The 57,671-nt window shown below is 69.2% G+C and carries 41 protein-coding genes, 7 pseudogenes and 1 riboswitch (1 of these 49 running past the window's edge); of the genes and pseudogenes, 26 read left to right on the top strand and 22 right to left on the bottom strand.

Annotation, left to right across the window (positions count from 1 at the left end):
• Together AC0AIB_RS02805 and AC0AIB_RS02800 are read left to right on the top strand one after the other, a co-directional pair.
• Positions 1-50, top strand: partial view of a PQQ-dependent sugar dehydrogenase gene (locus AC0AIB_RS02805; RefSeq protein WP_465095993.1) — the 3' end only. 2,758 nt of this gene lie to the left of the window's left edge; the window shows 50 of its 2,808 coding nt (coding positions 2,759-2,808); the start codon falls outside the window, past its left edge; the stop codon is at positions 48-50.
• A 64-nt stretch (positions 51-114) separates the two neighbouring features.
• Positions 115-2,235: a ThuA domain-containing protein gene (locus AC0AIB_RS02800; protein ID WP_465095938.1), complete on the top strand. Its 2,121-nt coding sequence runs from the start codon at positions 115-117 to the stop codon at positions 2,233-2,235.
• A 207-nt stretch (positions 2,236-2,442) separates the two neighbouring features.
• Here AC0AIB_RS02800 and AC0AIB_RS02795 read toward each other — a convergent pair whose 3' ends face one another.
• On the bottom strand, positions 2,443-4,053 hold the full coding sequence (locus tag AC0AIB_RS02795) for a glycoside hydrolase family 44 protein (RefSeq protein ID WP_328345463.1): 1,611 nt from the start codon (positions 4,051-4,053) through the stop codon (positions 2,443-2,445).
• 411 nt (positions 4,054-4,464) lie between these two features.
• Positions 4,465-5,664 (bottom strand): pectate lyase, encoded by a 1,200-nt coding sequence (locus AC0AIB_RS02790; RefSeq protein WP_465095937.1) that lies wholly within the window; start codon positions 5,662-5,664, stop codon positions 4,465-4,467.
• Between the two features lie 674 nt (positions 5,665-6,338).
• On the opposite strand from AC0AIB_RS02790, the gene AC0AIB_RS02785 reads away from it, so the two are divergent.
• A complete protein-coding gene (locus AC0AIB_RS02785) occupies positions 6,339-6,800 on the top strand; it encodes a VOC family protein (RefSeq protein WP_328345460.1) in 462 nt (153 codons plus the stop codon).
• A 365-nt stretch (positions 6,801-7,165) separates the two neighbouring features.
• Here AC0AIB_RS02785 and AC0AIB_RS02780 read toward each other — a convergent pair whose 3' ends face one another.
• The gene (locus tag AC0AIB_RS02780) at positions 7,166-8,125 is read right to left on the bottom strand and encodes a hypothetical protein (RefSeq protein ID WP_465095936.1); all 960 of its coding nucleotides are present in this window, start codon (positions 8,123-8,125) and stop codon (positions 7,166-7,168) included.
• 142 nt (positions 8,126-8,267) lie between these two features.
• Between AC0AIB_RS02780 and AC0AIB_RS02775 the strand changes: the two genes are divergently transcribed.
• Both AC0AIB_RS02775 and AC0AIB_RS02770 read left to right on the top strand, forming a co-directional pair.
• On the top strand, positions 8,268-11,387 hold the full coding sequence (locus tag AC0AIB_RS02775; RefSeq protein ID WP_465095935.1) for an AfsR/SARP family transcriptional regulator: 3,120 nt from the start codon (positions 8,268-8,270) through the stop codon (positions 11,385-11,387).
• Positions 11,388-11,522: 135 nt separating this feature from the next.
• Positions 11,523-12,167: a helix-turn-helix domain-containing protein gene (locus AC0AIB_RS02770; protein ID WP_465095934.1), complete on the top strand. Its 645-nt coding sequence runs from the start codon at positions 11,523-11,525 to the stop codon at positions 12,165-12,167.
• Between the two features lie 90 nt (positions 12,168-12,257).
• Here AC0AIB_RS02770 and AC0AIB_RS02765 read toward each other — a convergent pair.
• Together AC0AIB_RS02765 and AC0AIB_RS02760 are read right to left on the bottom strand one after the other, a co-directional pair.
• Positions 12,258-12,353: pseudogene (locus AC0AIB_RS02765) on the bottom strand (hypothetical protein); the annotation flags it as partial.
• A 218-nt stretch (positions 12,354-12,571) separates the two neighbouring features.
• Positions 12,572-13,009, bottom strand: a complete 438-nt coding sequence (locus AC0AIB_RS02760) for a hypothetical protein (protein WP_465095933.1) — start codon at positions 13,007-13,009, stop codon at positions 12,572-12,574.
• A 351-nt stretch (positions 13,010-13,360) separates the two neighbouring features.
• Between AC0AIB_RS02760 and AC0AIB_RS02755 the strand changes: the two are divergent.
• Positions 13,361-13,756, top strand: a pseudogene (locus tag AC0AIB_RS02755) (MFS transporter); the annotation flags it as partial.
• 116 nt (positions 13,757-13,872) lie between these two features.
• Here the strand turns inward: AC0AIB_RS02755 and AC0AIB_RS02750 are convergent.
• Positions 13,873-14,256 (bottom strand): annotated as a pseudogene (locus AC0AIB_RS02750) (LacI family DNA-binding transcriptional regulator); the annotation flags it as partial.
• A 77-nt stretch (positions 14,257-14,333) separates the two neighbouring features.
• On the opposite strand from AC0AIB_RS02750, the gene AC0AIB_RS02745 reads away from it, so the two are divergent.
• Genes AC0AIB_RS02745 through AC0AIB_RS02735 form a run of 3 tightly spaced genes read left to right on the top strand, consistent with a single transcriptional unit; the run spans position 14,334 to position 15,752 of the window.
• The gene (locus AC0AIB_RS02745) at positions 14,334-14,708 is read left to right on the top strand and encodes an ArsR/SmtB family transcription factor (RefSeq protein ID WP_328345448.1); all 375 of its coding nucleotides are present in this window, start codon (positions 14,334-14,336) and stop codon (positions 14,706-14,708) included.
• Positions 14,705-15,184, top strand: a complete 480-nt coding sequence (locus tag AC0AIB_RS02740; protein WP_465095932.1) for an SRPBCC family protein — start codon at positions 14,705-14,707, stop codon at positions 15,182-15,184. Before AC0AIB_RS02745 ends, AC0AIB_RS02740 begins: the two co-directional genes overlap by 4 nt.
• Before the next feature lie 4 nt (positions 15,185-15,188).
• Positions 15,189-15,752: a dihydrofolate reductase family protein gene (locus AC0AIB_RS02735; RefSeq protein WP_465095931.1), complete on the top strand. Its 564-nt coding sequence runs from the start codon at positions 15,189-15,191 to the stop codon at positions 15,750-15,752.
• 55 nt (positions 15,753-15,807) lie between these two features.
• Here AC0AIB_RS02735 and AC0AIB_RS02730 read toward each other — a convergent pair whose 3' ends face one another.
• Positions 15,808-15,933 carry a hypothetical protein gene (locus tag AC0AIB_RS02730; protein ID WP_442930683.1) on the bottom strand — a complete coding sequence of 42 codons (126 nt, stop codon included), beginning with the start codon at positions 15,931-15,933 and terminating at the stop codon, positions 15,808-15,810.
• A 398-nt stretch (positions 15,934-16,331) separates the two neighbouring features.
• On the bottom strand, positions 16,332-19,040 hold the full coding sequence (locus AC0AIB_RS02725) for an RICIN domain-containing protein (RefSeq protein WP_465095930.1): 2,709 nt from the start codon (positions 19,038-19,040) through the stop codon (positions 16,332-16,334).
• A 614-nt stretch (positions 19,041-19,654) separates the two neighbouring features.
• On the opposite strand from AC0AIB_RS02725, the gene AC0AIB_RS02720 reads away from it, so the two are divergent.
• The 8 genes from AC0AIB_RS02720 (at position 19,655) to AC0AIB_RS02685 (ending at position 30,344) form a co-directional block, all read left to right on the top strand.
• The gene (locus AC0AIB_RS02720; RefSeq protein ID WP_328345440.1) at positions 19,655-20,737 is read left to right on the top strand and encodes a LacI family DNA-binding transcriptional regulator; all 1,083 of its coding nucleotides are present in this window, start codon (positions 19,655-19,657) and stop codon (positions 20,735-20,737) included.
• Positions 20,738-21,030: 293 nt separating this feature from the next.
• The gene (locus AC0AIB_RS02715; RefSeq protein ID WP_328345436.1) at positions 21,031-21,411 is read left to right on the top strand and encodes a hypothetical protein; all 381 of its coding nucleotides are present in this window, start codon (positions 21,031-21,033) and stop codon (positions 21,409-21,411) included.
• Positions 21,412-21,881: 470 nt separating this feature from the next.
• The gene (locus tag AC0AIB_RS02710) at positions 21,882-22,007 is read left to right on the top strand and encodes a hypothetical protein (RefSeq protein ID WP_328345434.1); all 126 of its coding nucleotides are present in this window, start codon (positions 21,882-21,884) and stop codon (positions 22,005-22,007) included.
• The gene (locus AC0AIB_RS02705; protein ID WP_328345432.1) at positions 22,000-22,350 is read left to right on the top strand and encodes a helix-turn-helix transcriptional regulator; all 351 of its coding nucleotides are present in this window, start codon (positions 22,000-22,002) and stop codon (positions 22,348-22,350) included. The genes AC0AIB_RS02710 and AC0AIB_RS02705 overlap by 8 nt, the downstream gene beginning before the upstream one ends.
• Positions 22,351-22,413: 63 nt before the next feature.
• A complete protein-coding gene (locus tag AC0AIB_RS02700; protein WP_328345430.1) occupies positions 22,414-22,563 on the top strand; it encodes a hypothetical protein in 150 nt (49 codons plus the stop codon).
• A 1,000-nt stretch (positions 22,564-23,563) separates the two neighbouring features.
• Positions 23,564-26,458 carry a helix-turn-helix transcriptional regulator gene (locus AC0AIB_RS02695; protein WP_465095929.1) on the top strand — a complete coding sequence of 965 codons (2,895 nt, stop codon included), beginning with the start codon at positions 23,564-23,566 and terminating at the stop codon, positions 26,456-26,458.
• Complete coding sequence (locus AC0AIB_RS02690; protein WP_328345427.1) at positions 26,455-27,414, top strand: class I SAM-dependent methyltransferase; 960 nt, start codon at positions 26,455-26,457, stop codon at positions 27,412-27,414. The genes AC0AIB_RS02695 and AC0AIB_RS02690 overlap by 4 nt, the downstream gene beginning before the upstream one ends.
• A 59-nt stretch (positions 27,415-27,473) precedes the next feature.
• Positions 27,474-30,344: a helix-turn-helix transcriptional regulator gene (locus tag AC0AIB_RS02685; RefSeq protein ID WP_465095928.1), complete on the top strand. Its 2,871-nt coding sequence runs from the start codon at positions 27,474-27,476 to the stop codon at positions 30,342-30,344.
• Between the two features lie 47 nt (positions 30,345-30,391).
• Here AC0AIB_RS02685 and AC0AIB_RS02680 read toward each other — a convergent pair whose 3' ends face one another.
• From AC0AIB_RS02680 to AC0AIB_RS02665, 4 genes are all read right to left on the bottom strand, one after another.
• Positions 30,392-31,630, bottom strand: a complete 1,239-nt coding sequence (locus tag AC0AIB_RS02680) for a glycosyltransferase family 2 protein (RefSeq protein WP_465095927.1) — start codon at positions 31,628-31,630, stop codon at positions 30,392-30,394.
• Positions 31,631-31,653: 23 nt separating this feature from the next.
• Positions 31,654-32,226, bottom strand: coding sequence for a GTP cyclohydrolase I (gene folE / locus AC0AIB_RS02675; protein WP_328345421.1), 573 nt, complete (start codon positions 32,224-32,226; stop codon positions 31,654-31,656).
• A complete protein-coding gene (locus tag AC0AIB_RS02670; RefSeq protein WP_328345419.1) occupies positions 32,223-32,846 on the bottom strand; it encodes a 7-carboxy-7-deazaguanine synthase QueE in 624 nt (207 codons plus the stop codon). The genes folE and AC0AIB_RS02670 overlap by 4 nt, the downstream gene beginning before the upstream one ends.
• A 139-nt stretch (positions 32,847-32,985) precedes the next feature.
• Positions 32,986-33,348, bottom strand: a complete 363-nt coding sequence (locus AC0AIB_RS02665) for a 6-pyruvoyl trahydropterin synthase family protein (protein WP_328345417.1) — start codon at positions 33,346-33,348, stop codon at positions 32,986-32,988.
• A gap of 266 nt (positions 33,349-33,614) precedes the next feature.
• Between AC0AIB_RS02665 and queC the strand changes: the two genes are divergently transcribed.
• Entirely contained in the window at positions 33,615-34,337 is a 723-nt protein-coding gene (gene queC, locus AC0AIB_RS02660) for a 7-cyano-7-deazaguanine synthase QueC (RefSeq protein WP_465095926.1), read from the top strand.
• Between the two features lie 81 nt (positions 34,338-34,418).
• A complete protein-coding gene (locus tag AC0AIB_RS02655; RefSeq protein ID WP_328345413.1) occupies positions 34,419-35,165 on the top strand; it encodes an FkbM family methyltransferase in 747 nt (248 codons plus the stop codon).
• Between the two features lie 392 nt (positions 35,166-35,557).
• Here the strand turns inward: AC0AIB_RS02655 and AC0AIB_RS02650 are convergent, their stop codons facing one another.
• Together AC0AIB_RS02650 and rfbB are read right to left on the bottom strand one after the other, a co-directional pair.
• Positions 35,558-36,412 carry an SDR family oxidoreductase gene (locus AC0AIB_RS02650; RefSeq protein ID WP_465095925.1) on the bottom strand — a complete coding sequence of 285 codons (855 nt, stop codon included), beginning with the start codon at positions 36,410-36,412 and terminating at the stop codon, positions 35,558-35,560.
• Positions 36,409-37,425, bottom strand: a complete 1,017-nt coding sequence (gene rfbB, locus AC0AIB_RS02645; RefSeq protein WP_328345410.1) for a dTDP-glucose 4,6-dehydratase — start codon at positions 37,423-37,425, stop codon at positions 36,409-36,411. Before rfbB ends, AC0AIB_RS02650 begins: the two co-directional genes overlap by 4 nt.
• 283 nt (positions 37,426-37,708) lie before the next feature.
• Between rfbB and AC0AIB_RS02640 the strand changes: the two genes are divergently transcribed.
• The 3 genes and pseudogenes from AC0AIB_RS02640 to AC0AIB_RS02630 all read left to right on the top strand — a co-directional run.
• Positions 37,709-38,878: a glycosyltransferase family 4 protein gene (locus tag AC0AIB_RS02640; protein ID WP_465095924.1), complete on the top strand. Its 1,170-nt coding sequence runs from the start codon at positions 37,709-37,711 to the stop codon at positions 38,876-38,878.
• Between the two features lie 194 nt (positions 38,879-39,072).
• Positions 39,073-40,470 carry a xylulokinase gene (xylB, locus tag AC0AIB_RS02635; RefSeq protein WP_465095923.1) on the top strand — a complete coding sequence of 466 codons (1,398 nt, stop codon included), beginning with the start codon at positions 39,073-39,075 and terminating at the stop codon, positions 40,468-40,470.
• A 35-nt stretch (positions 40,471-40,505) separates the two neighbouring features.
• A pseudogene (locus AC0AIB_RS02630) lies at positions 40,506-40,628 on the top strand (DNA-binding response regulator); the annotation flags it as partial.
• Between the two features lie 83 nt (positions 40,629-40,711).
• Here the strand turns inward: AC0AIB_RS02630 and AC0AIB_RS02625 are convergent.
• Positions 40,712-40,942 (bottom strand): annotated as a pseudogene (locus tag AC0AIB_RS02625) (nitroreductase family protein); the annotation flags it as partial.
• Between the two features lie 37 nt (positions 40,943-40,979).
• Positions 40,980-41,178: riboswitch (cobalamin riboswitch) on the bottom strand.
• 395 nt (positions 41,179-41,573) lie between these two features.
• Between AC0AIB_RS02625 and AC0AIB_RS02620 the strand changes: the two are divergent.
• Positions 41,574-41,897 (top strand): MarR family winged helix-turn-helix transcriptional regulator, encoded by a 324-nt coding sequence (locus tag AC0AIB_RS02620; RefSeq protein WP_328345404.1) that lies wholly within the window; start codon positions 41,574-41,576, stop codon positions 41,895-41,897.
• Here the strand turns inward: AC0AIB_RS02620 and AC0AIB_RS02615 are convergent.
• Complete coding sequence (locus AC0AIB_RS02615) at positions 41,878-42,081, bottom strand: cytochrome P450 (protein ID WP_328345402.1); 204 nt, start codon at positions 42,079-42,081, stop codon at positions 41,878-41,880. The two genes, AC0AIB_RS02620 and AC0AIB_RS02615, sit on opposite strands and share 20 nt — an antisense overlap.
• 365 nt (positions 42,082-42,446) lie before the next feature.
• Here AC0AIB_RS02615 and AC0AIB_RS02610 point away from each other — a divergent pair, with 365 nt between their 5' ends.
• The 3 genes and pseudogenes from AC0AIB_RS02610 to AC0AIB_RS02600 all read left to right on the top strand — a co-directional run.
• Positions 42,447-43,334: a fructosamine kinase family protein gene (locus AC0AIB_RS02610; RefSeq protein WP_328345400.1), complete on the top strand. Its 888-nt coding sequence runs from the start codon at positions 42,447-42,449 to the stop codon at positions 43,332-43,334.
• A gap of 922 nt (positions 43,335-44,256) precedes the next feature.
• A complete protein-coding gene (locus AC0AIB_RS02605) occupies positions 44,257-45,795 on the top strand; it encodes a cellulase family glycosylhydrolase (RefSeq protein ID WP_465095922.1) in 1,539 nt (512 codons plus the stop codon).
• A 113-nt stretch (positions 45,796-45,908) separates the two neighbouring features.
• A pseudogene (locus tag AC0AIB_RS02600) lies at positions 45,909-46,511 on the top strand (phosphoglycerate mutase family protein); the annotation flags it as partial.
• Positions 46,512-46,751: 240 nt separating this feature from the next.
• Here AC0AIB_RS02600 and AC0AIB_RS02595 read toward each other — a convergent pair.
• The 6 genes and pseudogenes from AC0AIB_RS02595 to AC0AIB_RS02570 form a co-directional block, all read right to left on the bottom strand.
• Positions 46,752-46,896, bottom strand: a pseudogene (locus AC0AIB_RS02595) (IS701 family transposase); the annotation flags it as partial.
• Positions 46,890-48,296, bottom strand: a complete 1,407-nt coding sequence (locus AC0AIB_RS02590; RefSeq protein WP_465095921.1) for an NAD(P)/FAD-dependent oxidoreductase — start codon at positions 48,294-48,296, stop codon at positions 46,890-46,892. The pseudogene AC0AIB_RS02595 and the gene AC0AIB_RS02590, both read right to left, overlap by 7 nt.
• A gap of 582 nt (positions 48,297-48,878) precedes the next feature.
• Complete coding sequence (locus AC0AIB_RS02585) at positions 48,879-49,691, bottom strand: methyltransferase (protein WP_328345394.1); 813 nt, start codon at positions 49,689-49,691, stop codon at positions 48,879-48,881.
• Positions 49,692-50,136: 445 nt separating this feature from the next.
• The gene (locus AC0AIB_RS02580; RefSeq protein ID WP_328345392.1) at positions 50,137-51,624 is read right to left on the bottom strand and encodes a DUF7405 family protein; all 1,488 of its coding nucleotides are present in this window, start codon (positions 51,622-51,624) and stop codon (positions 50,137-50,139) included.
• A gap of 3 nt (positions 51,625-51,627) precedes the next feature.
• Positions 51,628-52,071, bottom strand: a complete 444-nt coding sequence (locus AC0AIB_RS02575; RefSeq protein ID WP_328345390.1) for a hypothetical protein — start codon at positions 52,069-52,071, stop codon at positions 51,628-51,630.
• Between the two features lie 57 nt (positions 52,072-52,128).
• Entirely contained in the window at positions 52,129-57,570 is a 5,442-nt protein-coding gene (locus AC0AIB_RS02570; protein WP_465095920.1) for an RHS repeat-associated core domain-containing protein, read from the bottom strand.
• Positions 57,571-57,671: the final 101 nt, after the last annotated feature.

Here is a 57,671-nt window from a genome sequence, read left to right as displayed (position 1 = left end):
ACCTGTGGACCTGCCTGGCCGCCGCCAACCAGAAGTGGACCCTGCCGTAACCCGCCTGCCGGGGCACCCACGGGGTGCCCCGGCACCACCCTCCACCCCGTTCGGGAGAGTGACATGCGCAGACTCCTTCGACCCGTCCTCGGCGCGGTGACCGCCGCTGCCGCAGTTCTTGCCGGCACGACGTCGGCGACTCCGGCCAGTGCGGCCGATGCTCCGTACGACGTGCTGGTCTTCTCCAAGACCGCCGGGTTCCGGCACGATTCGATCGCCGTCGGCACCCAGGCGATCCGGGAGCTCGGTGCGGCGAACGGCTTCTCCGTGACCGCGACCGAGGACGCGTCCCGGTTCACCACCGCGAATCTGGCCCAGTACGAGGCGGTGATCTTCCTCAACACCACCGGGGACGTCCTGGACGCCGCACAGCAGTCCGCCTTCGAGTCGTACGTCAACGGCGGCGGCGGGTACGTCGGCGTCCACTCCGCCGCCGACACCGAGTACGGCTGGTCGTACTACGGCAGCCTGGTGGGTGGCTACTTCGCCTCGCACCCGGCCATCCAGCAGGCGAACATCCGCATCGAGAACCGGGCGCACCCGGCCACCGGGCAGCTGCCGCAGACCTGGACCCGCACCGACGAGTGGTACAACTACCAGACCAACCCGCGCGCGGGCACCCGGGTCCTCGCCACCCTGGACGAGTCGTCGTACTCGGGCGGCTCGATGGGCGGTGACCATCCGATCTCCTGGTGCAAGACGGTCAGCTCCGGTCGGTCGTTCTACACCGGCCTGGGGCACACCCAGGGGTCGTACGCGGAGGCAGCGTTCCGCAGCCACCTGCTCGGCGGCATCCGCTACGCGGCCGGTCGGGCGAAGGCCGACTGCCGTCCGGAGACCGGCTACAGCAACCTCTACAACGGGTCCACCACCGGCTGGTCGCAGGCCGGTCCGGGCAGCTTCAGCAACTCCGACGCCACCCTCACCTCCGCCGGTGGCATGGGCCTGTACTGGTACAGCGCCAAGCAGTTCACCAACTACTCCCTCAAACTGGACTGGCGGATGCCCGGCGACGACAACTCGGGCGTCTTCATCGGCTTCCCACCGTCGACCGACCCCTGGTCGGCGGTGGACAACGGGTACGAGATCCAGATCGACGCCACCGACGCGGCCGACCGCACCACCGGTGCGGTCTACACCTTCCAGTCAGCCGACCTGGCCGCCCGGGACGCCGCCCTGAACCCGCCAGGAGAGTGGAACAGCTACGAGTTGCTGGTCGAGGGGGAACGTCTCCAGGTCTTCCTCAACGGGCGGAAGATCAACGACTTCACCAACACCGACCCGGCCCGCTCGCTCGCCGGCCACGTCGGGCTCCAGAACCACGGCACGGGCGACGACGTGTCGTTCCGCAACGTCCGGATCAAGGAGTTGGGCGGTACCCCGCCACCGGGCGGCACCACCACCGTGCAGGCCGAGGCGTTCAGCTCGGCCAACGGGGTCAGCGCGTTCACCAAGGCCGGGGCCAACGGCGGGCAGACCCTCGGCTACGTCGACCCGGGCGACTGGGCCGCGTACCCGGGTCTCGACCTGACCGGGGTCACCTCGTTGCGGGCCCGGGTGGTGTCCGGTGGATCGGGCGGCACCATCGGCATCCGGACCGGCTCGGCCACCGGCCCGCTGCTCGGCCAGGTGGCGGTGCCCAACACCGGAAGCTGGACCACGTACGCCGACGTCAGCACCGCCCTGGCCGGGGTGCCCACCGGTACGCAGACCGTGTACCTGACCTTCACCGGCTCCGGGACCGGCCTGTTCGACCTGGACGACTTCACCCTGGTGCGGGGCGGCGGCATCCCCGGTACCCCGGGCACCGGGCCGGTCGTCGGGCTCGGCGGCAAGTGCCTGGACGTGCGCAACGCGGCGACCGACGACGGCACCCAGATCCAGATCTACACCTGCAACGGCACCGCCGCCCAGACCTGGTCGGTCACCCCGAACAGCACTGTGAAGGCACTGGGCAAATGCCTGGACATCTCCGGCGGAGGCTCCACCGACGGCACGAAGATCCAACTCTGGACCTGCAACGGCAGCGGCGCACAGAACTGGTCCGCCCAGGCCGACGGCACCCTCCGCAACCCACAGTCGAACAAATGCCTGGACGTGTCGAACAACAGCGCCACCGACGGCCAAGCCGTCCACCTGTGGACCTGCCTGGCCGCCGCCAACCAGAAATGGACCCTGCCGTAACCCGGTAGGCAGGCAGTGCCCCCGCTGTCGGACCGGCAGCGGGGGCACGTCCGACCCAGGTCGTAACTGCCGTCCGGTCCGGTGCCCTTGTCGTGCAGCGTGACCACGAGGTCGTCCACCTCCGGCCCGGCGGACCGCAGCAGTCCGGCCCGGGACGGCAGCACGGCAGCCGCCACGCCTCCGTCCCCGGCCGCCCCCGCCGACCGCTCAGTGCCGGCGTTGCGGCAGGACGAGCAGCGTCACGGAGTTCGCCGGGTACGTCGCGCTGACGCCGCCCCGGGTCACCGGGAGATCCTCACCCCGGACGATCGAGGTGAGGTCGGCCGGTCCGTAGGTGAACCGCTGCGCCTTGTCCCTGCCGTGGAATCCGGCGAGTGCCATCCGTGACGTCAGATCCTGGCCCGTCTTGTTGACCACCATGACGGTGAGTGCCTTGTCGGACGAGCGTTGTGCGGCGTAGACCGCGAGCTGTCCCTGGTCGCTGCTGGCCGCCGACACGCTCACGTCCCCGAACCTGCTCCCGGCTCCGTCGTAGTTCCGGTACATCCGGAACGCGTACGCGCCGGGGTCGGTCGGTTTCGGTTCGCCCCAGATGGTGGCCAGGTCCAGACCCTCACGCCCGAAGATGCCGAGCACGTCGGCCTGCGCGAGTGCGCCGTTGATGTCGTCCAGCGCACCCCAGTTGTATTCGGTGATGGCGATCTTCGTGCCAGGGTAGTACTGCGCGACCCACGCCTTCATCTGGCGGATGAACTGCAATGGCGGCGCGTTCACCCCACCGGGACCGATCCACGACTCGTCCACGTACGTCGGATCCCACAACGACCGGGTGGACCGCAGCCGCAGCGCGTTGGCGTCCGGGTCCTTACCCCCGCTGATCTGCGGGTAGTAGTGCTGGTCGAAGTAGTCGAGGAAGCGCTTCCCACGGTGGGCGTCACTGAAGTCCTTCATGTTCTTCAGGTACCACTGGGACAGGTTGAGCCCGCCGTGCGCCGCCGCGTCCGCGCCCGGCGCGCATCCGTCCACACCCGACGCCACCCATTCGCAGTAACCCCAGCCGGACGGGCCGAGCACCGCCGCACGCGGGTCGGCGGCCTTGATGGCCGCAGCGGTCGCCGTGCCCTTGCCGCCCAGTTCGTCGTAGCCCACCGGGTCGGGATGCACGTCGCGGTGGGTGGAGCTCCACAGCACCGGCTCATTGTCGAGTTCGTAGATCGACACGCCGCCGCGTGCCGCCGGGCCGAACTGGTCCACGAGATGGGACACCATCTCGCCCGCGAACGACGCGCCGGCCGGGATCGAGGTGTCCGTGGGGACCGCCCCGGTCAGGTTCGTGTCGGCGTGCCGGCCGTTGCCGCAGTTGGGGTCCCACTGGTCGAACGAGTCCTGCTCCGGGAAGCGGGTGGCCGGGAAGCCGCAGGCGAACGGGTGCGACGAGGGCGAGTCCTTCGCCACCCAGCCGATCAAGGGCACGGCGACCACCTGTTTGGTCCCCTGGTCCCGGTTGCGCTGGACGAACGCCTCGACCGTGTTGTCGGGGCCGGCCACGATGTTCTCGAAGTACCAGTCGCTGCCCGTGTTGTAGGTGTGGTTCTTGAAGTTGTAGCGACTGCTCGCGTTACCGCCCCACCGGGCCACCGGTGTGCCGAGTTCGGCGACGAGCGCGGGGTCGCCGCCGTTCATGCCGTAGATGTCGGGACTGATCCGGTGCCGGGCGGCGGACACGTCCACAGCCAGGGTGAGCCCGTCGGCGGCGGCTGCCGCCGGACCGACGCCCGCCTGGGTGGTCAACAGCCCCACCACGAGAGATCCGGCCACCCCGATCACCGTGGCCGAACGTGGCTCGCGCCGTCGTTGCACCATCAGAAGACTCCCGCCGTCGATCGGCCCAGGACGGACCGAACCCGCCCACATATTATTCACCGTCAATGTCGAGTCAACTCGTCAACACTCAGGAATGCAAGGGCGTCGCCGTGGTGAGCGCCATTCACTGGCACCGCGCCGCGGTGCCGAACTGCCCGTGGAGTTTACGCAGACCCGGGTCGGGGACCACGTGCCGCCGATTTCCACTCGTTGAGCTGGCCGTTCCACATCGAAACGTCGGCGCGACGCCTCTCACCGGCGCTCGGGTTTGTCGCCCCGGATGTGACAGCCGTCGGGCGGCTGCAGCCCGGAGGGGCACCCGCCCGGCGGCGGGTGCCCCTCCGGGAAGGAACCCGTCCGGGGTGACTACCGGAAGGTGACGTCGCTCCTGTTGACCTTGCAGTTGGCGTCGTTCCAGCCCTCACCGAGGTAGCTGGGTTCGCTGCCCTTGGGCACACCCTTGTACTTGCCGCAGATGGTGGCCGAGCCGATCACGACCACGCGGGTGATCGTCGCGGTGTCGTTCCAGTTGCTGTTGATGCCGGCGAGCATGTCGATGTCGTCGACCAGGACGTTGTCGATACGCACATGGCGGGTGTACGAGGTGGTGCAGTTGCCGCAGCCGCGGTACAGCTTGCCGGACCCCTTCAGGTAGAAGCCGGAGATGTTGACCGTGCCGTTGCCGTTGTGCTGGAAGGTCTTGTCGCTGCCGCTACGCGCGCCACCACCGATGACGTACGAGGTACCGCCGTTGGTCTGCTTGAAGGTGGCGGCGTCCTCACCGATGTCGTTCCACCACACGTTGCGCAGGGTGCAGGTGCCTTCGCAGTGCACGCCGTCGCCGGCGGGCGAGCCGAGGATGACGTTCTGCAGCGTGCCACCGTTGGCGATCTTGAACATCGGGTCCTGCGACTCGCTCTGCCCACCGTCACCGATGCAGCAGTAGGTCTTCATCCCGCCGTCGAAGGTGCCGGAGACGTTGACCGTGCCGGAGATGCTGACCGAGCCGGCCGACGACGGCCACGCGCCGGTCGGCGTGCCCGGGTTGCTGGTCGGGCTGGACGTGGGGCCGCTGGTGGGACCGGTGGTCGGGGTCGGACCGCCGCTGGAGTACGTCTCGAACTCGGCGATCCGCGGAGTGCCGGACGCGCTGGTGATGACGAAGGAGACCTTCTTCAGCGACGTGGAGGAGAAGTTGACGGTGCTCGGCGCGCTGCTGCCGCTGGCCAGGACGGAGCCCGTGTCGTTGTTCTTGAGCTGCCAGCCGCTGATCGAGCCGCCGCCCGAGGCCTGCACGATGACGGCCGAGGACACCGTGGTGGCGCTGCCCCACTTGACCGAGACCGTGCCGGTCGAGCCGCTCGGCGACCAGTAGGTGCTGGCGTTGCCGTCGATGACGTTGCCGTAGCTGGTACCGCTGGCCTTGCTGGAGCCGTCGGCGCCGGCGCCGAGGCTCAGGTTCGTGGCGGCGGAGGCGCTGGGCATCTGCAGCGCGAGCGCGATGACGGCACCGGCGACCACGGTGGCACCGCCGGCCAGCCACCGCGAGGCGACTTTGCGTCTCATCTGATTTCACCCTTTCGAGCATGAGCACCTTGTACGGGAAAGCGCTTTCCATCGACCATAGAGGCTGGTCGATGATGAGGCAAGGGTCACACCATCTTCGTCTATTTTGTCCTTTAAGAACTGGTAGGGCGTGTCGGTGCTGCTGCACGGCGGAGCGGTGGGCACACCCGCAGGCACCGCACCGGTCAGGCCGCCCGGCTGAGTGCGGTGGACCTGCCGGACACCCCGGGGTCGCCGGTGGGGGCGGGGCCCGGGCCACCCGCTTCGACAGGCAGGCCGCCCACTGTTCCGGGACCTCGTCCGGTGTGTCCTGGAGTGACTGCTGGACCGTCGCCATCCCGGAGAGCCGGACGGCGACCTCGCCGAGGTGTTCGATCCGTCTGCCGAATCCTCCGCCAGCGCGCGTCTGCGTCCGGCCCGTGGAAAGCGCGGCAGCCTGTGGCCAACTCCCTGATCAGAGAGTCGCGTGGTAGGTATCCCCCGACCGCACCGCGCGATTCGAGAGCGGCTGCGGCGGGCCACCCCGCAGCGAGGAGTACGAACGGTTCCAGGCGCGAGTGCCGCCCGCCCCCGGGAGCGACCGGCGAGGTGGGTGAGGCGCACTTCATACAGAGGTTGAAGGGACAGGTTGAGTGAGGCGCTCATGCGGTGTGGTGATTAGCTACCGTCGCTGTATGAGCGGTGAGCCGTCGGTTCGGGTGGGGTTGCGGGTCGGTGACGTGACTGCGGCGACGACGTTGTATCGGAGCTTCGGTTTTGTCCCGGTGGGCACGGTGCCTGGCGCGGATGGTGGTGTCGTGATGGCAATCCTCCGCAGGGGTCCGGTGCAGTTGCTGGTCGACGCGTTGGTAGGCATCCCGTTCCCGGACAGCGTGCGGGAACGTCGGACGAAGGCCGGTCCGCGTGGGCTTGGCGTTGTCATCGGGCTCGAAGTTGAAGACATCGACGAGGCGGCCCTACGGTGCCGGGCTGCTGGCTGCGTCATCAGTGCCGGTCCGATGGACGCACCGTGGGGGGAAAGGTACGTCGAGTTTGAGGACCCGTACGGGTATGCGTGGAAGTTCTTCCGGTTGACCGACTCCTCGGACGACGGCTTGCGCGCTGTCCACGATGCGTGGTTTGGGCAGGCGGATTAACGCCGCCGAAAGGGAAGCAGACACACCCATCACCGTGTACGGGTCACCCGGCGCAGGCTTGGTGGACATCGCCGCCGACATTGCACGAGTGACCCCAGCCCAAGCCCGGACCGCGGTCCGTGAATACGTCGCCGCCGGCCAGCGCCCCACCACATCGAACGAACCTGGCCATTCGAGATCCGGAGCGATTTCGTAATATCGCGAATTCCTGGTTCTCGGCCGATCGGGCGCGGTCGCCGCATTGCACCCGCACGGGAGGGTGTCGAAATCTCTATGCGGTCCCGGGGAAGAGTGGCGGCGAAAAGGGCGCGGCCACCGCGCGACAACGATGGTTGTCGCGCGATGACCGCGGGGACGGGTGCGGATCAGGCCGCGATGGTTTGCAGGTAGGCGGTCCCTCCACAGGACAGCGTGCTGAGGTTCTTGAACCACATCGCGAGCTGGCGCTGAGATGATCCGTCACTGTTGATGCGCTGGATGTAGACCACGCGGGTGACCTCGAACTGGCAGTAGGTGGGGAAGCTGCCCTGGGGTGACGGGCCGATCACGTAGGCCGAGGTGACGGGATTCGCGTTGTTCCAGGTCGTGGACCAGGTGCCACCGGGGCCCACTGTTGCCATGGAGAACTGCGAACCGATGGTGGTGGAGCCGAGCCGGATGTCGGCCTGGCAGGTGATTGTCCCCACGTTCTTCACCTCCACCCAGATCTGCCGGAGCGAACTGCCCGGCTGCACGGTCCAGACGCGTGTCACCTGGAACTGGCAGGCTGCCGAACTCGTGGCGCCGCTCGGGTTGAGAGCGGCCACCCAGATGGTGTTCCAGGGGACGTTCCAGAGGCTTGTCTGGGTGCCACCCGGGCTGACGCCGCCGGTCGAGGCAAGGACCGAACTGGTCACCGCCGTGAGTTGCACCGTCGCACCACAGGCGATCGAACCGACATTCTTGAGGGTGAACTGGTACTGCCGCTCCCCACTGGGCAGTTGAACATACCGGCTGTTGATCGTCTCGAACTGGCACGTGGCCGAGGTGGTGGCGCCGGCCGGGTTGTAGCCGACCACATAGGCGGCGTCGGCTGGGGCGTTGGTCCAGGTCCAGCCCTGTGTGCCGCCGGCCGAGAGGGTGCCGGTGAACCACGTCGCGGCGATGCCGATCCCGCCCTTCGCGGCATGGCTCAGTCCGCCCGACGCCGCTGCGGCGGCCCGTGCGTCGCGCAGTGACGACTGCGATGGGTGCGACGACTCGTCGGCCTGCGCGACCCCGACCGACGCGACGACCATGCTGAGCGTCGTCACCGCGAGGAGAGCCGCGCGGATTCTTCGTCTCATTGAAGCTCCTTTACCCAGGTTCCCGGGCCATCCGCCCGGCTCCATCAGGCTGCGTTGCCCGGCTTGCCATCGGCTAGCCATCCGATAGCCGCCCTGGCGGCGACACATAGAATCAAGTTCGATACATCGATGTGGGGGCCGGATGACATGGCGCTTACTCGGCCCGGTTGAGGCCGTGGTGCGGGGCGAGCGAGTGCCGCTGGGGCGACCCCAACAACGCGCTGTGCTGGCGTATCTGTTGCTCAATGCCAACGTGGTGGTGTCGGCGGAGCAGTTGACCGAGGCGCTGTGGGGCGGAGCTCTCCCCACCCGCGCACGAGCACAGGTCCAGGTCTGCGTCTCCCGGTTGCGACAACTGACCCGTGCGGCCGGTATGCCCGAAACAATCTACTCGGATTCTGGGGGATATCGCCTTGAGTTGACCGGCGACGACCTGGATGTGGTGGTCTTCTCCGGACTGACCGAAGCTGCGCGTCGGTACGCCGACTCCGGCGAGCACGAGCGGGCCACCACCCTGTTGCGGCAGGCGTTGGCGTTGTGGCGTGGCCCGGCACTCGCGGGCGCGTCCGCCGCGTTCGTACCGGCGGCCGCCGCTAGCCTGCACGACAAGCGGCTTGCCGCGTCCGAGGACCTGTTCGACGCCGAGTTCGCGCTCGGTCGGCACGCCGCCGTGGTGGCGCCGTTGCGCGAGTTGGTCACCGGGAACCCGTGGCACGAGGGTCTCGCCGTGCGGCTGATGACGGCGCTGGCCGGATCGGGGCACCAGGCCGAGGCGCTGCGGGTGTTCGAGCGGATCCGCCGCCTACTCGCCGACGAGCTGGGCATCGGGCCGGGAGCGCGGCTCGCGGAGGCCCACGTCCGGGTGCTGCGGCAACAGTTTCCGCCGAACAGGCCCGCGCCACCGGTCCGGGAACCCGGATCTGCTCTGCGTCCCGCCCAACTGCCCGCCGGCCTGTCCACCTTCACCGGCCGTGGCAACGCACTCGCCGCGATGGACACGATGCTGAGCCAGGCTCGGGAAAGCGGCGCCCTGGCGGTCGTCGCGATCATCGGGACGGCCGGGGTGGGCAAGACGGCGCTGGCGATCCGGTGGGCGCACCGGGTACGGCCGCTCTTCGACGATGGTCAGCTCTTCCTGGACCTGCGCGGTTACTCGCCCGGAGCGGCGATAGCCCCGCTGGACGCGTTGTCGCGCTGCCTTCGCGCGCTCGGTGTGCCGCCCGCACGGGTGCCAGACGACGTCGACGAGGCAACGGATCTCTACCGCAGCGTGCTCGCCGACCGGCGGGTGCTGATCCTGCTCGACAACGCCCGCGACACCGCGCACGTCCGGCCGCTGTTGCCCGGCGGCGCCGGCTGCCTGGTGATCGTGACCAGCCGTGACCGCCTCGGTGGGCTGGCCGCTCGGCACGACGCGCAACGGCTGTCGTTGGACGTGCTCGCGCCGCAGGAGGCCACCGAGTTGTTGACCCGCGTCATCGGCGCGGAACGGGTCGCCGAGCAGCGGGACGCTCTCGCGGAACTGGCCCATGACTGCGCACATCTGCCGCTGGCCCTGCGTATCGCCGCAGCGGACCTGCACGGCCGCCCACACGAGATGGTCAGTGGGTACCTGGCGCGGCTTCGCGCGGGCGACCCGCTGACCGTGCTGACCGTCCGTGACGACGAACAGATTGCGGTGCGTTCGGCGTTCGCCGCTTCGTACCAGACTCTGCCACCGCGACTCCAGCGGCTTTTCCGGCTGTTCGGCCTGGTGCCCGGCTGCGACGTGACAGCGGAGTCGGCCGCCGCGATGCTGCGATGCGGAGCCGGCGAGGCGGCGGACATGCTCTCTCGTATCGCCGATGCGCACCTGGCGCAGGAGCGGACGCCGGGTCATTACGGCACACACGACCTGCTCGGCCGGTACGTGACCGAGCTGGCGAAGATCGAGGACAATCGGGAAAGCCTGGGTGACCTGCTGTCCTGGTACCTCTTCAGCGTGTACGCCGCAGCCGACCGACTGTATCCACAAGTGTTACGCGTGCCCACGCAGCTACCCGCGCCCGCTGGGCCACCGATGCGATTCGCCACCCATGTCGACGCTCTCGCCTGGCTCGACGCGCACCGGCACAACCTCGTCGCCGTTACACGCCATGCGGCGCACCAGGAACTGCACACCGTCGCCTGGTCGCTGGCGGACGCGCTGCGCGGATACCTGTGGCTGGGAATGCACACCACGGAATGGTCCGAGGTCGCGAGGATCGGTCTTTCCGCGGCCCGGGCCGACCGACACGAGCAGGCCGAGGCGGCGGCCCGGCTGAGTCTCGCCGCCCTGCACTGGCGGCTGGAACGGTTCCCCGAGGCGATCGACGACTATCAGCTGGCGCTGGTCTCCGCGAACCGTTCAGGATGGCGCGATGGCGAAGCAGCCGCGCTGGGCAACCTGGGCCCGGTCTTTCGCATGACCGGCCAGCCGGGTGAAGCCCTGCGGGTCATGGAGCAGGCGTTGGAGTTCAACAGGCGCAACGGCCGGACCGCGGGCGTCGCCGTCAACCACAACAATCTCGGTTTGGTCTGCGCCGACCTCGGACGGCTCCGCGAAGCCGCGGACCATCATCACGCGGCGCTCACCCTGGCACACCAGGGCGGGGCAGCCTCCAGTCGGGCACTCATCCTGAGTAACCTGGGCGTCGTCCACCACCTACTCGGCCGGTCCGACGATGCACTACGGACGCTGACCGAGGCACTGGAACTACATGAGCAGATGGGCAGCCGGGGCCGTGCCACAACCCTGTGTGCGCTGGCTCGGGTCCACTGCGATCGTGGCGACGGTCCGCACGCGGCCAGCCTCGCCCGGCAGGCGCTCGACATGGCGCGTACCCCGGGCGAGCCCCGGGTCGAAGCGCTCGCTCTCCACATCCTGGGCATCGTCGAGGGGAGAACCGGAATCCTGTTGGATGCCTTGAGAACTGCGCGCACCACTGCGGATCGTTATATCGAGGCCGATATCACCGTCAGCCTCGCCGAAATCGACGAGCCTGCGGCACCTTCCTGGTGCCATGCGGCGCTGTCCATCACGCGGCAGTGCGGCTATCTGCTGCTCGAAGGCCGGACGCTCGCCGCCCGCGCCGCAGCCGAGTACTCGGCTGGTGACGTGACCGCCGCCTGGCGCAGCGCGCGGCTGGCGGCACAGTCGCACGCCCTGACCGGCCACCAGCCGGGCACGGAGCGAATCGAAAAGCTACTCGCCCTTCTCGCGTCGGAGTCCTTGCCCGGATAGCGGTCCGGCTGCCGCCATCGCGGCGCGTACGACGGACCACCGGGCCGGGTCGAGGGCGAGCTCGGCTGCGGTCTCGCCGGGTGAGGGGTAACGGGTGTCGGGATCTTTGTCCCACGACCAGGGTGCCGTCGAGCCGTGGCCGACGATCAGGAGATGACCGCCGGGGCGCAGTGCGTGCGCCGCGGTACGCAGTGCTCGCGCGCGATCCAGCGCGAAGGGGGTGTGCAGGTACTGCGCCTGCGCGCACTACGCCAGGCCCGGAACATCTCACTGGCCGCCCTGGCGGCAGAGACCGGCCTGACCGCAAGCACGCTGTCGCGTCTAGAGAACGGGAAACTGCGCCCGACACTGGAGCAACTGCTGCCGCTGGCGTGGGCGCACGACGTCCCGCTCGACGAACTGGTCGCGGCCCCGCCCACCGGCGATCCACGTATCCACCTACGGCCGGTACGGCGATCCGGCTTCACCGTCGTGCCGCTGACCAGACGTCCCGGAGGCATCCAGGCCTACAAAGTGATCTATCCGCCGGCTGGGAAGTCGGCTACGACGACTTTGCAGACCCACGAGGGGTACGAATGGTTCTACGTACTCAACGGATACGTCAGGCTCGTCCTCGGTGACCAGGAATACCAGCTGGGCCCCGGCGAAGCCGCAGAGTTCGACACCCGTATCCCGCACCAGATCGGCAGCGCCGGCGCTCAGGCCGCGGAGCTGCTCACGCTCTTCGGCGCCCAGGGCGAACGCGCCCACCTGTCGCCCTCCCCGACATCGCCCACCTGAACGACCCGGCTCTGGGGCAGACACTTCACCCGAGCCGGGTCGAGGGTGGACGCGTTGCCGGCCAAGGCTGGCCATCCCCATCTCGTTGAACCGGTGGACGACCTGCCGGACCGTGTCCTCGTCGGCCTGCACGAGACGGGCGATGGACGGCACAGTGTTCCCGCCGGCCGAGGCGAGCACGACCATCGCCCGCCTCGGCCGGATCGGTGAGCCGGTTCCCCGGCGGGTGACTCTGAGCAGCTGCTGACCTTCTTGATCACCGAGCCGCCGCACGCGTACAAGATCCGCCACCGTCACAGCCTGACCGACACGACGCCGCCCGACCGACACGCCGGACGGCGGGTCAACCACCACCGTGAACGTTTCTGGTCACGGCACAGCCGCACCCGGCCAGGGGCTTCGGGTCAGGTCCGCTTGCGGCTCGCGATCTCGTCAGCGAGTTGCTGCACACGGGCCGGGTCCGCGTCCCGGGCAAGGGCGACGTAGTGGTCCATGACGGCCGGCCGGTAGCGCACGGGCAACGTCTGTCCCGGGGCGAGTCGGGTGAGCTCGGTGATCGTGAGGTCTTCGTCTGCGACACCGCGGAACGAGATGCCGTCGGCGGTCTCCACGTCGAACATCAGGACCACGCGAGGGTTGCTGTTCACCTCCCGCCAGTCGACGAGAACACCGAGCGCAAGCGCCCCCGTACGCAGTTCCGCATTGCGCTTCCGTGCATCGCCGCTCAGGAGCGGGTTCGGGGCGACGCCGGGGAAGTCGGGCCCGACGCCGAGCGACTCCCGACTCAGGTCGGGCCTGAGCTGCCCCATCATATCGTCGAGCTTCTTCTTCCAACCGAACACCCTGACCCGCTCCCCCACACCGGTGCCGGAATCTCAGCCTGACGCTTCGCCACCACCGCGATCATACGTCGCCGACCAATCCCTTCCGGCCCGAGCGTCCCGCCGGTTTCAGGAGCATCCCCTCGAACGACGACCACTGGGCATCCGAGAGCAACTGAAAAACGACGGGGCCAGAGTTCAAGCCAGAACACTGAACCTCTGTCAGACACGCCCTGGGCGTCGAACACTCCCGTGCACAGGCCCGCATCCACGATGTCCCCGGTCGGGGAAAACTCCGTCCTCGGCTGTCGGCGCATGAGTCAGGAGTGGTAAACGCCAAGCGCAGGCGGGTAAGCACGTCTCTCGGCCACCCACGTCGGTCTGGTGGTGGGCTGGTACGGCGCAATCGTTCTCTGCCTCGCGCCAGTCGGCGGAATCCTGATCGACCGCCTCGGCTCCCGCCGGTCCCTGATTGTCTTCTACCTGGTGGAAGCCACCGTCGTCGGCTCGCTGGCATTCGTCGACTCGTTTGTTTCCACACTGCTGGCCGTCTCGGGGATCGCGCTGGGCAGTTCGGCGATCCGGGCGGGGCAGGCCACCCTCCTCACCTCACTCACGGACGGCGGGCAAAGGCAGCGCGTCTTCGGCCTGGAATTCGCGTTGCTCAATCTCGGTCTCGGTCTGGGCGGGCTCATCGCCGGGATGATCGTCGACACTTCCCGGCTTGTCACCTTTCAGGCCGTCTATCTCCTGGCCACGCTGACGTAAACGGCTCCGATGTTGATCCTGATCAGTCACCGGCGGTGGGACGCCGGGTCGTCGCCGGGCCACGCCCAGGGACGACGCACACCCGCCCGGCAGGCTATCTCGCCGTCCTGCGGGACCGGACCGGTGATCAGCCCGATCCGCCGGTGGCCGAGCGCCACCAGGTGCGCCACGGCCAGCATCTCGACGTACTCGTCCTGGGTGATTTCGCCTGCGGTCTGGGTGCAGGGCACTGGGGTGAACCTGCTCTGCGCCAGGTTCGACTCGATGACCTGCGTGAAGGCGGGGAAGATCGGGTTCTTGGGCTCCGGCACCACCAGGCCGACGTGGCCGGCGCTGCGCTTGCGTAGCCGGGCGGGGCGCTCGTAGCCGAGTACGTCGAGGGCGGTCAGGACGGCCCCTCGGGTCTCCGTGGCCACGCCGGGGCGGTCGTTGAGCACCCGCGACACCGTGGCCTCGCCGACTTCGGCCTGCAGGGCGATGTCGGACAGGCGAGCGCGCATGGCGGTCGACTCCTCCGTTGACAGTATCGTTCGCGACGCCATACGTTTAACATGTTGGTTAAGTGAGAGGGCTTTCCATGGTAGCCACCGATCAGCTCAGCGCGGTGTTCTCGGCGCTCGCCGATCCCACCCGACGGGCGATCATCGCCGAGTTGGCCGCACGCGACGCCACGGTCACCGAGCTCACCGCTCCTCTGTCGATCTCGATGCCGGCGGTGTCCCGGCACCTGAAGGTCCTTGAGCGCGCCGCGCTCATCTCGCGGTCGCGGTCGGGTAAGTGGCGCGCGAGCCACCTCGAGGCTGCCCCGCTGCGCGAGGCGGCCGACTGGATCGAGCGCTACCGGCGTTTGTGGGACTCGTCCCTCACCCGCCTCGACGCCCACCTCGCTGCTGTGCAGGCCGCTGAGCGGGCGACGGACCGGACGGCCGACGACCATAAGGAGATGGAATGAGAACGACGACACCGCAGCTGGCGATCTCGCGTGTGTTCGACGCGCCGCGGAAGCTCGTCTACCGCGCCTTCACCGATCCCGAGCACCTGGCGGCGTGGTGGGGCCCGATCGGGAACTCACTGCCGCGCGACGAGATCGAGTTCGACGTGCGCCCCGGCGGCTTTCAACGGTGGACCGAGGTCAACGCCTCCAACCCCGGCCTTCGCGTCCACGTCCACGTCGACCTCACCGACGTCGTCGACGGCGAGTTGATCGACGGGATCATGCGCGTCAGCGGGCGGCTGCAGGAGGGCGTCGAGCCGTTCGAGACGAGACTGCGGATCGAGTTCCACGACGAGGCGGACGGTCGGACGCGACTCGCGATCCGCCAGTGGCTCCCCGAACATCTGGCGCGGCCGAGCGAGGAGGGCTGGCGTCAAGCGTTCACCAAGCTGGACGCCGACCTGCTGAATGTGCAGCCGATCCCTGAGAGGTAGAGGTATGGCAAAGCTGATCTACATGAACAACATGTCGCTCGATGGCTACATGGAGGACGAACGTGGCGCCTTCGCCTGGTTCCCCATCGACGACGAAGTGTTCGCGTTCCAAACCGAACTCGTACGGCCTGTAGGCACGTTTCTCTACGGGCGGCGCCTGTACGAGGCGATGGCTGTCTGGGAGACCGACCCCGCTCTGGCGGCGAAGTCGGACCTCATGGCCGGCTTCGCCAGCGCCTGGCAGGCGGCGAGCAAAATCGTCTACTCCACCACCCTCACCGCGGTGTCGACTGCCGACACCCGAATCGAACGCCGTTTCGACCCGTCCGCCGTCCGCGGACTGAAGGCCGCAGCCAGCAGCGACCTGATGGTCGGAGGCGCCAACCTCGCGGCACAGGCCTTCGATGCCGGGCTGATCGACGAGTGCGAACTGTTCATCCTGCCCATCGTCGTCGGTGGGGGTAAACCAGGGCTGCCGACCGGCATGCGCGCCGAGCTTGAGCTCCTCGAGGAGCGCCGGTTCCGAAACGGCGTCGTACACCTCCGCTACCGCCCCCTCGGACAGTGAACGACAAGCCCTTCCGGTCGTCGGGGTCTGCTGCACCGGTAGGTGACAGTTGCAGTCACGCGGCCTGACTGGCCGGTGGGGTCATGATGATCTCGTACTCGATAGGGGTCAACCGGGACAGGGATCGTCGGCGTCGTCGGCGTCGTCGGCGGTGGTGGTAGGCCCGTTCGATCCAGGTCACGATCGCGGTCCTGAGTTACTGGCCGGGCAGGCGGCGAAGAGGGTCGACCCGGCGGTCGTGAAGGTGCCGACGCTGCCGGAGTACCAGGTGATGCCCCAGGTCGTCGTGCCGGTGCTGCCCTCGCAGTAGAACTGCGAGGCACCGGACTCGCAGGAGGGTGCCGGGGCGGCGGCGAGGGCCGGGGTAGCAGCGGCGGCGAGGCTCAGCCGCGACGCCCTGGGCCTGGCTCACGTACGGTTAGCGAGCGGACCAGGCTGGCGTCTGTCCGGATCGGTGGCTCGTGTCCCACCGCGATCGGATCGTGGCCGACTCGGGCGTACGAACCGCACCCCCGAGTCGGCGCAACGATCGGCAGCCCGTTACCGCCGGTCGGGCTTGACATCCACCTCTGTTCTCTGTCAGGCGGGCACGAACTGCCACTGCTGGTTGGTGCCGCCGTTGGCGGTCCACTGCACGACCTGCGCTCCGTCACTGGTCGAGGCGCCGGAGACGTCGGCTGCCAGTCCGCTGCTGCGGCTGACGATGGTGTAGTAGCCGTCACCGGTGGGCCGCAGGTACCACATCTGGTTGGTGCCGCCGTTCGCCGACCACTGCTGCAGTTGCAGGCCCTGCGTGCTGCTGCCACCGTTGACGTCGAGCATCTTTCCGGAGGTGGTGTAGCGCAGCGTGTAGGCGTCCTGTGTGGTGCTGATCGTCCAGGTGGGGGTGCCGCTCTGCTGGACGGTCTTGGCGCCGTCGGCGGTGGAGTTACCGACGATGGCCAGGGGTTTGCCGCTGTTGCGGTTGACGATGCGGTAGGTGCCCGGTGCGGGCCCGGTCCCGCTGCCTCCGGCGAGGTTGAAGTACTCCACCGCGTCGGTGAAGACGGGGCTACCGGACTTCGTGGTCGACAGCTGCAGGTACACGCGGCTGCCGGTGGCGGGGGTGGTGAAGGACACCGGCTGGGTGACCCGCGAGCCGAGCGGGACGGTCAGGGTCGTGCTGCCGGACGCGACGACCGCGCCGGTCGGGCTGTCGAGCCGGGCGGTCCAGGTGAAGCCCACCGAGGTGTCGGCGAAGTCGTCGTTGAACACGGTGATGTTGCGGGTGACCGTGGCGTTGCGGGCGTAGCTGGGCACCGCCTGCGGCAGCGGGAAGGTGCCGTTCGAGTCCGAATTGCCGGAGGCCGACCAGAAGGGGAGGTCGACCGCGGCCACCGGGTTGAACGCCGCCTGCACACGCTGGATCTGCGGGTTGCTCCACGGGTCGGGCAGGTTGTCCACGCCATAGATGGGGTGACCACCCTCCTCCGGGGTGAAGTCGGTGCTCCGCACGCCGGGCACCACGCTGGCCCAGGCGGACAGCAGCGTGTACGGACGCAGGTCGGTGGCGCCCTTGCCGCGCTTGGCCAGGGTTGCCGTGGCGAACCACTCGAAGCCCTGCTTGTTGTTGCAGGCGGGCCAGATGTACTCGCCCTCGCCGTCGGGCCGCCCGTTCACGGTGATCAGGCCCTCCCCGTACCTGCCGAAGCCGTCGACGTAGTGCGGGATCACCGCGAAGTTGGCGTACGTCATCCCGGGATACAGGCTGACATTCCCGCCGACACCCACCTCGGCGATGATCGGCCGGGTTCCGTCGGCGCCGTTCATCGCCGCGTACAGCTCCTTCTCGAACTGTTCGGAATCCTGGCCGCTCTGGTTCGGCTCGTTGTTCTGACTCCAGCGGATGATCGCGGGGTGGTTGCGGTCGCGCAGGACCAGCGCACGGGCGTGGTTGACCATGTTGTCGTGCCCGACGGGCTCCTTCCACTCCTGCGAGGATTGGGAGCCGCGAATCGCGACCTCGTCGATGATCATCAGGCCCATCTCGTCGGCGACATCCAACATGTACGGGCTTCCGGGCTCCTGGTGGATGCGCACCACGTTGTAGTTCAGCCGCTGGTAGTTGTCCACCGCCTGCGGCCAGCCGCCGTTGCCGGACGACGGGGGCAGGAAGCCGGGCAGGGTGTGGTACGCGTCGCCCTTGCCGCCGTTGTTGATCCGGTCATAGTCGGCACCCTGGAGGTTGTCGCCGCGGAAGTTCACGCGCACGCCGTTGAGGTAGTAGTAGTCACCGTTCTGGGTGGCCTCCCGGAACCCGAACCGGTACTCGGCGTCGCTCGTCCGGCCGTCGTCGGTGACGGCATGCACCGTCAGCCCGTGCAGCTGCGCCCGGTACCCCGACCGGTACGGCACGTTGGGCCACCAGTACGAGGTGCTGTCGAGGTTCCACGCGACCGGCCCGACGGTCACGGTCGCGGTCGAGCGGGCCGCCACGGTGACCGTACGGCTGGGCAGTTCCGGGTAGCTGAAAGCCGTTCCGTTCTTGGACGCCAGCGACCCGGTCAGCGTCACCGACCGGGAACTGCCCGACGTGTTCCGCACCGTCACGTCGTAGGTCAGCGTCTTGTTCGCCACCGACGTACGCACGAACGTGTCGCTGACGTACACGGCCGGGTACACCCGAAGGAACGCGGACCCGAAGATCCCCTGGGGGACCGCCTCGGACCACGTGGCGGCGTCGGGCACCAGGTACCGGCCGTTGGATGCCTTCAACGCGCCGCGGCCCTTCACGTTCACCGTGATCGTGTGGGTGGTGCCGGGCGCCGCGTAGGCGCTGATGTCGAAGTTCGACGGGGTGAACGCCGTCGTCTGGGTGGCGACCACCCGGCCGTCGACCGACAAGGTCGCCTGGTGGTTGACGGCGCCGAACTCGATCCAGGCCGACTGCGGCTGCCCCGAGTCCGGCACGGTGATGCTGCGCGAGTACACCGCCTCGTTCACGGTGGTGAAGCCCTGTTTGTACCAGCCGCCACCGGGCACCGCGATCGTGGTCGCCGCCCGACCCGCGGGCGTGAAGCCCCAGGTCCCGCTCAGGTCGACCGAGGCGATCGCGGCGTTCCCGGCCGCCACACCGTCAGCACCGGCGGCCGCCACGGCCCCCGGCGCGCCCGGCGCGGCCAGGGCAGGCCGGGGGTTCGCCAGGGGCAGGCCGCCCAGCGTCAGGGTCAGGCCGAGCGCCACGGTCGCGGCAAGCCCCCTGGCCGACGCCGACAATCGGCCACCCCAGTGGACGTTCTTACGTTGCACGGTAACCTCCTGTGACTCATCCGCCCGCTACGCAACACCGGTTCAGGGCGCAGCCTTCAAGGCCGACACTCGAACCGATTCGACAAATCTGCCGGCGTCGCCGACCACCCGGGAGGGATGGCTGCAGCCCGGATACATAGATATGTATTAATGCGTGTAGCGGGCGTGAAGTCAAGGTTTCAAGACGGTTACTTCCTGCTCCTGACGCCATGCAGGTGTCGACCGGCCGCCGGTGAGTGCGACCCTTCCGGAGTGCCAGGGCATCGCGCTCAGGGCATTCCGTGTCGCCGGCCCACCGACGCTGCACCGGTCGGGCAGCGAACCGATTCGCCGCTACGGCGCCCGGCCTCGTGGGCACGTCGAAGGCATGGACAGCGCTGCGGTCCTCGGCGAAGTCGGCGGGCGGCCCGGCCTGACTTGTTCGGTTCGAAAGTGGGGTTAGGGTGTGGCGAGGAACGCGCTTCGCCAGCCTCAGGGGCGGGTTGCGAGACCTTGATGGCGATTGTCTGATTGCGTAGACATGACAGCGCAATCATACAGGACTATGGCCGGCGACGGGAGGTGCCGTGACGCGACTGGCGAGGCCTGGTGGAAGCCCCCCGACGCCGCGCAGCGTGGACGTCGCGCGGCTGGCCGGCGTCTCCCAGAAGACGGTGTCCAGGGTCCTCAACGACGAGCCGTATGTCTCGGCCGACGTACGCCGGCGGGTCCTGGACGCCGCCGAGGAGCTCGGCTACCGGCGCAACCAGGCGGCCCGGGCGCTGGCCTCCGGGCGGACCCGGTCGATCGGCGTGGTGACGCTCGGCAGCGCCTTGTACGGGCCGGCGTCGTGGCTCATCGGCATCGAGCGCGCGGTCCGGAAGGTGGGCTACACGCTGCGGGTGGCCACCACGATCGAGGGCGACCCGGGCGGCATCGCAAGCGCCCTGGCGTCGCTGCTGGACCAGGGCGTGGACGGCGTCGTCATCTCCGAGCCGATCGACGAGGGCGTCGGCGTCATCAGCGTGGACGTGCCGGTCCTGGTCCTCGGCGCGCCGCCCACCTTCACCGCGCCGCAGGTGGTGACCGCCAGGGTCGGCGCGGGCCGGCTCGCGCGGGCCGCGACCGAGCACCTGCTGGAGTTGGGGCACGCGACCGTCCATCACCTGGCCGGTCCGCAGCGGTGGTATTCGGCACAGGACCGTCTCGCCGGCTGGCGCGAGGCGCTGCGAGCCCACGGCGCGGACGAGCCGCCGGTCGTCGAGGGCGACTGGTCGGCCGCGTCCGGCTACGCGGCGGGCCGGGAACTGGCCGGCGACGGCACCGTGACCGCGGTGTTCGCCGCAAACGACGACATGGCGATCGGTCTCATCCGCGCGCAGCTCGAGGCCGGGCGCCGGGTGCCCGAGGACGTCAGCGTCGTCGGGTTCGACGACATCCCGGTCGCCGCCTACGTCACTCCCCCGCTCACCACCCTGCGGCAGCCGTTCGACCAGGTCGCGCGGCAGGGCCTCGCGCTGCTGGTACAGGTCATCGAGAAGCCGGACGTCGAGCTTCCACCGGCGGCCGACCAACCGGTCGAGCTCGTCGTCCGCGCCTCGACGGCGCCACCACCGCCCCGGCCGATCCCGGGACGTGGCCGCCGAGCGATCCCCCATGCCCACGGTGGCCCGCACGGTCAGCCCGCCGGGGGCGAAGTCCCCTCCACCCAGCCCTGATCAGGGTCGATCTGTCCCCCTAAGGCGGCACGTCAGCCGAGGCCCGCACCGGCCGTCGCTGACGAGCGGCGGTGGCACCCGCGCGGACGCGCACCTCTCTCGATACCCCCTGTCCCCGGCGCGCCGGTCCCCCTGCCCTTTGGGTGGCAGTTCAGCATGGCCACATCGTCCCCACAGTTCCCGGTAAGCCACCGAACCTTGCTCGCCGCGGCCGGAGCGGTGTCGTTGAGTGCCGCGCTGGCCGCGTGCGGCGGCGACGGGAAGGGCGGCGCGGCACCTCAGCCGTCGCGGCGGTGAGCCAGACCGACATCGACAAGGCGATGTCGGCCGCGACCGGGCTGACGTTCTGGGCCCGGGTTCCGGACATCGCGCAAGAGGTGGCGCTGTTCGAGCAGAAGTACCCGGCCGTCAAGGTCAAGGTGGTCAACGGTCATCGCGGTCAGCTCCTCGTCGCGGATCGATCGGGTGCTGGCGGGGCGGGTCTCGGCGGCGTAGTAGGTCGACGGTGCGATCTGCGCCGGCGTGTCGTGCAGCGCCCGCAGGACCGGCTGGACACCGTGTTCGGCCTTCCGGGAGTCGACGAAGTCGACCCTCATCGCGACGGACGGTCCAACTCCGCCGCGATGAAACTCGCTGCCGACTTCAGGATCTGTATGTCCTCAAAGACCGCATGATGCTTGGGTTACGCAGCGGTCCGTGAACTCAGTCAATCCGGCAACCGGCGCGAGCAGCCCTTCGGCGTCCGCGAGGAGCACCCACCGGCTTCCCGAACGGCTTGAATCGCCTCGCCAACCGGTTCGGTGGCTCGTAGGGACCACAGTCGCTCGAGGGTGACAGAGCATGCTTTGATGATATATTTGCGTGTGTTGATCGACTGGTCGAGCGAGTTCGACGGTTGGCTGGCTGAAGCTGACTGAACTCGAACGCCGAGCAGCCGACGGGCATGGTCGGGCAGACGGGCAGTTCGACCCTGTCAGTGCGATGTTGGACTACCTGCAAGACCTCAAGGAGTCGCCGACGGACGACACAGACCCTCAATAGTGGGCGGCAGTCCCGCATGTACCTGGTCTGGCAGGTCTCGCACCCGTTCCGAAAGGTACGACCGACCGCCTGAATCGTGTGGTTCCCGCCCGACGCCCCGCCGGTGATCGTCTTGTTCGGCAACGACAAGGCCCAGATGGGTGATGTGTTCTACAACAGCGTCGGCAGCCGCGCCGACCAGGTAATCGCGGCCTACCTCAGGCGAACCGACGGAGGCGACGTTGACTAGCCAGTCCACCCGGCCCGAACCCACCACATTCGTCGGCGCCGACGCCGCGCGAGCGCGCATCGCACGCCCACGATTGCGACGCCGCGCCGCCCAGCGGGCCGACGCTATCCGCGCCGAGATGGCCGAAGCCGACCGGCTTTACGCCGAAAACCTGGCGGCCATACGCAAGGCAGCGGACCTTGCTCAGGTCGAGCCGGCCAAGGCCATGGGGGTGGCGCAGTCGGAGATCAGCCGCGTCGAGAGTCGCCTGACATGTTGCTCTCAACGCTTGCCAGCGATCTCGCCGCCGCAGGCGATCGGCCACGCGTCGTCGCCACCATCGCCGGGCACGACATCGAAGTAGACCTCACTCCGCGGATCGTGGACTATAACATTAGCGGCGCAAATCAGACAGGAGGTTTCTCTGATGACAATCGTGACGAACGCTCACGGCGAAGCGATGGCTGATGCGGTCAGCGCCGAGGCTGCCGGTGGGGATCTCCTCGCTCGGGTGCCCGATGCGCCTGCGGTTGATGCGCCGGCCACGGCGACGCAACTCGTCGGCCACCAGTGGTGAGCCGTGCGAGCCGCGGCGCTCGGCGTGGATGGCGCGGATCTTCGCCGGCCAACTCGTCGTCGACCTCGGCACGCCGCGCTCGGGCTGGCTGGGCGGCCAGCCACTCGTAGTAGCCCTGCCGACGCTTCACCGCCAGGACGCGGCACAGCCGCGCGACGCCGCGTCCAGAGCTGAACCGGTAGGCGGTGGATCAGCGACCCATCTCTTTGCACAATAGGCGGCTGCCTTGCGGAGAATGTCCTTCTCCATCTCCAGTTCGGCCACCCTCGTACGCAGCCGGCGTAGCTCCTCGCGCTCGCTGGCGCCGACCTCCTCCTTGCTGTCACGGCGGCCCGCGCTGCTCTGCTCGGCACGCTTGGCAGCGTTGACTCAACCACACACGGCCTCATGGTTCACGCCTAGTTCTCGGTCGATCTCACCCATCGTTCCGGTGACAAGCGGACCAACTCGACCGCGTCCCGGCAGAATTGCTCGGGGCACTTCGACAGACGGGGCACCAGGACGTCCTTCCCCCAGAGCATTGTCTGGGCTCAGGGTGCCCGACCCAGAGGGGGAACCTCAATCTACGCGTTTCGCCTGGCCAGACACTGTCACACCACCGAAGCCACCCGAGGGACCAGCCGGAGCATGATCAGGTCCTTCATCATCCTCGGATCACACCACAATCTTGAAACCCTCACCTTGTCGGACGGGACAGCGACACCCATACGCTGCAGCAGAAATCACCAACATGAATGGGTGATGTGGCGAACCACGGTTGAAACAGTCCTGAATCGAAGGAGGTGCCACTGTCGCGGATCACCGGCTGATTTCGGGGGACCGCAGCGCGCTACTCGCCGCTGTCTGCTCATCACCGGCAACCGGGCCGCCCCTTTCCCTGCTCCGTGGCGTACGCCGATCCGGCTGCCCGACTAATGCACCGGCCGTTCCGCCGGGCTGTCCGTGACCGAACTTATCTTTGGGAGAAATCGCGATGCGGGTTCGATCTCCGAATGTGTGGGTGGGGCGTAAAGCCGAGTTGTCGGCGCTGCACCACGTGATCGACCAGGTGCGCGGCGGCGTCGGAGGCATGCTGTGGGTGGAAGGTGACCCGGGGATCGGCAAGTCGTCCCTGCTCGCCGTGGGGCTGGATATCGCTCGAGAGCGGGGTTGCGAGGTCCTGTGGGCTACAGCCGATCTTCTCGGACGGTCGCTCCCGCTGCGTCTGATGATGGACTGCTTGCAGGTGCGGTCCAACTCGCCAGACCCACGCCGGGCGCGGATCGCCGACCTCGTGCTCCTGCGCCGTCCGGGCCTGATGGCCGGTGTGGACACTGCCCAAGCGGCCGCCGCCGAGTTGCTCATGGAGTTGGTCGAGGAGTCTTGCGCCGCGAAGAACACAGTTCTGGTGCTGGACGATCTGCACTGGGCTGACGACGTCTCGTTGATGTTGATGCATCGCCTCATGTCGATCGCGGCTGAACTTCCCTTGTCGCTTGTCTTCGCAAGTCGGCCGGATCCCCGCCGGCCGCTGCTGCGACAGTTGCGGACGGCGATGCGGGACAACCGTGGGGCCGAGCTGAGGCTTGGCCCGCTGCAGGCGCCAGAGGTCGCCGACCTCGTCGCAGGCATGGTCGGCGCGCCACCGGGCCGCGGCCTCACCAAGGTCACGGCGCAGGCGCTGGGTAACCCTCTGTTTCTCTGTGAGCTGGTCGACGCGTTACGGCGAGAGGGGCTCATACGGGTGGCGGCCGGTACGGCCGACGTGCCGGACGCGGCAGTGGGAATCACCCTCGGCAATGCGCTGAGCAGCCGGTTGACTGACGTTCCTGCGGGTACGGCCGACCTGGTGCGTCTGGCGGCGTTGCTGGGCACGGAGTTCACGGTGACAGATCTGGCAGTGCTCGTCGGCCTGCCGGCCATCGATTTGACCGCGGACGTCGAGCGGGCCATGGACGCCGGGATCCTTGTGCCGGCGGACCGTCGGATGGCGTTTCGGCATCCGCTGATTCACCAGGCGATCTACCATGGGCTGCCGTTGGCGATACGGACGGCGTTACATCGCGACGCGGCACGGGCACTGGCGGCGAACGGTGCCACGTCCGTACAGGTGGCGCAACAGCTGCTGACGGCGGATCTGCCCAATGATCCGTGGTCTCGGAACTGGCTGTTCCGGGAGGCGAACGCGCTGACGGTGGAGGCACCGGGCCTCGCCGCCGAGCTTCTCCGTAAACAGCTGCGCCACGGCGTCGACGCCGACGGCGCGCGGCCGGCCCTGCTGGTCGCCCTGGCATGGGTCCTGATGAGACTCGGCGAGCATGAGGAGGCGGAGGAATGTGCACGTCAGGCACTGGCCATCGCCCCCGACCCCGAAGATCAGGGTCGCATGTTCTGGGTCCTCGCCCGCTCCCGGTTCAGCGGCGGGCAGAACGACGCCGCGGCCGCGGCCCTCAGCCAGGCACTGCTGGGCCACGATTTGCCGCCGGTCTGGCGCGGGCGGCTGCTGGCGTCCCTGGCGATGTTCCAGCGCGCCGGGGTGGGCGCGATCGGACTGGCTGAGGCCACCGCCCGCGAGGCTCTGGCCGTCGGCGAGGCCGCCGCCGACGCCTTCACGATCGCCTACGCCCTGACGAGTTTGTCGATCATCCATTCGGTGCGCCGGAAGCATGCGGACGCCCTCGCGTGCGCCGACCGAGCGATCGAGGTTCTCGGGCTTTCCGACGAACACGCCGACTTGCGGGCCTTGCTGATGCACGGACGGATCTTCTCGCTGCAGAGCCTGAGCCGGTGGTCAGCGGCCGAGACCACCCTCCGGGAACTGGGCGGCGAGAGAGCCGGCCACGTCGCGCCCGGCGTCACCGCAGCGGTCCTGATGTACTGGACCGGTCGGTGGGACGACGCCCTCGCTGAGCTCGGCGAGGGCGACCGGAGCTTGGCCGCGGCCACCTACCACGGTCTGCGAGAGCGCGGCCCCGCCCTGTTGCTCCACGGGGTCGCCGCGCTTATCGCCGCCCACCAGCACAACGCGCGGGACACGGCGACGCATATCCAGGCCGGGCTGAAGTATCCGGTCTCTACCATTGCCGACCGGGAGAACAGGGATTTCCTGGTCGCCGCGCAGTCGTTGCGGGCGGAGCAGGATGGCGACCTGGAGCGAGCGACGTCACTTCTCACCGCGTTGCTGGACCGGCGGCCTGGCGAGATGACGCTGAGCCACCAGTGGCTACCCGATCTGGTCCGGCTTTCGCTGGCCGTCGACGACCACGCGGCGCTCGCCGCAGCCCTCGCCGCCTGCCGATCGGAGGCGGAGGCAGAGGCGCCGAGGGCACGGGCTGGCGCTGCCTACGACCGATGTCGCGGTCTGGCCGAGGTCGACCCCGTTCCGCTGCGCGAAGCGGAGTCGCACTATCGGACGTCGGGCGCATTGATCGAGCTCGCCGGCACTCTGGAAGACCTCGCCGTGGTCCTCGCCAGGTGCGGGGACACTACCGGCGCCCGGCGCGCGGCCAGTGAGGCGATCGATCTTTTCGCGAGTTTCGGTGCCCATTGGGACATCCGCCGGGCAGAGTCGCGTCTGCGTGGTGCCGGCATTCGCCGTGGTGTCCGTGGCCGCAGACCTGTTCGCCCGCAGCGGGGGTGGGGGGCGCTGACCCCGACCGAGATCGAGATCGCCCACCTGGTTACGGAGGCCCATTCGACAGCCGACATCGCACGGGCCATGTTTCTCTCCCCCCGCACGGTACAGACCCACGTATCGCACATCCTCACCAAGCTGGAGCTGCGAAGCCGCGCGGAGATCGCGGGGGAAAGCAGGCGGCGTGAGCCCGCCGAGCCACCGGAGGATGCGTCAGTTGACAGATGTCTCTCGCCTGCTGGATTGAAAGACTCAACACCGCCAACTGAGGAGGCTCCGTGAAGGTACCGAACTCGGCGGTCAGTGGGTGCGCGGCCGAAGCCGGAGGTTCCGGATCGCGTGAGGAGAAGATCATGCATGTTCAGCAGGGGGCACGTGCGGCAGCGAACACCCTCAGCGCGGCCGAGGTTCGGACACACCCCTGGTGTGGACCCCTGGACCGGGTACCACAGCGTTATCGGGGACCGCATCGGTTGAGCGCCGGAGGCTGGCAGAACTTTGTCGATCGGCTGGAGCGCCGGGAGGAGATGGCCGTCGTCCGAGCGGCCCTGACGGGTAACCATCAGGTCCTCGACGTGGGCGGTGGAACTGGGGAGATCACCCGTGCCGTCGCAGGCGACCTCGGTCGATGCGTCACCGTCGAGCCGCACGTCAACCGTGTCGAGCGGCTGCGACTGGGCCTGGGCAGCACCGACGTGGGTGAACTGGAGGTCCATCCCGGACGGGCGGAGGCTCTGCCGTTCTCGGACGGCACCTTCGACGCGGTGTTCTCCGCCTGGGTATTGCCCTACGTCGACAATCCGGTCAAGGCCGTGCGGGAGATCGCCCGGGTGTGCGACCCCACGCATGGCGAGGCCAAAGTGGTGCTCATCGGGGGATCGCCGGACAACGAGGTGGTAGCCCTACTCAACGAGGTCTGCGTGCCGATCGCCGGGGAATCCCACGATCACCAGGGCTATCTGCTCGCGACCGCGGCCCAGACGCTGTCCGAACATGGTTTCGGCCGGCTCTCTCTGAGCCGCACCGAAGCCGCCCTGCATTTCACGGAACCGAGTCTGGCTGAGCGGATCCGCGCAGCCGCGGACCTGCTGGTGAATTTCTGGTACGACGGACATCCGCGTGCCGCCGACATGCGGGAGGCTCTCGTGCCGGCCCTCAACCGCCATTTCGCCCGACGACCGCATGCCATCGGGGATCAAGGGCTGGTCCTCGTCGCCCGGCCTGGGGAGTCCGCTTGACCGCCGATCCAGAGACTGGAGGAAGCGGCTTGTGGCCCGGGGACAATCCACCCCGGTTGGTGGGACGACTGGCCCACTTGCGGGCGCTGAGGCAGGCAAGGGCAGTGAGTGCGGATGCGGGGCTCGTCCGCGTCGCGGTCACCGGCGGACCCGGAGTGGGCCGCAGCGCGCTGCTCGACGAGTTCGTGGGAGCCTGCCGCCAGGAAGGCGGGTTCGCTGTACGCGTCCGCTGCCGGCTGGCGGATCGTCAGGTGCCGACCGCGCTGGTCACCGACCTTCTTCGATGCCTCGCCGAAGAGGTCTCACCGATATCCGATGCGCGGCAGTCGACCTGCCAGACGCGGCCACCCCTGCTGGGTTGGCAACCCACCGGAACAGACGACTGGGCAGACCGCGACCGGCAGGTGTCCGCGGCACGGGCGGCTGTCGCCGCGCTGACTGAGCGGGGGCCGCTGGTCGTCGCGGTGGACGACATCACGTATGCCGGCCGCCCGGCACTCCAGTGGCTGCGGCAGGTGTTGGAGGCGTGCGCGCGACTACCGATCCTTCTGCTGGTGTCGATCCGCGCCGGCGAACCGCCCACCGCGCCGGAGCAACTGGCGGAGATGTTGACCGACGCGACCTGGATGGAACTCGACGGGCTGACCGAGGCGGAGACCGGCGACCTGTTGTGCACCCTGTTGCCGTCCCGGCCGGCCGGACGCTTCGTCGCCGAGGTCCACAGGTGGTGCGGCGGCAGCCCGTACATGATCGGGGAACTCGCCCAGGTCCTACGCAGCCGCTCCGCCGGCACCGGTTTGCCTCATAGTGTCGACGAGGTCGTACTGCACGACGCCTTGCGACTGGTGCGCGGGCGGTTGAACCGGCTGGGGACCGCGCTGATGCGAATCGTGGAGACCATCGCGGTGGCCCAGAGCCACGGCGGTGTCGACGCGGCGCTTGTCGCCCACCTCACCGGCCTCGACGTCCACGAGGTGCTGACCGCTCTGGACCTGCTGATCCGCATGAGGTTGATCGGGGACGCCGAGAGTCTTCCCCTGCGGCACCCGGCCCTGGCCACCGCGATCGCGGCGTCGATGACGGCGATGGCCCGCAGTGCGACGCACCTCAGCATCGCCGAGTACCTGTTCGTCCTGAACGCTCCGGCGGATCGCATCGCGTCACACCTGACCGCCTCGACGGTCGCACCGAGCGGGTCATGGCCGGTTCAGGTCCTCCTGCAGGCCGCCGATCACGCCCGGGAGACCGGCGCGGACGGCGTCGAAGGACGCTGTCTGGAATTGGCGGCCCGCGTCGCCACCGGTACGCAGCACCGGGAGGCCATGCTCCGGCTCGCTCATCTCGAAATCCGGCGGGATCCGGAAAGCGGGCTGCTCGCGGCCGTCGCGGTGCTGTCGGAGGACAACGACCGCGCCGTGGTGGCGGGGATGCTCGGGCAGATCGGCCGTGTCCTGTACGAAACGGAGCTGGGCGCACACCACCACGACCTGCTCGACCGCATCGATACGAACGTCCGCGGGACGGTGTTCGAGGGCTGGGCCGAGGGGTACCAGAAGTTGCACCGGCCTTTCCTTGGCCGCCCAGCGCAGGTGCGCCGGCGGATTCAGGGCCTGCTGAGCCCACCGGACGCGATGGCGGTGCTCGAGGGCGACGACACCGACCGGCGACCCGTGCAGACCGCGTGGTCTGCTCTGGATGCGTTCCTCCGCTATCTCGTCGATTCGGACCCGCGGGAGGCGGTGCGGGAAGCCCGGCAGGCATTGGGTCAGGACGGAACGGGGCTGCAACTTCACCCGCTGGCACGGACCGCGGCGTTGGCGGTGCTTGCGGACGCCGGCGATCATCACGAGGCAACCTCCTGGCTGAACCGGTTCGAGCGGTCGGAGTCCGAGGGCCGGTCGTCACCGAAGGGGTGGCTGGCCTCGGTCCGGGGCCGGATCGCGCTGGCCGTCGGAGACTTGGAAGAGGCCGGCAGATGTCTCAACGACGCACTGTGGGAGCCGGGAGAGCGGCCGGAAGCACCGCACGATCCGATCACCGTGATCCTGGTGGGACTGCTCGCCGACGTACACGTCAGCCGCGGCGAGCCGGACGACGCACGTACTCTGCTGCGTCGCTACCGGCTGATCGACGAGTTGCCGCCCGGTTGGCACTACAGCGAGTTACTGCTGGCCCGGGCCCGGATGCGGGCCGGTGACGGTGACCTCACCGGAGCCCGCCGAGACCTCGCCGACCTGCGAGCCCGCGCGTACCAGGCAGGCATTCGGCTGCCGGGGAGTCTCATGTGGCGCCGGTACGGCGCCGACCTGCTGGTGGCGGTGGGGCGTCGACGGCAGGCCGTACGGGTAGCCTGTGCCCAGCTCAAGTTCGCCGACGCGGTCGGGTCGCCCCTGGAGCGCGGCCGGGCACTGCGGGCCCAGGCATGTGCCAGCGGGACGGCAGAGAAACACCGTCTGCTACGCGAGGCAGTGGCTCTGCTGAGTCCCGCCGAAAGCCTGGACGCGGCGCATGCGCTCGCCGATCTGGGTTCGGCGCTGAGCGGATCGCTGACCCGCCAGGAAGCGATCACAGCTCTTACGCAGGCGGTGCATATCGCCGACCGGTGCGCCGCCGGCGCCTTGGCGCTGCGCTCCCGCCAACAACTGCTCGTCGCGCACGAGCGAGCGCCACGGCAGATGTCCCTGCGAGGCGTGCTCACACTGACCCGCCGGGAGCGGCAAATTCTCATCGACGCGATCCGGGGCGCCACCAACAACGGAATCGCTCAGACGCGGCACATCACTCGGCGGACGGTCGAACTGCACCTGTCGAGCGCATACCGCAAGCTCGGTATCACCGGGCGTATCGACCTGCCGCAACTGTTTCGCGACCCGGCGTTCTGGCCGCTGCTGGCCGATGGCCTGCCGGCGCGCGGGCGCCCGACGAACTGACGAGCCGGCCGCCGTGCCGTTGTGGCCCGGCGGCCCTCGCCACAGCATCAACCGGGCAGGTGGGTCCGGACCGTGTGGCCGATGCGGTGCGCCTCGGCGCGGATCTCGCGCTGCCAGCGTTCCCACAGACCACTCAACCGCGACGTGACGATCACCAGATCCACGGCCTTGTCCGGCAACAGTGTGTGTAGTCCGACAGCATGGCCGACGCGGCGACCCCGGCCGGCTATGCCATTGACCACCTGCGGATCGAAATCGAAAAGGACGGCGCCGGCCAGCCGATCCGGTATCTCCGGGCCGCAACCCAATACCGCGATGCGCGTGGCGTCCCCCAGCATGGCGACCTCCTGGTCGAGTTCATCGACGACCGACCGCCTCCGGGCTTCGACGGTCGCCGCGTTCAGGGCCCGGTACTCGTCCTCTACGTTCCATTGGTGGTTGATCTGGAAGCCATGCTGTTCCCGGGCGAACCAGCTGAACAGAAGTTCAACCACCGGTTCCGGATGACGCCGCAGGAACGTCAGCAGGTTCATCAGGTTGCTGGCCTGATCGACGTCGGCGGACCTCGGGTGTGGCACGTCGACCGCCCACGCGTCCCGGTTGACCTGGAACCGCAGGCCGTGCCGGAAGAGCCGGAAACCTAGTTCCAGATCCTCGCCACCCCAGCTGCGGAAACTCTCGTCGAATCCGCCGACGGCCCGGAACGCGTCAGCCGGCACCGAACAGTTCAGCGACCAGAACCACTGCCACGGCACGATGGTGCGGTCCAGATCGAACGCGAAGCGCTCGAACGCTCGATGCCGGATGTCGAGAAACGTCGCCGCATCGCCGTAGCGCCGGACCACCTCCGCCACCGGTGTGGTCCGCAGGGCGGCGGCGAGGCCGGGCGTCGGATCGCCCGGCCGGTAGCCGAAGGTGTATCCGATAACTGCGGCGGACCCCGCGGCGTGGGCCTCAAGGTGGGAGGACAGGAAATCCGGGCCGGGCAGAATGCCGCTGTCCACGAACACGAGCACCGGTGCCGACGCCATCCGGGCGCCCGCGTTGCGCGCCGCCGCTGCCCGGAATCCCCGGTCCGGCTGGAAGTGATACCGCAGGCGAAGCCTACGGGTGAAGTCCTGTACAACGTCGCGAGTGCCGTCGGAGGAACCGTCATCAGCGACAATGACCTCAACAGTGCCCGCCGGCATCCGTTGGGCGGTCAACGCCTCCAAGGTTCCCCGTAACAGGTCCGCCCGGTTATACGTAGGGATGACGACCGAGATTTGTGGTCCGGCGATGTTCACCTGCGCTCCGTTCCAGGCGGGGTTCAGCGCCGCGAAAAGACCGTGGCCACCAGTTCCTGCCGGGCCGGGCCGTGTTCCTGGAAGACGCCTCGGAAGACCGAGGACGTCATCTGGGCGGTAGTGCGCACCCCCCGCATGCTCATGCACAGGTGCTCGCCATGACCGATCACGGCGATGTCGACGGAACCCGTGATCGCGGTGATTTCGGTGGCGATGTCCTGCACGAGGCGTTCCTGCACCTGTAGTCGGTGGGCGTGGCGGTGCGCGATGCGCGCGAACTTCGACAAGCCCAACACGTCGCCGTCCGGCCGGTACGCAATGGTCAGCGAACACGAGAACGGCAGCAGGTGGTGCTCACACAGCGACCACACCTTGATATCCGAAACCATGACGATTTGCCCGTCGGTCCGCAACGGGAAGCGCGTACCCACGTCGCCGGCCTGAAAGCTACTGAACTCCCGCCACCAGCGAGCGAAGCGTGCCGGTGTCTCCTTCAGGCCATCGCGGTCCGGATCCTCTCCGATCTCGATCAGCAACTGCCGCGCAATGTGCTCCAGCGGATCCTGTGCGCCGGATGCACTTTCCGTCGTTGTCATTTCCCTCTCCGTTCGCCCCATACGGCGATATGCAGCCGAGTTGTCAGATTCCAGCCTCGGGCGACCACTTCGTCGCCGAGTTCTCGCAGCCCCTGCGCAACGCCGTCCGCCGTCCGTCCCTCCGGCATGATCCACACAGGACGGGTTCCGTAGGCTGCCACCACGGTCGCCACCTCGTCCAGGTCACTGACCGAGCGGCAAACAAACTTGAAGGCGGTTCCGGGAACGGCGGCCAGCGCGGCCAGCGCCTCCGGCCGCAGCCGGCGAGATTCCCGGTCGCCTGCATGGGCCAGCTTGGGGGAGACGTTGAACCGGACACCAAGGTCGACCAGCGCGGCGGCCGGGGTCACGGTGCCGTTCGTCTCGATCTCCAGGCGGTGGCCGTCCGCCGTCAACGCCGCGATCAACGGTCGCAACCGGGCCTGTTGATTGAGCGGTTCGCCGCCCGAGATGACCACCAGCGGCACATCCATCGCCGCCAACCGGTCGTGCACCGTGCGCCATGGCATCCGGTGCAGTTCGACCCGCGGATCGTAGGCCGTTCCCGAGTCGGCGGCACCGGTCCAGTCCCAGGTGTACGGCGTGTCGCACCAGTGACACGACAGGTTGCAGCCACCCAATCGGAGGAAGGCGCACCGCTGACCTGATGACGGGCCCTCGCCTTGAACGGTGCTCAGGTGGGGCCGAAAATCTCGTTCACAACGAGTATCGGCTCCACCACGGCATCACCTGCCTCCCGGTTCTCGTCTACACCGGCGTTCACGGGCGGTACTCCGCCCAGGTTTTAGGCGTCTCGGACACCCGGACCCCGGACAACTCCGGATAGCGTTCGTGCCACTGGTCGTAAATCCAGCGCGACAGATTCTCGGCCGACGGGTTCCGGTCCACCACGTCGTTCAGGTGACGGTGGTCGACCTTCTGATCCAGCCATCGGGAGAAGTCGGCCAGGTCGCCGTAGTCACGGACGAAGCCCACGTCGCTCAAGGCGTCCCGGCCAACGGTCAGCTCCAATGCCACGACGTAATTGTGTCCATGCATGCGAGCGCACGGGTGCTCTGCCGCCAGGCCGGCGAGCGAGTGACTGGCCGAGAAATGAAACTCTTTGCTGATGCGGAATGTCATGTCGAACCTCCTACGCCAACAATGGCCGACCCGGGCGCCCCGTTACATCACGGCGTTGACCGAGAGGTTGAGGGTCGGCCGACCGTAGAACGCGACGGGGCGCTGACGGCTCGGCCGCTTCGGTGGCTCGGCTCGAAAACTTCGGTCGTCCGCCGTGATGCATGCCGACCCGACCCGGACGACAGTGATCCAGGACAGCACCTTTCTGGCCCCCGCCCCTTCGGGCCGACTGCACCTGTTCGTGCCGACGCACCTGGAGGTATCCGATGACCCACGACGAGAATCGATCAGGCTCTTCCTCCGCCCTCATAGTCCTTTCCGGTGGAATGGACTCCACTACTCTCATGGCGTACTACTCAGCATTGCGATTCAGCCTGATCGCTGTCACCGTGGACTATGGTCAGCGGCATCGCCGCGAGATCGACTCAGCTCGGGCCGTCGCCGATCACTACGGCGCCGTGCATCAAGTGGTCGACCTCAGTGGTCTGGGCGGGCTGCTCCCTGGATCGGCACTGACCGACGACACCATGACCGTCCCGGATGGTCATTACGCGGAGGCGTCCATGCGCGCCACGGTCGTCCCGAACCGCAACGCGATCCTGGCCAACGTCGCGGTCGCCGTCGGCGTCGCCCACCGCGCCGGCGTGGTGGCGCTCGGCATGCACTCCGGCGACCACTTCGTGTATCCGGACTGCCGTCCTGCCTTCGTCACGGCCCTTTGCGAGCTGGTGACCGTCGCCAACGAGGGATTCCATACTCCGCGGGTAGAGGTGCCGTTCATGACCTGGACCAAGGCGGAGGTCGCGGCACACGGCGCCCGGCTGGGTGCCCCACTGTCATTGAGCTGGTCCTGTTACAAGGGCGGCGACCAGCACTGCGGAACGTGCGGAACGTGCTACGAGCGACGGGAAGCGTTCCATGAGGCCGGTGTGCCGGATCCGACCCACTATCTCGACGATGTCACGCAGTTCGCCCACCCGGCACGGTGACCACCCAAGTTACGCCGGTGCTGCACCTGTTCATCGAAGCGTCCCCCTAACGTCGGGCCGGACGTGTGACCTGGAGGTACGGTGACCGAGCTTCGCCCATTCACTCTCGATGACCGCCTGACCGTATGGGCGCCATACGAAGCCGAAGCCCGCTGGCAGTACGACGAGATCTTCTCCCATCGATGCTACGACGGCGTCCAGATCGAGCCCGACGGAATCGTCATCGACGTCGGCGCCAACATCGGGCTCTTCACCCTCTTCCTGAAGCGCAAGTTCCCTGACGCGCGAGTACGCGCATTCGAGCCGATGCCGCAACTGGTGCAGGCGTTGCGCCGAAACATCGAGGAACAGCAGCTCGGCGCAGTGTCAGTACACCAGAGGGCACTCGGCACCCAACAGGAACGAGCCTTGTTCGAGTACTACCCGCTGGCACCGGGCAATTCCACCCGCTATCCGGCTGACAAGGAACTGCAGATCGCAGTCCTCTCCCACGAAGCGCCCGAGGCGTTCATTCGGAGCCACTACCGCGCTGAACCGGTGTCCGTGCAAGTCGACCGCCTCTCCGACTACCTCGCCCCCGACGAACACGTCGGACTGGTGAAGATCGACGTCGAAGGTGCCGAACTCGACGTCCTCCGTGGCATCGATCAGCATCATTGGAAACTCATCGACCAGTTCCTCCTGGAGGTCCAGGACCTCGATGGCCGACTGGCCGCCGTCACCGCCCTGCTCGAGGCGTACGACTTCACCGTGGCCGTCGAACCGTCACCGCTGATCCCACCCGAGATCCGCACATTCCTGGTCACTGCGGTACGCCATGCTCCCTGAGCGGTCGCGATCGCCTCACCGCGACGCTGTTGGCCGCAGGGTGACCATCAGCATGCCAGCGAACCGACCGACCAACCCCCGAACCAAAGCCATCCGCCAACAGCTATGAAAGACCACCCGGACGAAAGACCGAGGTTAGTACGGGGAACCGGTGCCGGTAGCGGCTCGGGCCGGCGCTGTTGCGGGCGTTGTTCGAGCTGCTACGCGGCCCGGCGGTCACCACAGCGCAGCACGCCGAGCGCTGGCGGGCATGCTGATGACCGCGATCGACGGGACCACGATGACGGTCGCCGACACCGAGGCGGTCCGGGCCCGGTACCGCAAACAAACGCGGTGACCACGGTGGTGCCGGGCGCACCGGCGACGCGAGCCCGGCCTGGGGTTTCGTGCGATCATGTACGGCGTGCTCTGAGTACCGCAGGCCGTGTGTCGAGGGGTTCGGCGAGGAACTCATGGGCGCCTCGCAGCCGGGTACCGAGTAGCGTCTGTGCCCGTTGGATGGTCAATCGAATCTCGGCCGGTCGATGGGGATTCGCGCTGCGAATCGGCCGGATTGTCGCCGGGTCGAGGCCGTCCCGCGCCGCCACCAGCAGGCCGAGCTCATACCGGCTCACGGCATCTGCGCCCGCTACGTTCAGAATTCCGCGGTAGCTGCTGGCGGCTAGTTCGACCAGTGCTTCGGCAAGGTCGATGACGTGCACCGCGCTGCGGACTTCGTCGGTGAACAGTCCGCCATGGATACGACCAGCCGCCAGGTCGTGAGTCAACCGCTCGTGGTCGCCACGTCCGTCGCCCAGAATGAGCGAGGTCCTGACGACGACGGCGTTGCGGTGCACCGCTCGGACGGCGGTCTCGGCGGCTGCTTTCGCAGCACCGTACCGGTATATCGGATCGGGTGTGGCATCCTCGGTGTAGTGCATCGCCCGCCCGGAGAATATCGAATCGCTGGACACGTGCACGAGTCGAACACCAGCGGTTGCGACGGCTACGTTGGCTGCTCCGTCGGCGGTGGCTTCCCAGTCGTTTCGGTCGCGGGCAGCCGCGGCGTGGATGACCACGTCCGGCCGGATCCGGCGCAGCAGCTCTCGTACGGCTGCCGGATCGCAGATGTCCAGCTGCTGGTCGGCGGTCTCAGTCGGTGTCGCGAAGTAGGTGCCCACCACGTCCCAGCCCGCCGCGACGGCTCGGCGAAACAGCTGTCGGCCGAGCGTTCCGCTGCCGCCGGTGATCAGCAGACGGCCGTTCACGGGACCGGTGACACCACGTCGGGGGCGGCGTCCTGTGCCGCCTGGGCGGAGCCTGTCGGTGAAGTCACCCAGCGATCGGGGTGCCTGCGGTACCACTGCACGGTCTCGGCCAGGCCCTCGATGAGCGACCGGATCGGCCGGTAACCGAGGTCTCGGGCGGCCTTGGTCCAGTCCATCGAGTATCGGATGTCGTTGGACCTGCGGTCGGAAACGTAGTCGACCGAACTCCAGTCTGCGCCACAGGCGCGCAGGACGGTCCGGGCCAACTCGTTGTTGGTGAGCCCCGTGCCGCCGCCGATGTTGTAGATCTCGCCCGGGATCCCCTTGTGGAGCACCAGTTCTATGCCACGGCAGTTGTCCTCGACGTGTAGCCAGTTCCGGATGTGCTCACCATGGCCGTGGATGCTGACGCGGCCTCCGGCGAGCAGGCTCGTCACGAAGGCAGGAACGATCTTTTCATGGTGCTGACCCGGGCCGTAGTTGTTCGTGGACCGGGTGATGCAAACCGGTACGCCGTAGGTGTGGAAGTACGAGTTTGCGACCATGTCACTGGCCGCCTTGGACGCGGCGTATGGATTCGTCGGCCGAAGCGGGTCGTTCTCGCAGGCGGTCCCGGTCGGCAAGGGTCCGTACACCTCGTCGGTCGACACGTGCACGAACTTCCGTACGCCCAGTTGCGCTGCGGCATCGAGCAGCATACGGGTGCCCTGCACGTTGGTTGCGACGAACTTCTCCGTTGTCTCGAATGACCGGTCGACATGTGACTCGGCGGCGAGGTGGACGACAGCGTCGTGGGTTGCGACCAGGTCAGCGACCACGGTGCCGTCCAGGATGTCCCCCTCGATGAACGATAGCCGCGGATGGTTCAGAACACCGTCCAGGTTGTAGACGGTGCCTGCGTAGGTCAGCGCATCCAGCACGGTCACGCGGGAGATGTTCTCGTCGCGTAGTAGGCGCCGAACGAAATGCGAACCGATGAACCCCGCGCCACCGGTGACCAGAACTCTGTCCACAGCCGCACACCATCCTCGAAACAGCGATGTTTTCCGTCAGGTCCCGACCATCATGGCCGTCGGCCGTAGCCACCCACATCTCGGCCGCCCCCGAAGTGTTGCCCCAACTCCGACCGAGACTCGGCCCGCCGGTATGGCGCGACTTCCGTGCCGCTATCAGCGCCGTCCTATCGGAGGTGCGTCGCTGATCTCTCGGTCAGAGCCCGTGATGCGCCGCCCAGCGACCGGCGGCGACGATGACGTCACGAGGCCGGACCCTTAGTTCCTGCTACGAGGAGAACCCATGAATGTAGCCTTGGTCCTGTTGACGCACAATCCGGACGAGCCCGCTGGCGTGGAGCGCGGGATTGCGTCACTCGCCGACGGTCTGCGCGAACTCGGCCACCGCGCGATCATCATCGCCGCCGGTCCGCCGACCGCCGCGGACGGGCCGGACACAGTGCGCCTGGAGACTTTGACCCTGTCGCGCCCGGTCGTGTTCGACGACGTGAACGTCATGCCGGACGACCCGGATCCGCTCCGGCAGGAGGTCCTGAGCCTAATGGCCGAACACGAGATCGATGTCGCCTGCTGGACCGATGCTGGTGTGGGCCTCGGATATCTCGGTGCGGCGCCGACCGGAGTCCGTACGGCGCTGATGGTCTACTTCCTACGCGTCGACGAACCGATGGCGAAGAGTCTGGCGCTCAAGCCCGACGCCGTGATCTCCATCAGCGATTTTCTGATCGACGAGGCCGCGCGGGCCGGTCTCGACTCCGCCGGCTGGCACTCCCTGCCCAACGCGCTGTTGTGCCCGGGCGACCCTCCCGACCATGCCGTGCGTGAGCAGCTGCGACAGACTGGGCCGGTTCGGATCCTCGCTCGAGCCGACCCGTCCAAGGGAGTGGCGGACCTGTTGAAGGCATATCCGGAGGGTTTCGGCCGGCAGGTGGAGATCGTGCTCGGCGAGGCGGCTTTCGAGTTGTGGCCCGGCATGCAGCGCGACATGATTGCGGAGTGCCGGCAGCTGGCCGCGAAGCTGCCGGGCGTCGAGATCCTGCCTGCCATTTCCTGGACCGACGCGCAGCCGTTTCTCGGGGGCGCATCGGTAGTGCTCGTGCCGTCTACCAGTCCCGAGACGTTCTGCAACGTTGCGGCCGAGGCGCTGTCGATGGGTACGCCGGTCGTCGGTTACGGCTTCGGGCATCTTCCTGTGCTGGTCGGCGAGGCCGGACGGATCGTGAGTTTGAATGTGGTCGGCGGCTTCGGACATCTTCCCGCGCTTACCGGCACGGCTCTTGAGATGATCGACTTGGACAGCGGGCCCGCCCGGCTCTGGCGTGCGACGGCGGATCTGCTGGCGGACCGGGATGCATACCATCAGGCGTCGCAGCAGGCACCCCGGCAGGTGGCTACCCAGACGCCGATGGCCGTCGCAGAGGAGTTCCTGCGCATCACCGTGGGCGCTGAGTGAGCTGACCGCTCGTCGGGCGAGTCAGGGGGTGGAGCGCGGGGTCGTCGGCGCGACGAGGCGCGCTCGCACCCGTAACCCGTGGGGCCGGGTGAGGCCACGGCACCGCTGCCACGACGTCGAATTTTGTAAGTCCATTGAACAAATTCGGTCGCTGGACGTAGGCTCGGGTCCCACCGAGCTACGGAGGCATCGCCATGGGTGGCGCGAGGACCCTCGTTGCCGGGGTCGATTCGTCGACCCAGTCGACCAAGGTCGTGGTCTGCGACGCGGAGACCGGCGAGGTGCTCCGCGCGGGCCGCGCCCCGCACCCCGATGGCACCGAGATCGAGCCACGGTTGTGGTGGGCCGCGTACGAGCAGGCCAGCGCCGGTCTTCTGGACGGTGTGGCCGCGATCGGCGTCGGCGGACAGCAGCAGGGCATGGTCTGCCTCGACGAGGCCGGCGAGGTGCTGCGTCCCGCCATTCTCTGGAACGACACCCGCTCGGCACGCGCCGCCGTCGACCTGACCGACGAGTTCGGCGGCCCGAAGGCGTGGGCCGACGCGGTCGGGCTGGTGCCGGTGGCCAGCTTCACGGTCACCAAGCTGCGCTGGTTCTCCCGTGCCGAGCCCGAGCTCGCGGCCCGCACCAGCATGGTGCTGCTACCCCACGACTGGCTCACCCACCGGCTGCGCGCGGACCGCGGAGAACCGACGACCGACCGGGGTGAGGCGTCCGGCACCGGCTACTGGTCACCAGCCGCCGGCGCGTACCGGCAGGACCTGGTGCGGCTCGCCTTCGGTCGGGACGTGGCACTCCCCCGGGTCGCCGGACCGGCCGAGGTGGTCGGGGAGACCACCTCGGGCGCGCTGCTCTCGGCCGGCACCGGTGACACGATGGGCGGGGCGCTCGGCGTCGGCCAGCGGCCGGGTGACGTGGTGGTCTCGCTGGGCACCTCGGGATGCGTGTACGGGCTCAGTGACGTGCCGACCGCCGACGCGAGCGGGCTGGTGGCCGGGTACGCCGACGCGACCGGCCGGTTCCTGCCACTGGTGTGCACGCTCAACGCGGCCCGGGTGCTGGTCACGGTCGCCGACCTGCTGGGCCGGTCACTGGCCGAGTTGGACGAGCTGGCGCTCTCGGCGCAACCTGGCGCGGGCGGGCTGACCCTGCTGCCGTACCTGGATGGGGAACGCACCCCCAATCTGCCCGACGCGCGCGGTCTGCTCGCCGGCCTGACCCGGGCGAACGCATCGGCGGCGAACCTGGCGCGGGCCGCCGTGGAGGGCATGCTCGGCGGTATCGCCGACGCCCTCCACGCGCTCCGTGCCCAGGACGTCCCGGTCGACCGGGTGTTGCTGATCGGCGGCGCGGCCCGGTCCCGCGCGGTGCGGGCGGTCGCGCCGGCGTTGTTCGGCGTACCGGTGGCCGTGCCGCGCGCTGCCGAGTACGTGGCGCTCGGCTCGGCGCGGCAGGCGGCCTGGGCGCTGTCCGGCGACGCCGAGCCGCCGCCGTGGCCGGTCGCGGCCGAGGAGGTCACCGCCGCCGGCACCCCCGAGGTGTACGCGCGCTACGTCGATGTCCGCCAACAGGCGCTACCACTGCTGACGTGACACCGGACGGCCGATGACCATCGAGGTTCTGGGCGTCGCCCGAGGTGACCCGGCAGCTCGTCGGCAGGCACGCGGCGTGCATCCGCCCCGCCGAGGGCACGCCGGACCAGGTGGGACTGACCCGGCACGAGTTGGAGGTGCTGCGCCCGATCGCCGACCGGATGCTGCGTCTGGCCGGCGTCGCGGTCCCCTCCGCCGCGGGCGGGTTGGGAGCTGCCGGTGATCGAACGTGCCGGCGCGGACCGTCCAGGGTGGCGGCGAACGTGGCCCGCCCGGCCTGTACGTGCCGGTGGCACCGGCGGCGGAGGTCGGGGTCCCGGACCAGGACGGAGTCCCACGGCTGCGAGTAGCCGACGCCGGGCGCGGCATGCGCGGCGTCGAGAATCCGGTGCAGGGTGTCGGCCGGCACCGGCGCCCCGGTGAACTGGGCCCGGACGTCCCGGCGGCGGTGGATGGCGTCGTAGAGTGCCACAGGCAGGCTCCCGCTGCGCTCGGCCCAGCCCGGAGGGGTGGGCGGTCGACGCGAGGCCGGTCTTCGGACTCCCGGATCAACGCCAGCCCGTCCGCCTTCCCGGCCTTATGGCCAGTGGCTGCGCTCCTCGCGCATGGACGGTCGCTCCCCGGTCACCGCAGCGGGCCCGTGTCGGATTCACACCGGCTTCCCGATTCTCCCCGCGCACGCGGGGCACCTCGCACGATCATGCCGTCGAGGATGCCAACTCGCGTCAGCGGCACAGGTCGGCGACGCCCCCCGCACGCGGCGGCCGCAGCCCGCGATGATCTTGCAGGTCCACTGTTGCCGCTGTCGCCCGGCCGGTCCACCGTGGTCAGCGTGCCGCTGACCCAGGCCGGCGACGTGCAACTCCGCCATCACCAGCCGCAGGTGCTCGACGGCCCGGATCCCGCCGGCCGAAGGCCGGGGCCAGGATGGACGGCACACTGGACACGGCGATCACCCGACCCATCCGCTCGCTCACGAACCGGCCCTGCAGCCGGGGGCACCACCGGCTCGGCTCCAGCGGCTGACCTCCTGGCTGCTCCACCACGGGGCAGCCCGCGCGAACCGGGTCGTCGGGACGCACCTGGATCGCCCCGGCGACCGGATGCGGTACGGCATCCCCGCCGCGCTCGACGAGTTCGGCGGGATCAGCCAGGCAGAGCTGTGCCGCCGGCTGGGCATCGACCGGGGCGACGCTGTCACCACCCTGAACGGGATGGAGGCCGACGGCCTGCTCCGCCGGGAACCCGACCCGGTGGACCGGCGCCGCAACGTCGTTCACATCACCGACGCCGGAACCGCCCGGATGCGGGAGATGGACACGCTTGTCGACGGCGCTCAGAACGACCTGCTCGACCGGTTCACGGTGGCCGAACGCGCCCAGTTCATCGACCTGCTGCGCCGCCTGGTCAACATCCCGCCACCCTGAGCTGCCAGGTCACCGGCACACACGAAGAGTGCTGGAGTTCCAGCCGGGCCAGCGGCGCGCCCGCGCAGAAGTGCCGCCCGTGGCCGAAGGCCAGATGCCGGTTCGGGACGCGGCCGACATCGAAGCGGACGGACTCCGCGATGAACCGCTCGTCGACGTTGGCGTGCGCCAGCCCGAGTGGCACCAGCCCACCTCCGCGGCGGTCTGACCCCCGGACTACCAGTTGACGAGTTCGATGGAGAGCACCCCCGGCGTAGGGTCTGCACGACCACGCCGGGCGCGAACCGTTCACCGGCCTGCCGTTCCGCCCGCGCGGGTGCACACAACGGACGGCCGTCCGGGTCGACCCGCCAACCCGAGCCGACGGCCTTGGCCACCGCCGCCCCAACGCCGACCGACACCAACGGCTCACCCGGGCGGGCGTCATCGCCGCCTACTGCGGTGCGTCGGAAGGTTCCGGAAGGGCCTGTCCTAACGCGGATGTGCTGGGATGGTCACCGTGACTCCGGAAGATCCCGGCACGCCCCCGACCGGAGGAGACCACTGCCGATGTTCCTGACAGATCCGCTGGCGGAGCGGTTGTCGCGGACGGGGATCCGCGACATCGTCACCATCACGCCGGTCAGCGGTGGACTTGCCGCGCTCGCCGGAATAGCCCACCGCAGGGACGCGCCGTCGGTCTTCGTCAAAGCCTTCGCCGAAGCGCCCGACGGCGACGGTGACGCCTTTGTCGCGGAGGCCGAAGGGCTGGCGGCCCTGCGGGAGCGCGGAGGACTGGCGACACCCGAGGTGATCGTGGCGAACCACGAGTTGCTCGTGCTGTCGCTGCTACAGCCGAGACCAAGCGAGGTAGCTTTCTGGGAGCAGTTCGCCCACGCGCTCGCCCAGGCGCACACGAGCACCATCCATCCCCGCTTCGGATGGCACCGCGACAACTGGTTGGGTCGCCGTCGGCAGATGAATGCGTGGGCCGACGACGGCTTCGCATTCTTCGCCGAGCGCCGGTTGCTCCGCTGGCTCTCCGAGCCGCGCGTCGAGGCGGCGCTCGAACCCGCCGACCGGGCCGCGCTGGAGCGGTTGTGTGCTCGCCTCCCCGAGCTGCTGCCGGTCCGGCCGGCCTGCCTGACGCACGGGGACCTGTGGGCCCAGAACGTGCTGGCGACTGCGGACGGGCGAGCGACGGTCATCGATCCGGCAGTGTCATACATGTGGGCCGAGGTGGACCTGGCCCACCTCTGGATCACGTCACCTCCGCCGGAGTCGCGTCGGTTCTTCGACGTCTATGCCGAGCTGACCGGTCTCGACGCCGACTGGCCTGCCCGCATGCCGATCATCCAGTTGCGGCAACACTTGGCCGTCCTGGCCCAGTTCGACGACGACTGGGGTGCCGCCGAGACGATCCGCGCCACGCTGGCACCGTTTCGGTCGAAGGCCTGACCGGGTGTGGTCAGCCCATCGAGCCGGGAGATCGCCGGCCTCGTGACTAAGGCAAACGGCACGTAGCCGGCGACAAAGCCACCGGGTGGGCAGGTCACCCGTCTGGTCCGGCGGCTGGCCTTGATATCTGCCGATCCCACCTCGGTCACCAGGCGTGATCAACAAGCCCGGACCGGAACCACAGGCCGCCACGACAAGACGATCACGCTGCTGTCCCGCCTGCGCGAAGCGTACGCGGCCCCCGGCGAGAGCACCCGATTCGACGCGTACCTGGAGACGTTGCGCGCAGAACACCGCCGCCGGCCGACGTTCCTGGCCAAGCTCGACGCCGCCCGCTTCCAGTGGCGTGCCACTGGCCGAACTACTCTCCGCGGTACGCGGTCGCGAGGGTGAGCCACCCGAGGAAGAAGCACACCCGCGCGCCGATCCTGTGGCCCGTAACTGACCAGGCCGACTCCCAGCACCCGGTGACGGTCGACTGCCGCCGAGGCCAGCAGCGCGCCCACCTGTGAGCCCACCAGCGGCAACGCCCGCTGCGGCGCATCGACGCCCCCTGGAACGATGCGCGGGCCACCTGCCGGCCCGCCAGGTCGACGACCACGATCACGCAGGTGTTGCGTCCGAGTTGAACCCCGTCGCCGCCGCGAGTTCCACCCGGCTGATGCTGCGCGCCGACCTGATCACGTGCAGCACCAGGCCACGTGTCTTCGGCCGGCCGGCCCAGATCGGGCTGCTCGCCACCGCCACGTCCCCATCTCGCCGCCTCGCCAGGCTACTGCACTCACCACCTGGCCGGTCCTGCCGCGCTGCGGCCGTCCACGGTCCGAACACGAACCTGCGGTGTATTGACTTTCGTAAACAAGGCAATAAAGGATGCATGGAAGCGCTCCCATCGATCTCTCACCAGACTCTTGGAGATCAGATGAAACACCGTCATGCGCTGCTGGCCGCCGGTGCCAGCGTGCTGATGTTGGGTGGCACCGCAACAGCCACCCTCCCCGCTGCGGCGGCCGCCAAAGGCTGCTCGGTCACCTACACGGTGCAGAGCCAGTGGCCGGGCGGGTTCACCGCCGACGTCGCCGTCACCAACCTGGGCGACGCGGTCTCCGGCTGGACGTTGACCTTCGACTTCCCCAGCGCTGGCCAGCACGTCACCCAGGGCTGGAGTGCGACCTGGGCCCAGGCCGGCACCCAGGTGTCGGCCGCCAGCATGAGTTGGAACGGAGCGCTGGGCACCGGCGTCTCGACGTCGATCGGGTTCGGCGGCTCGTGGAGCGGCGCGAACCCGGTGCCCACGTCGTTCGCCCTCAACGGCACCACGTGCACCGGGCCGGTGCCCACCCCCACCACAGACCCGACCACCCCACCCCCCACCACGCCACCGCCCACCACTCCGCCGCCGACGACTCCGCCACCGACCACGCCGCCGCCCACCGGGTCGGCACCGGCGCTGCGGGTGTCCGGGAACCAGATCGTCACCGCGGCCGGCAAGCCGTACCGGCTGCTGGGGGTCAGCCGCTCCAGCGGAGAGTTCGCCTGCGTGCAGGGCAAGGGCCTGTGGGACTCCGGACCGGTCGACCAGGCCTCGATCGATGCGATGAAGACCTGGAACATCCACGCCGTGCGGGTTCCGCTGAACGAAGAATGCTGGCTCGGCCTCAACGGCTCGCCCAGCGGCGTCACCTACCAACAGGGCGTCAAGGACTACGTGAACCTGCTCGTCGCCAACGGCATCAACGTCATCCTCGACCTGCACTGGACCTGGGGCGCCTACCCCAACAGCCCGGACTGGCACTGCAAGGACGAACACGCCACCTGCCAGAAGCCGATGCCGGACGCGCGGTACGCCCCCCAGTTCTGGACCGGCGTCGCCAACGCGTTCAAGGGCAACGACGCGGTCGTGTTCGACCTGTTCAACGAGCCCTACCCCGACATGCCCGCCGACTGGGACAAGACCCTGGGCTGGCAGTGCCTACGTGACGGCGGCACCTGCACCGGCCTGCCCTACGAGGTGGCCGGCATGCAGGACCTCGTCGACGCGGTCCGCGCCACCGGCGCCACCAACCTGCTCATGATCGGCGGCCTGGAATGGGCCAACGACATGCGGGAGTGGCTGACCTACAGGCCGAACGACCCGCTGCACAACATCGCCGCGTCGTGGCACGCCTACAGCTTCAACGCCTGCGCCACCGAATCCTGCTGGGACAGCCAGATCGCCCCGCTCACCCAGCACGTCCCGATCGTGATCGGCGAGTTCGGCCAGGACAACTGCGCCTTCGACTACATGCGGCAACTGGTGAACTGGGCCGACGAGCACGACCTGAGCTACCTCGCCTGGACCTGGAACCCCTGGGGCTGCACCAGCGGCGCCGTGCTCATCAAGGACTGGGCCGGCACCCCGGAACCCGGCATCGGCGAGGGCTTCAAAGCCCACCTACTGACCCAGAACCCGTACCTCTGAGGCTCTCCCGGCCGGCCAGCCGCACGCGAGGTGGCCGGCCGGGGGCCGACCCTTTCGGTTCCGGGGCGGCGGCGCGCAGCGGGTCGTGGTGTTGTGTGGTGCAAAGTGGGTCCATGGACGCCGTCGCGAGGTGGACCACCGTCCGCCACGGGCAGAACGTCGCCTTCGCCGACGCCCATGCCCGCGGTGTCGCCGCACACGGGCTCACCGGCCGTGACGTCGATGTCGAGCTGTCGCCGCTGGGCTGGCAGCAGGCCGCCCGGCTCGGCCACTGGCTCGCGGCCCAGTCCGCCGACGAGCGTCCCGACCGTGTCCTCTGCTCCCCGTGCCGACGGGCCCGGCAGACCTGGGCACAGGTGGTCGAGACCGCCGGTTCGCTCGGCGTCCCCTGCCCGCCGGCCGAGGTCGACGTCCGGGTGGGTGACCGGCACATGGGCGATCTGGTGCTGTTGAACCCCGCTGATGATCGCCGATCGGCTTCCCGCCGAGGCGGCCCGGCTCACCGCCGACGGCCTCTACGCCTACTGGCCGCCGGGCGGCGAGGCGTACGACGACGTCGCCTGCCGGGTCCGCGCGGTCCTGGCCGACCTGGACAGCCACCACGCCGGCCGCCGGTGTGGGTGGTGGCCCATGATGCCGTGCTCGTCGCCGTCCGTCGCGTCCTCGAAGGGCTGTCGTTCGCCGACCTCGACGCGATCCTCGCCGCCACCCCCGTCACCAACACCTCCCTTACCCGCTGCACCCGTACCCGGGGCCGTCCCGACCTCGTCGGGTTCGCCGCCACCCCTCACCTGACCAGGGAACCCCACCGCCACGGACAGGGAAATGCCCTCGCGGGGCGACCTCAACAGCCCGTGCCCAGCGCGGAGAGCGAGCCTCCCCGGTCGACCTGGACCAGGGGCGCGGCCTGCTCGGACGCTCAAACCCCACGCCCGAGCAGGTGCCACGATGGCCGACTACCCGTCGGCGGGGGTGAGGTGGCGGTGCCAGCCGGTCCAGGAGCGTCGCGCGGTCGTCGAGCCCGAGGGCGGTCTCGGGTTCGCCGTGGTCGTGCTCGACGCGCCAGCGGCTCTTGGCCAGGCAGCCCAACTCGGTCAGGGGCGCGCTTCACGCACCCGCTCGAGGCCGAGTTGCGGGCTGGTGACGAGGCGGTAGTCAGCCGACTCCGCATCGGAGAGAGGGTTGCCCCGCACCGGGGTGAAGTCGGGCCCGACGGAGTCCGGTGCACGCACTGACCGCATCTGCGCTCTCACCGCCTCCACCCGCAGTTGGTCCGTGATGACACGGGTGGACGAGTGGGCCGCCTCACGCAGGTCGGACAGACCACCGATGATCTCGGCGAAGGAACGGGAGGAAACGCCATCCTCCGCCTTCCCCGATTGCTCGTCTCCGATCAACCGATCGGACGTGAGAAAGAAGCCGTCCTTCCCGAGATAGCGCTCGTACATGATGCTCACCAACGCGAAGAGGCGCATGTACGCGCGACGGTAGACGAATTCGAAGAACCTCAGGGCCTCCGTTTCGCTGACCTCGCCACGGTCCATCGAAGCAACACATGCGGCTGCGGTCAACGCGCTGTAGAGCGCGAGGTGCACGCCGGTGGACAGGAGCGGATCCAGAAAACACGCCGCGTCGCCCACGATCGCGTAACCTGGGCCGCAGAACTGGTCTGCGATGTACGAGTAGTCGGTCTCGACCCTCGTACCACCAAGGAACTCCGCCCCCGCGGTCAGGCCCGCCACGGTCGGCGAGACTGCGACAAGGTGCCGGTACAGTTCATCCGACGACGGGTGCTCGCGACGGTCACGCGCGAAGGCGTCCTTGGTGGTGACGTAACCGATACTCATTCGCCCACCGGCCATCGGGATAACCCAGTACCAACCCTCCGGCGAAGAGATGATATTAATACCTCCGGTCGGCGTTTCGGGCAGTAGCCTGGCACCGGTCCAGTAACCCCAGACGCCGACATTCCGTAGGTTACTCAGGGGTTCACGGTTGCCGAAGTGCCGGGCGCTGAGCAGCCCGTTACGCCCGGTGGCGTCGATCAGAAAGTCGAAATCACCGACAGTGAACGACTCACCGTCGTCCCGGAAGCACTCCACGGCCACCGGCCTGCCGTCGGCGAACCGAACCGACCGACCGGTGACGCCGGTGGTGACGCTGACGCCGTTCTGGCGGGCGTGCTCCAGCAGCAGCGTGTCGAACTCGCTCCGATCCACCTGCCACGACTGCACGCCGGACTGCATGTGCCAATCAAACGTCCACTGGTCGTCATCCCAGTGGATGACACCTCCGTTCTTTTTCACGAAACCATAGTCATCGAGGATTTTCGACACACCGATCACGTCCAGCACCACCCGGCACGACGGCGTGAGCGACTCACCCACGTGGTATCGCGGAAAATGGGCGCTCTCGATGAGCTGCACGTCGAGCCCGGCCTGGGCCATCGCCGTTGCCGCAGTGCTCCCGGCCGGACCACCGCCGATGACGAGAACCTTCATGTCGTTGCCACCTTGCCGTTCCGGCCGTAGCCAAGGGGATGGGTTCGCCGACGATGTGACGACGACTTTCCTGGAGTCGAGCCGCGGCTCGACCAGCCGTACCAGCCCGGAGCTGCCGCTGGCGCAGATGACGGCGAGGACGCAGGCGCAGGCCGTCCGCCCCGGCGGCAAACCCGTACCGACGGATGTGCGCCGGATGTGGCGCACTCGATGACGAACGAAGCAGCACAGGCGACCCCCGTCCTCGTACGGCAACGATAGACGATCGTACATGAAAGAGGTATCGATCACCGCTTCGCTTCACCGATCATCCGAGATTCGCAAGGCGTCCCAGGCCCGCCTGCTCGCCCGATACCGCACGGACGGAATGTGTCGGCCTTACCAAATTTGGCATACGGGGGTCAAGATATTGAACGGGCGGCGACAACCACTTATCCGAGCACCCGGCCGCACACCCTGGCGGATGGACACCCGCCCGGGCTCCCCGGGTGGCGCCGGGCCCGCGCGAGAGCGGCCCGACGGTCGACCGGGCCGGAGCCCTACCGGGGGCTGATCCGGTCGTGCCGCACCGACGTGCAGGGACTACCCCGGTCGACGTCCCCATGCCGAAACCAGCGGCGCGAGGGTGAGATCGAGCTCGCCGGCGTCGACAGCGGCCAGGTGCGCGTCGATCTCGGCGTCAGTGGCCAGCCCGGCGGCGAGCAAGTCGGCGCGGACCATGCGCACCGTCGCGGTCTCCAGCCGGTCGCAGGCCACCCCGCCGACCGGGAAGCAGCCGGTCGCGCTGACCTCGACCAGGCCGGCCGCACGCAACGTCCTCGGCAGGGTACGGCCATAGCGCAGGTCCGCGCCCCGACGGGTCATCAACTCCCGGACGGCTCGCCGTAGCCGGTTGGCGCGCTGCTGCGCCGGGCCGACCTCGTCGAGGCAGGCCAGCGGCTGTAGCTCGGTGTCCGCGTCCTCGACCACCAGCCAGCCGCCGGGCCGCAACGCCGCCACCATCGTCGCCAACGCCCGGGCCCGGTCGGGCACGTGGACGAGCACGAGCCGGGCGTGCACCAGGTCGAACGCTCCTGGCTGCGGCGGCGGATCCCCGACGATGTCGTGCCGGACAACCTCGTACCCGCCGTACGGGTCCAACCAGGCGGGATCGATGTCCGTGGCCAGTACGTGACCGGAGGGTCCGACGGCGGCGGCCAGCGCCTCCGGAATGCTGGGGCCTCCGGCACCGACCTCCCAGCAGCGCCAGCCCGCCTGCACTCCGAGCCGGTCGAAGTGCCCCCGGGTGACACCGTCGAACAGCTCAGCCAGCCAGGTGAACCGCTCGCCCGCCTCCACCCGGGCGTTGTCGAGCAGATAGCGGCGGTCCGGGGCAGACCCGGGGGTACGCGGCACTGGGGGCCCGGACTCCGCGCCTGCCGTGTTCGCCCGTACACCTTCGGTCGGCTCCGACTCGGACCCAGGGTCGTCGAGGGGCTGCGATGAACTCACACCTCCATTCCAGCGCACATAGTCGTACGGCATGTCGGCAGGGTGTAGGTGGTCACCAGCAACTCCTCGCACCATCGTCGTCACGTTGAGGGGGTTGGTACCCGCTGCGTGTACAGCGATTCCCCGTGCGGCCCTGTAACAGTGCGAACAGGGTTTCCTGCTCGTGGTCGGCGGCTGGGAGGAGAGTGACCGGACGTCGAGGAGAACGCGGGGGCTGAATACCAGATCCTCCGCTTGCACGGGAGGTCCCGATGTCGATCATCCCTGTTGCGCGTGGCAGCGGCATCGAGTCATCGCGCTCGGCCTTCACCTCGTACGCGTGTGCAGCTTTCATCACGCGGGACATGGCCTACCCGGCCAGCTCCACGAGCGGGAAGGCCCGGTGGCGCCGGGGCGGAACCAGGAAGTTCTGTCGACGGGTGCAGGTCAGGAAGCGTTCCAGGCCGTTGTCCTGCTCGGCCACGCGATGCTTGCGCACCAGGTCCACCGATGCCTGGCTGCGCCGCATCCGGGTGAAGAAGTCCGCGGTCGGCACGAAGACGCTGAAGTGCAGCTTCGGCTGGCTGCTGCCGTCGGGCACGTCCATCGGGTCGAAGCCCGGCCCGTCCACCCGCAGGTGCATGGGGGTGCCGTCCGACGCCCGGGAGCTGCGCTGGAGGGTGGACAGGTGACCCATCCGCCGCTCGCCCCGGGGCAGGCCGATCCCCCGGGCGGTGCGCTCGGCGTAGTCCGGCCCACGGTTCTCGGCGGCGAGGAAGGACGGGCCGCCGCCGTCGGTGAGCTGGTCGGGGTTGCCGGGATGCACCGGCGGGGCGTGGAACATGTACTGCACCCGCTTGGTGAAGTTGCCGTTCTCGCTGGGCGGGGTGCCCGGCGCGGCCATGTCGTAGAACTGGAGCATGTCGAGGATGACGTGCGACAGGTGCTGGATGCCGCCGTTGTCCAGGTAGTCGCCGGGGCGGGCGGTGCTCAGCCGGGCCGAGGGGTGGCCGGCGAAGGTGCAGATCTCCGGCGGCCCGGAGGCATTGACCTGCTGGTCGGAGAAGCCCATCCACATCGGCGAGTCGGGCTGGATGAACCTGGCGTACGGCAGCTGGTTCTGCTCGGCCACCGAGCGGGGCAGGCCGACCTGGGTGAACATGTGCCGGCTGGAGGTGACCGTGAGCAGCCCGGCGAAGGCGGGCGGGGCTGTCGGCCGGCCGGCGAGCGTGCCGTTGCCGTCGAACCAGGCCAGCACGTCCTGGATGACCGCCGCCCGGTCGCTGCGGAAGGTGAACAGCAGGTCGTTGTCCTCGATCCGGACCGGCACGGTGAACCGTCTCTTGGTCACCCCCGGGTTGTCCGGGTGGACGTCGGTCGGCGCGGGCACCGCCTCCTCCAGCACCGACCGGGTCGGGTCGGCGAGCAGCCGGGGCAGGTGCGCGCCGACCAGATCACCGGTGAGACCACCGGGTAGTCGGCGAAAGTAGGGCAGGCCGTAGGAGACGAAGGTCATCAGGTCCGCCGCGCCGAACGGGTAGCGCGACTCCAGGGCGGCGAGCACCCGGGTCAGCTCCCGCTGGTCGTCGCCGCCGGGGGTGCGCGACAGCGCGGCGGTCAGGTAGACGGTGTGCACCGGCGGCATGACGAACGGGCCGCCGGTGGGCGAGGACTGCTCGGGGGCGCTGAACCGCGCCACGTCGAACTGGATGTCGGGCAGCCCTGCCGCCGGGTCGGGGGCGGCCGGGCGGGCCGGGACACGCCCGCCGGCCGAACAGCCGGCGAGGGCCGACGCGGCCATCGCCAGCGCGCCGCCGGCCAGCATGGTCCGGCGGCTGAGCCGGGACTCGTCGCCCATGCCTCAGCTCGACCGGTCGAGCGCGGCGCGCAACGCCGCGCCCAACTCCCCGTCGCCGGGGGCGGTCAGCCGCACCGTGTGTTCGGTGAGCCCGACGAAACCCTCCCGGGCCCCGCCGTTGCGGGTGGGGCTCACCAGCACCACGTCGGCGTCCTGCTCGACGTCGACTTGCCGGGTGCCCCTGGCGTAGCTGGCGTAGGTGCGTAGGCCGAGAGCGTCGAGGACCGGCGCGAACGCCGACGGCCCGCCCCGCAGGTCGGGGGTGGGCACCCCGGTGCGCGAGGCGTCGAGCATGCGGCGCACCGCCGCGCCCAGTTCCCGGTCGTCGACCGGCTCGTCGAGGAGCGTGAATGCGCCGTTGGCGATCCACATGCCGTCGCCGGTCAGCGAGGAGGAGTGCGCGACGTACCGACCTCTGCGCAGGTCGAGAGCGGCGAGTCTGGTCATTGGTGTCCTCGGTGGAGAGGGGGGCGCCCCAGGCTGCCGTGGGACGCCCCCGGTGGTCTATCTGATCGGGATGATCCGCACGGTCACCCCCTTCTGGGCACCGTACTGGACGATCTGGTTGAGCGCGTTCTGCTGGGCGCTGGTGGCCGCGCCGCGTTGGACGGCGATCTCCAGCTCCCGGGCGGCGACCTGGCCCGGTCTGATGGTGACGCCGTCCCACTTGACCGGGTTGCTCTTGGCGAAGCCGGCCGCCTTGTCGACGTAGCCCTGCAACCGGCTGGTGAGCTGGCCGGCGCTCTGGTAACTCTTCGCGGTCAGGTCGACGCTCTTGATGCTGGTGGCGGTGCCGTTGGCGAACCGGTCGATGGTCGGGAAGCTGCGCGGCAGGTTGCCGCCGAGCTTGGCCTCGATGGCGAGGCCGCGTTCGAACTGGTTGAGCTTCCAGACCGAACTGCCGGCCTTGAGGTACGCCCCGAGGCCGCCGGTGAGCGCCCCCAGCGCACCGCCGATGGCGAAGTCCTTCAGCGCGTCGCCCGCGCTGTACTTGCGCCCGGTCAGCGCGGCCAGGCCCGCGCCGATGCCGACCGAGGAGGCGCCGCCGATCAGCGCCCCGATCAGGATCGGCACGCAGATCGGGCAGTCGCCGTTGGGATCGGAGAGGTTGACCGGGTCGTTGAGGGCGTACGTGTAGAGGTTGGTGCTGCCGCCGCCGAACCCGGCCGGGTCCTGGCTGAGGAACCGGCCCGTCTCCGGGCTGTACCAGCGGGCCCGGTGGTAGGTCAGCCCGGTGTCGGCGTCGCGTTCCCGGCCGGTGAACCCCTGGGTGTTGCCGCTGGTCGCGCCGCTGGCGGTGACCGCACCGAACGGGTCGTAGGTGTACCGGGTGGTCAGCGTGCCGGCGGAGTCGGCCAGGCCGAGCACGCTGCCGAGCGCGTCGGTGACCGGCACCCGGGCACCGGCGGCGTCGGCGCGGACCAGCGTCTGGTCCAGCCCGGCGGTGAGCCGGTCGGCCACCGCCGCGCCGGTCTGCTCCCGGACCAGGTTCGGGCCGTCGTAGCCGAAGGTGGTGGTGGCCGCACCGGAGGTCCGGCTGGCCAGCCGCCCGGCGGCGTCGTAGCCGTACGAGGTGGCCAGGCCCGGCCCGGTCACCCCGGTCAGTTCACCCCGGGCGTTCCAGGTGTAGCCGCGCACGCCGTCGCCGGTGAGGTTGCCCTCGTCGTCGTAGCCGAACGTCTGCGCACCCCGGCTGGTCAGCCGGTTCGCCGCGTCGTAGCTGGCCGTCGGCCCGGTGGCGGGGACGGTGACCTGGGCGAGGCTGCCGGTCAGGTCCGCCACCCGACCCGTGCCGTCGTAGCCGTAACGGAGATCGCCGATGGGCACCCCGCCGGTGGTCTCGTAGGACAGCCGGGTGAGCTGGGAGGCGGCGTCGTAGGCGTACCGGGTGGTGACGCCGGCCTGCTCGACCCGGGTGGTGCGGCCGGCGGCGTCCCGCTGCCAGGTGGCTGTGGTGCCGCCCTGGGTGATCCGCGCGATCAGCCCGGTCTGGTCGTAGCCGTAGGAGATCGCCGGCTGACCGGGCACGGTCATCCCGGAGCGTCGGCCGGCCGCGTCGTAGCTGTAGCCGACGGTGCCGGTCGGGCCGGCGACGCTGACCACCTGGTCGAGGTCGTTCCAGCCGAGGGTGAGCAGGCCACCGGCGGAGTCGTTGACGGTGGTGAGCCGGTCCAGGGTGTCGTAGCCGAACCGTTTGGTGCTCTCGTAGGTCGGGCCGGCGGTGGCGCCGTACCCGATGAAGGTGGTGCGGCCGAGGACGTCGTACTCGGTGACGGTGGTCTTGCCGCGCCGGTCGGTGGCCGAGACCACCCGGCCGAGCACGTCGTAGGTCTGGTGGGCCTGCTTTCCGCGCGGGTCGGTGACGGTGACGGGGCGGTCGGAGCTGTCGTAGACGACGCTTGTGCTGTTGCCCCGGGCGTCGGTGACAGTGGTCAGGTTGCCGTTGCCGTCATAGCCGAAGGTGGTGGCCCGGCCGAGGCCGTCGGTGCTGGTGACGACCTGGTTGTCCGGGTCGTAGCGGACCCGTTCCAGCACCCCGTTGGCATCGGTGACCGCCACCGGGCGGCCGACGGCGTCGACGAAGCTGCGGGTGGTCCGGCCCAGCGGGTCGGTCACCGCGACCAGGTCGCCCTGGTCGTAGGTGTAGCGGGTGACGTTGCCGAGCGGGTCGGTGAACGAGGTGACCTGTCCGGCGGCGTTGTAGGCGTAGCGTCGGGTCCGGCCGGCGGCGTCGGTCGCGGCGGTCAGGTTGCCCCCGTCGTCGTACTCCATCCGGGTGGTCCGGCCCTGGTCGTCGGTGACCGAGGTGAGCTGCCGGTACGGCCCGCCGGAGGTGACCGTGGCAGACTGCGCGGCGGCGGTGCCGGCGAGCGCGGTGAGGCCGGTGAGCTGCCCGTTGGGGCCGTACCCGAGGGTGGTCCGCCGGCCGTAGGGGTCGACCAGCGCGGTCGGCAGGTGGGTGGCCGGGTCCCGGGTGGTGGTCGAGGTGCGCGCGTGGGCGGTGCCGGCGGCGGTGGTCTCGGCGGTCACCCGGTGGTCGCCGTCGAAGTGGGTCTCCCGGATGCTGCCGTCGGATTCGGTGACCGCCGTCTTCACCACCTGGCCGTTGGCGTCCGTGGTGTAGGCGAACCCGTAGCTGACGCCGCCGGGCATGGTCTGGGCGGACACCCGACCAGCGGCGTCGTAGCTGTTGGTGAGGTAGGTGACGCCCCGGGCGTCGGTGACGGTGGTCATCCGGTGCGCGGTGTCGTAGGTGTATGTGGTGGTCCGGCCGCCCGGCGAGGTGACAGTGGTCAGCCGGCCGGCGGAGTCGTAGCCGTACTGCACGGCCCGGCCCGCGTTGTCCTGCGCCCGGGTGACCCGGCCGCCGGTGTAGCTGAGCTTGATCCAACGTCCGTTCGGCGAGGTGATCTGGGTGATGTCGCCGGACTGTCCGCCGCTTGCGCGGGTGAGGGTGATCTGGTTGCCGTGCCGGTCGCGGATGGACTGCAACGGGGTGTTCTCCCCGAAGACGTAGACCATGCCGTCGGTGCGGACCAGGTCCCAGCCGTCGCCGTTCCAGCTCATCACCGCGTCCCGGAACGGACCGGTGGTGTCGACGGCCTTGAACACCGCGTCGGTCCAGCCGGTGCCGGGGCTGGTCCGCACGAGGTGGACCTTGCCGCTGTCCGGGAAGATCAGGTCGGCCTCGACGTACTCCTGCTTGGAGTTGATGAAGATGCCGTAGGTGAAGTTCGCCCCGATGCCGAACTCGCGGTTCTGGGTGTCGTTCTGCCGGTAGGTGCGGGTGATCGAGATCGGCAGCACGTCGTTGACGGTCAGGTCGGTGTGCTCGTCGACGAAGAGACCGCTCGCCAGGTCGACCGGGTCGCCGCCGGCGTCGCCGTCCTCACCCGGGCCGGTGCCGGCGGGACGCTTGCCGCTGCCGTTGAACATCGCCCCGGTGAACTCCCAGACCCGCACGTCCGGGTCGGGCACGATCTGCCGGCCGTCCGGGGTGACGGTGCCGTGGCCGTAGATGTACCAGCCGGCCTGCGCGCCGGTCACCGCGCAGACGGCGGGGGCCTTCGCCACCGTGGCGGGCTTCTTCGGGTACGACTTCACCGGCGTCTTGACGCACGGCCTGCGCCCCGGGTCGTAGTCCCAGAAGTCCAGCCGGCTGCCCGGGGCGAGGCCCTGGGTGTTCGGGTAGATGATCTGCGCGCCCTTCGGCAGGATCACCGACCCGCCGGGCTGCACGGTGAAGTAGACGGGGGTGCGCACCCCGGCCGGGAGCGGGAACGGCGGCTGGTCCACCGGCAGCGCGGTGATGGACAGTTCGGTGACCCGCTTGCCGGCCCGGTCGCGGATCACCGAGCCCTGGGGCAGCCGCACCTCGAAACCGGGGATGGCCGGGGTGGTGATGACTGTCTGCCTGCGGGTGGGTGAGGGGAAGCGGACGCTGTTCGCGGTGTCGAGCCGGGTCATCCAGATCGGGTACGACAGCTCGACGGTCTCCCCCGCCCGCAGGTCCACCCCGGTCTCGAAGCGGCCGAACGCCCGGCCGGGACGGCTCGCCGTCGCCCCGTCGATGACCAGGACGTGGTGGCCGGCGGTGAGCCCGGTGAGCAGGAACCGGCCGGTGGCGTCGGTGCGGGTGCTGCGCCGGCCCACCGCGAGGGTGACGTCGGCGAGCGGCTTGCCGTCGAGCAGCAGGGCCTGCCCGGCGAGGGCGGTGACGCCACGGTCGGCCCGCAGTGCCGGCTGGAGTTGGCCGTACGCGCCGGTGCGGTGGCTCGCCCAGTCCTCACCGGCGAGGTTGAACCGGTCCGGGGTCCAGGTTTCGGTGACGTCGCCGACCGGCCGGACCGGCGTGTTCTTCGCTGGCGTCTTCTTCGCGGCGGCGGCGACTGCGGCCGGCAGCCGTACCTCGCCGGTGATGGCGCCGACGGTGCCCACCGACGGGTCGACCAGGACGGTGTACGTGCCGGCGACCGGCAGGGTGACCGCGCTGAGGGTGCAGGTGTCGCCGCAGTACACGCTGCTGCCGAGGTTCGTCCCGTCCGGCTTGCGGATGACCGCTGTGGCGTTGTAGCGGGTGTAGGTGCCGGCGGTCATCGCCACGGTGACCACCTGGCCGGCGCTGCCGGGGAAGGTGAGGGTGGCGTTCTGGCCGGGCACGGTGGTGGTCAGGGTGGCTGCCGCACCGCCCGGGGTGACGGCCGCGGTGGCGTCGGCCGGCACGTCGTACACCTGCAGCGAGACCGTGCCGGTGTACATGCCGTCCGGGTTCAGCAGGATGCTGTACGTGCCGGCCACCGGCAGGGTGGTGACGTCGAAGAAACACGTCGCCCCGCAGTACGCGCTGCTGGTCAGGTTCGACCCGTCCGGCTTGCGGATGATCGCCGTGGCGTTGTAGGTGCCGTAGCTGCCGGCGCTGCCCTGCACCGAGATGCGCTGCCCGGCGGTGCCGGGGAACGACAGGACCGCGTTCTGGCCGGGGGCTGCGGTGGTCAGGGTGACCGCGCTGCCGCCCGGCGTCGTGCCGGCGGCCACGTCGGCCGGGACGTCGTAGATCCGCAGCGAGACCGTGCCGGTGTACATGCCGTCGGGGTTCAGCAGGATGCTGTACGTGCCGGCCACCGGCAACGTGGTCACGTCGAAGAAACAGCTCGCCCCGCAGTACCCGCTGCTGGTCAGGTTCGACCCGTCCGGCTTACGCACGATCGCCGTCGCGTTGTACGTCCCGTACGTGCCACCGGTGCCCTGCACCACGATCCGCTGACCCGCCGCACCCGTGAACGACAACACCGCGTTCTGCCCCGGGGCGGTGGTGGTCACCGGCACGGCCGGGCCGCCGACGGTGGCACCGACCGCCGCGTCCGCCGGCACGTCGTAGACCCGCAGGGTCACCGCGCCGGTGTAGGCCGCGTCGGGGTTGAGCAGGATGCTGTACGTGCCGGCCACCGGCAACGTGGTCACGTCGAAGAAACAGCTCGCCCCGCAGTACCCGCTGCTGGTCAGGTTCGACCCGTCCGGCTTACGCACGATCGCCGTCGCGTTGTACG

This window comes from Micromonospora sp. DSM 43699, from assembly GCF_055517075.1.
Note: the sequence above shows the minus strand (reverse complement) of the source record. Positions and strands in the feature narration are given on the sequence as shown.

Bases quoted from the DNA above. Each gene is read 5' to 3' on its own strand.
- AC0AIB_RS02800 (WP_465095938.1), top strand. From the start codon at position 115: ATGCGCAGACTCCTTCGACCCGTCCTCGGCGCGGTGACCGCCGCTGCC.
- AC0AIB_RS02790 (WP_465095937.1), bottom strand. From the start codon at position 5,664: ATGAGACGCAAAGTCGCCTCGCGGTGGCTGGCCGGCGGTGCCACCGTG.
- AC0AIB_RS02785 (WP_328345460.1), top strand. From the start codon at position 6,339: ATGAGCGGTGAGCCGTCGGTTCGGGTGGGGTTGCGGGTCGGTGACGTG.
- AC0AIB_RS02780 (WP_465095936.1), bottom strand. From the start codon at position 8,125: ATGAGACGAAGAATCCGCGCGGCTCTCCTCGCGGTGACGACGCTCAGC.
- AC0AIB_RS02775 (WP_465095935.1), top strand. From the start codon at position 8,268: ATGACATGGCGCTTACTCGGCCCGGTTGAGGCCGTGGTGCGGGGCGAG.
- AC0AIB_RS02745 (WP_328345448.1), top strand. From the start codon at position 14,334: ATGGTAGCCACCGATCAGCTCAGCGCGGTGTTCTCGGCGCTCGCCGAT.
- AC0AIB_RS02740 (WP_465095932.1), top strand. From the start codon at position 14,705: ATGAGAACGACGACACCGCAGCTGGCGATCTCGCGTGTGTTCGACGCG.
- AC0AIB_RS02735 (WP_465095931.1), top strand. From the start codon at position 15,189: ATGGCAAAGCTGATCTACATGAACAACATGTCGCTCGATGGCTACATG.
- AC0AIB_RS02700 (WP_328345430.1), top strand. From the start codon at position 22,414: ATGACAATCGTGACGAACGCTCACGGCGAAGCGATGGCTGATGCGGTC.
- folE (WP_328345421.1), bottom strand. From the start codon at position 32,226: ATGACAACGACGGAAAGTGCATCCGGCGCACAGGATCCGCTGGAGCAC.
- AC0AIB_RS02665 (WP_328345417.1), bottom strand. From the start codon at position 33,348: ATGACATTCCGCATCAGCAAAGAGTTTCATTTCTCGGCCAGTCACTCG.
- queC (WP_465095926.1), top strand. From the start codon at position 33,615: ATGACCCACGACGAGAATCGATCAGGCTCTTCCTCCGCCCTCATAGTC.
- AC0AIB_RS02640 (WP_465095924.1), top strand. From the start codon at position 37,709: ATGAATGTAGCCTTGGTCCTGTTGACGCACAATCCGGACGAGCCCGCT.
- xylB (WP_465095923.1), top strand. From the start codon at position 39,073: ATGGGTGGCGCGAGGACCCTCGTTGCCGGGGTCGATTCGTCGACCCAG.
- AC0AIB_RS02620 (WP_328345404.1), top strand. From the start codon at position 41,574: ATGCGGTACGGCATCCCCGCCGCGCTCGACGAGTTCGGCGGGATCAGC.
- AC0AIB_RS02610 (WP_328345400.1), top strand. From the start codon at position 42,447: ATGTTCCTGACAGATCCGCTGGCGGAGCGGTTGTCGCGGACGGGGATC.
- AC0AIB_RS02605 (WP_465095922.1), top strand. From the start codon at position 44,257: ATGAAACACCGTCATGCGCTGCTGGCCGCCGGTGCCAGCGTGCTGATG.
- AC0AIB_RS02590 (WP_465095921.1), bottom strand. From the start codon at position 48,296: ATGAAGGTTCTCGTCATCGGCGGTGGTCCGGCCGGGAGCACTGCGGCA.
- AC0AIB_RS02580 (WP_328345392.1), bottom strand. From the start codon at position 51,624: ATGGGCGACGAGTCCCGGCTCAGCCGCCGGACCATGCTGGCCGGCGGC.
- AC0AIB_RS02575 (WP_328345390.1), bottom strand. From the start codon at position 52,071: ATGACCAGACTCGCCGCTCTCGACCTGCGCAGAGGTCGGTACGTCGCG.